Consider the following 53,797-nt stretch of genomic DNA (forward strand, 5'->3'; position numbering starts at 1 on the left):
CCGGCACCACCACCGGCGGTTCTTCCGGCTCCGGTTCCTCCGGCATGCTGGGTTCGTTTGGCACCACCGGCGCTTCGCGCGGTGGTGTCTCGGGCATGGCGTGCTGAGTATCCACCCCCTCCGGCGCCACCGCCGATGGCTCGGCCGGCCATTCGTGGGATGGGGTTGGCACCGTTGCGGCCTCTGATGACACAGGCCTCGGCGCCACGGGCAGAGAAGGAGCAGCGGCGGGTTCAAGCCCTGCTACCGCCGCAGGAGGTTGCACGTTGATGTCCACCACCGGCGCCCCTGGCGGCGCGGCATCGGGCAGCGGACCATCCGGGGGCTGCGCCATGGTGAAAGAAAGGTCCGGTGTCTCAGCGGCGGCCGGTATCCGCAGGGTCAGCAAAGGCGATGGCGCGGTGGAGGATGAAGGTTCCGTCAGCGAAAGTGGCGCCGGTTGGATATGGGCATTCTCGGGCAGCGGGGCTTCCGCCGCGAGACGCGCGGCGTGGAGTGGCGGCAAGCCGATGCCTTCGGCAGCCGGCATGGCGCCATGCGCTTCCGCCTGCCCCGGCACCGCTCCATCCGTGGCAATGGTGCCGCCCACCAGCGATGCGGGCGCGCCGTCACCACCCTGCACCAGCATGCGTTGCACCGCGCGCAGCGCGCGCAGGGATTCCGCGTCAACCACACTGGAGTCCGGAATGGAAGGCCTGGAGTCCGTCCGCTGGGCCATGGGGAGGATACCTTTTCAGCGCTCGTGAAAGGACGCTGCCATTGCCGAATAGATCGGCTTCAGCAGGTATTGCAGCACCGTTTTGGTACCCGTGGTGATGTCCGCCTGGACCGTCATGCCCGCCACCAGCCGCGCATGCCGCGCGTCATGGCCAAGATGCTGCTGCTCCAGCGCGATGCGCGCGCGGTAATGCGGCTGCCGCTGCTCATCGAGGAAGGTGCCGGCGGAAATCCGCTCCACCCGCCCGGCAATGACGCCGAAACGCGCGTAGTCGAAAGCCTCGACCTTCACATGCACTGGCTGCCCCAGCGCGATGAAGCCGATATCGCGTGGTGTCAGCCGCACATCCGCCACCAGGGCGGCATCCAGCGGCATGATCTCGCCCACCAGCATGCCCGGTTGCAGCACCGTGCCCGGGCGATGCACCGCCATGCCGCGCAGGATGCCGGCGATAGGCGCGCGCAGCAGCGTGCGCTCCGCCCGTTCCGCCAGCCGCCGTGTGGCCTCGGCGGTTTCCGCGATCTCCAGCGCCACATGGGCGGCTTCCCGCCGCGCCTCATCGGCGGCGGTGGATTGCAGCTCGGTGACACGGGCTTCCGCCTCGGCCAGGGCGCGCTGGGCGGCGGCATGCTGGCCGCGCAGCCGGTCACGCTCGGCGGTGGCGCCCATCAGCAGCCGCCGTGCTTCCAGCACCGCCAGCCGCGTGGTCAGGCCGCTGCGTGCCAGGTCCTCGCGCGTTTCCAGTTCGCGCGCATGCAGCGCCACCTGCTGCTCCAGCGCCACCGCCTGTCCGCGCAGGGTGGCGAGGTCGCTGCGCCGCTGCGCCACCTGCTCCCGCAGCACGGCGCGGCGATCGGCCAGGGCGCGCAGCCTGGCTTCCAGCGCCGCGCGCTGCGGCAGCAGGAAGGTGCCGGCGGGCAGCGGTGGCATGCCACGGGCATCGCCCTCGGCGGCGGCGGCCAGGCGCTGCGCCTGCATCTGCAAAGACTCCAGCCGCAGCCGCGCCTGTTCCAGTTCCGCCCGCACCGCCACGTCGTTCATGCGCAGCAGCGGCTGGCCGGCCTCCACCGTCTCGCCCTCCAGCACCAGCACCTGGGCGACAATGCCGCCTTCCAGGTGCTGCACCGGCGCCGGCGAGGCCATGGGCACGAGGTCGCCGCGCCCCACCGCCACCTCCGGCACACGGGTGACGGCGGCCCAGCCCAGCGCCACGGCCACCAGCAGTGCGGCGCCCAGCACCACGGCACGTTCCAGCCCATGGACACGCACTTCCTCCAGCGCCAGCACATGGCTGTCAGGGCGCGGGCGGCGGCTGGCGCGGGGCAAGAGCGGCGGCAGCGATGAGGTGGCCGGAATGGCCTCGGGCGGCGAGGAAAGCGGCATCATCCGGCTCCGCGCGGGTTGAAGACCGGCCTGCGCGTCACGCGCGGCGTGTTCAGCGGGATCGGCGCGGGTTGCTCCACCTCCTCCACCTGCCCGTCCCGCACGCGCAGCACGCGGTCGGCCAGCCGCATATGGCTGGGGCGGTGGGTGGCCATCAGGATGGTGCAGCGGCCCCGGCGGGCGGCGATGACATCGGTGAAGGCCTTGGCGCAGGCATCGTCGAGGCCCGCCACCGGCTCATCCAGCAGCAGGATCGGCGCATCGCGCAGCAGCGCGCCGGCCAGGGCGATGCGCAGCAGGATGGAGCGCGGCAGATGGCCGCTGTGGTTATCGCCGACACGGGTGTCGAAACCCTCCGGCAGCGTCTCGATCGCCTCCAGCACCCCGGCCTCGGCGGCGGCCTGGCGCAACGCGGCATCGGAAGCGGTGGGATGCGCCAGCCGCAGGTTCTGCGCCACCGTGCCATAGAGCAGCTCCGGCTTCTGCGGCACCCAGCCGATGCTGCGGCGGAGCACGGCGGGGTCGAAGGCGCGCACGTCATGCCCGTCGATCCGCACCACGCCGCCCTGTGGCCGGTAGAGCCCGGCCACCAGCAGCAGCAGGCTGGACTTGCCCGCGCCCTCGGCGCCGATCACCGCCACCACCTCGCCCGGGCGGATGGTGAAGGAGGCGCCGGCCAGCACCGGCTCGGCCTGTTGCAGATAGCGCAACGTGACACGGTGGAAGACGATGGCACCCCGCTCCGGCGGCGCCATGCGCGCTTCCAGCAGGCTGGGGCGTTCGCTTTCCAGCGTCATCAGCCCATCCACCTGGCGGATCGAGGCCTGGGTCTGCTCCCAGCGGGAGAGCATGGTGAAGCCGGTCTGCAAGGGCCCCAGCACGCGCCAGATCAGCATCATGCCGGCGATCAGCGCCCCCGCGCTCATGGCGCCGGAAAAGACCGCCAGCACCCCTGTCACCGCCGCCGCGAGGCCGGAGAGCGTCACCAGCGCCTGGCTGGCCACCAGCACGGCGCCGGAGACGGTGCCGGCATGGGCGGAAGCCATGGCGGCCGTGGCGGCGGCGGCGGCGTAGCGCTCGATCCAGCGTTCCTCCGCGCCCGCGAGCTTGAGGGTGCGGGCCGCTTCCAGCGCCTCCACCGCCAGGGCCTCCCGCGCCTGGGTGGCGCGCGCGGCGCCGGCGATGGCGCGGCGCAAGGCGGGGCGGGAGATGAGGAAGAGCAGCGCGAAGCCCAGCACTGTGCCGAGCGGCACCAGCGCGATCCAGCCGCCCAGGGCCAGCATCAGCAGCATCACCAGCAACGTGAAGGGCAGGTCCAGCACCGCGACGGCGAAGCTGCCTGTCAGGAACTCGCGGATGGTGGCGAAGTCGCGCAGCCGCGAGACCTGGGAGGCCGTGCCGGCGCGCTCCACCAGCGCCGTCGGCAGCGACATCAGTTGCGTGAAGACGGCATTGGAGACCAGCCGGTCCAGCCGCTCCCCGATGCGCAGCAGGGCACGCTGGCGGATGCCACGGAAGGCGAGCTCCATCAGCACCGCCGCCGCCACGCCCAGCGCCAGCATCGGCAACGTGCCGGGGCTGTGGCCGGCGATGACGGTGTCGAAGACCGCCATGGTGAAAGCCGGCACCGCCAGCCCCAGCAGCGCCATCAGCCCGCTGATGCCCAGCAGCGCCGGCAGGTCGCCGTGGAAGCGCCGTGCCAGGCCGGCGAACCAGTTCTGGCGCGGCGGCACTTCCGGCAGCGGCACCGGCCGCAGCAGGGCGCCACGCAGGCTTTCCGCCGAGCAGGGCACCGCCTGGCCCGAGGCACCGTCGAGGCGCAGCACCTGGCCCTGCTCATTGGCATAAACCACGGCGGCGGGCTGGCCGGGCGGCAGCAGGATGGCCGGCAGCAGGCGCGGGTCCAGCCCGCCGCGCCGCAGCCGCTCCAGCCGTGTCGGATAGCCCAGCAGCGCCAGGGTGTTGCGCAGGTCGGTGAGGTCGATCTCCGGCTTGGCATGCGGCAGCGCCGCCAGCAGGTCGTCGGCGCCACCGGTCCATTCCAGCACCCAGAGCATCGCCGTCAGGCAGCGCGCCAGATCGGAAGGCGCCAGCAGCGCCTCCGGCAGCGCCAGCGGCCGGCGCGGGCGCTCATCCCCCAGCAGGCTCATCGCGGGGGTTCCGCCGCCGCCTGAAGGCGGCCGTCGCGGATCTCCAGCACACGGTCCGCGACGCCGAGGACCGAGCGGCGGTGCGTGACGATCGCCACCGTCACATTGCCGCGTAGCGCCGCCAGCAGCCGCGCCAGGCGCAGGTCGCCATCCGTGTCGATCTGCGTGGTGACATCGTCCAGCAGCAGGATGCGCGGCTTCTCGACCAGCGCCCGCACCACGCCGATGCGCTGCACCGCGCCGCGCGGCAGCGGCATGGCGGCGATCCCCACCTGCGTGTGCCAGCCGCCTGGCAGCAGCGAGGCCACATGGTCCAGCCCCAGCTCCGCCGCCAGCCGCAGCGCCGTGCCTTCCAGATGCGACTGGTGCAGCGTCAGGTTCTGCAGCAGCGTGCCGCGCACCAGCGCCACATCCGGCGGCACCAGCGCGACCAGGCGGCGCACCGGGCCGATATCGGCCCGCGCGAGGTCCTGGCCATCGATCAGCACGCTGCCCTCGTCCGGCCGCAGGTCGCCCGCCATCAGCCGCAGCAGACTGGAACGGCCGGAACCATTGGCGCCGGTGATGCCCAGGACCTCGCCAGCGCGCAGGTCCAGTGTCAGCCGGTCGAACAGCCAGCCGCGATGGCCGGGCGTGCGGAAGCGCAGCTCTCGCAGTTGCACCGCGCCCTGGCCGAGTTCCAGCGCCGGGCGGCCGGGCCGGCGCTCCTGCGGCAGGGCGGCGATCTCGGCCACGCGGCGGCGGCTTTCCGCCAGGGATTGCAGGCGGGACCAGAGCGCGATGCCGCCCAGCAGCGGCTGCATGGTGCGGCCCACCAGCATGGTGCAGGCGCCCAGGCCGCCGACGCTGAGCTGCCCCGCCAGCACCATCTGGCAGCCGAAGGCGGCGACGCCGACCGTGGCCGCCTGGGCCAGCAACAGCCCGCCTTCCTGGCCCGCCCAGGTCGCCTTCCCCAGCGCGCGGCGAAGCTGGGCGGAGCCGTTCTGCAACCGCTCATAGCGGCGCTCCAGCAAGGGCTCGGCGCCCAGGATCTTCATGGCGTTGATGCCATGCAGGGTGTCGAAGAGGAAGTTGAAGCGGCGTTCCTCGGCCAGGGCCAGCGCCTGGGCGGCGCCGCGCACCCGCCGTCCGGTCAGGGCCGCCAGCAGCGCGATGCCCGCCAGCAGCGCCACCGGCACCAGCACCAGCGGCCCGGCGAGATACCACATGCCCAGCAGGTAGAGCAGCGCGAAAGGCAGGTCGAGCATCGCCTGCAAGGCGGGGCCGGACCAGGCATCGCGCAGCGTGCCGATGGCGGAAAGCCGCTCCACGTAATAGCCGTTGCCGTGTGCTTCCAGCCCGGCCAGCGGCGCATTGAGCAGGCGCTGCATGGCCTGCCGGTGCGTCCGCGCCTCCGATGTGGCGGCGACGCGTGCCAGGATACGACTGCGGACATGCCGCAGCACCGCTTCCAGCAGGATGGCGGAAGCCACCGCCAGCGCCAGCATCGTCAGCGTGTCCACCGCCAAGTTCGGCAGCACGCGGTCATAGACCTGCAGCAGCATCACCGGCAGCGCCAGCGCCAGCAGCGCCACCAGCAGCGTCGCCAGCGCCACCGGCAGCAGAAAGGCGGCGCCGAAGCGGCGGATGACGCTGCCGATGGGGCGCGTCAGCCACAGGTCGGGCCCGGTATCCGGCGCGGTGCGCGACGGGAGCGTGACATCGGACATGCCTCGGACACCTGATCGTTGAACCAGGGCTTCTTCAAAGCATCCGCATCATTAACGGCGCATGAAGAGGATCACAGGTTCCAAGGCCTGGAAGCATGCAACTTCCGCCGCCCGCGCCGCGTCAGACTTGTTTTGCAGGTTATTGGGAGCGCAGGCGATGGCACAGGAAGACGGCACCGTCCATTACGACGGCCCATCCGGCGGCTGGGGCTCGTTGCGCGGCATTTCCAGTGTCTTCGGCAAGGAATGGGCTACCCCGCTGGCGATCGAGACGCTGATGCGCCAGAACAAGCCGGGCGGCTTCATGTGCGTCTCCTGTTCCTGGGCCAAGCCGGCCAGCCCGCACCAGTTCGAGTTCTGCGAGAATGGCGCCAAGGCCACGCTCTGGGACCTGACCAGCCGCCGCTGTACGCCAGACTTCTTCGCCCAGCACACGCTGGCCGAGTTACGCGGCTGGAAGGACTACGACCTGGAGCAGCAGGGGCGGCTGACCCACCCCCTGCGCTATGATGCCGCCACGGACCGTTACCTGCCCTGCGGCTGGGACGAGGCCTTCCATGCCATCGGCCGGGAACTGCGCGCGCTGGACCCGAAATCGGCGGTTTTCTATTCCTCCGGCCGCGCCAGCCTGGAGACCTCCTATCTCTACGCGCTCTTCGCTCGCCTCTACGGGCACAACAACCTGCCCGATAGTTCCAACATGTGCCATGAGACCACCTCGGTGGCCCTGAAGCAGGTGATTGGCGCCAGCGTCGGCACCGTCGTCTTCGACGACCTCTCCAGTTGCGACTGCATGTTCTTCTTCGGCCAGAATACCGGCTCCAACAGCCCGCGCTTCCTGCATCCGCTACAGGAGGCCGCCAAGCGGGGCGTGAAGATCATCACCTTCAACCCGGTGCGGGAGAAGGGGCTGGAAACCTTCACCAACCCGCAGAACCCGCTGGAGATGCTGACCGGCAAGGAAACGCGGATCAGCAGCCAGTATCACCAGGTCCGGCCCGGCGGCGACATCGCGGTGCTGATGGGCCTCTGCAAGCATGTCTTCGCCGCCGATGACGCGGCGCAAAAGAAGGGCCGCCGCGTGCTGGACGCGGATTTCCTTCAGAGCCACACCCGTGGCCTCGCCGCCTTCGAGGCGCAGGTGCGCGCCATGCCCTGGTCCGAGATCGTGGCGCAGTCGGGCCTGACGCGGGAAGCCATCGAGGGCGCGGCACAGGTCTATGTGGAATCCGACCGCACCATCGGCATCTATGGCATGGGCCTGACCCAGCACGCCCATGGCTTCGAGAATATCGCCATGCTGGTGAACCTGCTGCTGCTCAAGGGCAATATCGGCCGCGACGGCACCGGCATCTCCCCCGTGCGGGGCCATTCCAACGTGCAGGGGCAGCGCACCGTCGGCATTTCGGAGAAGCCGGAGCTGGTGCCGCTCGACAAGTTGGCCAAGCAGTTCGGCTTCAAGCCGCCGCGCGACAAGGGCCTGAACACGGTGGAAACCTGCGAGGGCATCCTCTCGGGCAAGGTGCGCGCCTTTATCGGCCTCGGCGGCAATTTCGTCCGCGCCATTCCGGAGCGCGACCGGATGGAGCAGGCCTGGACGCGGATGCGCCTGACGGTGCAGGTGGCTACCAAGCTCAACCGCAGCCATCTGGTGCATGGCGAGGTGGCCTATCTGCTGCCCTGCCTCAGCCGTGCCGAGGAGGATATCCAGGCCAGCGGTCCGCAAGCCGTCAGCATGGAGGATACCTTCAGCTGCATCCATGGCTCGGTCGCGCGGCGCAAGCCGGCCAGCGAGCATCTGCGCTCAGAGGTTGCCATCGTCGCCGGCATGGCCAAGGCGACGCTGCCGCTGAACAACAAGGTGCCTTGGGACGACTGGGTGCGCGACTACGCGCTGATCCGCGACCAGATCGCGGAAACCTATCCGGATGAGTTCCGTGACTTCAACAAGCGCCTCTTCACGCCCGGCGGCTTCTACCGCGGCAATTCGGCGCGGGAGCGGATCTGGAAGACCAAGTCCGGCAAGGCCGAGTTCACTGCGCCCAAGACCATGTCGGCCACCGGCTTCGAGGATGCGCCCGGCCGCTTCCGCCTCATCACCATGCGCAGCAACGACCAGTTCAACACCACCATCTACGGCTACAGCGACCGGCTGCGCGGCATCGAGGGCACGCGGGACGTGCTGCTGATGAACCCGGGCGACATCCAGCGCGCGGGCCTGCGGGAAGGGCAGGTCGTCTCGCTGCTCAGCGATGCGGAGGATGGCGTGGACCGCCGCGTCCACGGGCTGGTGGTCACGCCCTTCTCGCTGCCGGATGGCTGCATCGGCGGCTATTACCCGGAAATGAACCCGCTCATTCCCCTGTCGCACCACGACGAGCAATCGAAGACGCCGGCGGCGAAATCGGTGCCGGTGCGGATCAGGGCGGAGGATGGCATCCTCCGCGCGCCCCTGCGGGAGCCGCCGGGTCACAGCACCCGCCCGGCCTGAGGGGCGGGTGCCGGGCCCGCCCGGCCTCAGCTATGCAGGCCGGGCGCTTCCTGGCCGGTGCTGGCGACATATTCGGTATAGCCGCCGCCATACTGGTGGATGCCCTCCGGCGTCAGTTCCAGCACCCGGTTGGACAGGGCCGCGAGGAAATGCCGGTCATGCGAGACGAAGAGCATGGTGCCCTCGTATTGCGACAGCGCCGTGATCAGCATTTCCTTGGTGGCCATGTCCAGGTGGTTGGTCGGCTCGTCCAGCACCAGGAAATTCGGCGGGTCGTAGAGCATCTTGGCCATCACCAGCCGCGCCTTCTCGCCGCCCGAGAGCACGCGGCACTTCTTCTCCACCTCGTCGCCGGAGAAGCCGAAGCAGCCGGCCAGCGCGCGCAGCGAGCCCTGCGGGGCGCGTGGGAAGGCATCTTCCAATGCCTCGAACACCGTGTGGTCGCCATCCAGCATTTCCATGGCGTGCTGCGCGAAATAGCCCATCTTCACGCTGCCGCCGACGGAGACGGTGCCCTCGTCCGGCTCGGCCGTGCCCGCCACCAGCTTCAGCAGCGTGGACTTGCCGGCGCCATTGGTGCCCAGCACGCAGCAGCGCTCGCGGCGGCGCACCAGGAAGTCCAGCCCCTCGTAGATGACCTTGCTGCCGTAGCGCTTGTGGACATTCTTCAGGTTCACCACGTCCTCGCCGGAGCGCGGCGCCGGCTGGAACTCGAAGGCCACCACCTGGCGCCGCTTCGGCGGCTCCACACGGTCGATCTTCTCCAGCTTCTTCACGCGGCTCTGCACCTGCGAGGCATGCGAGGCGCGCGCCTTGAAGCGCTCGATGAACTTGATCTCCTTGGCCAGCATCGCCTGCTGGCGCTCGAACTGCGCCTGCTGCTGCTTCTCGGCCATGGCGCGCTGCGCCTCGTAGAATTCGTAGTCGCCGGAATAGGAGGTCAGGCTGCCGCCGTCGATCTCGATGATCTTGTTGATGATGCGGTTCATGAACTCGCGGTCGTGCGAGGTCATCAGCAGCGCGCCGTCATAGCCCTTCAGGAACTGCTCCAGCCAGATCAGGCTCTCGAGGTCCAGGTGGTTGCTCGGCTCGTCCAGCAGCATCACGTCGGGGCGCATCAGCAGGATGCGGGCCAGCGCCACGCGCATCTTCCAGCCGCCGGACAGCGCGCCGACATCGCCATCCATCATCTCCTGGCTGAAGGAGAGACCGGCCAGCACCTCGCGCGCCCGGCCTTCCAGCGCATAGCCGCCCATTTCCTCGAAGCGGCCCTGCACCTCGCCGAAGCGCTCGATCAGCGCCTCCATCTCATCCGCCCGCTCCGGGTCCGCCAGCGCGGCTTCCAGGGAGGCCAGCTCGGCCGCCACCTCGCTGACGGCGCCGGCGCCCTCCATCACCTCGGCCACGGCGCTGCGGCCGGACATCTCGCCCACATCCTGGCTGAAGAAGCCGATGCTGACGCCGCGGTCCACCAGCACCTGGCCCTCGTCCGGCTGCTCCTGCCCCGTGATCATGCGGAAGAGCGTGGTCTTGCCCGCCCCGTTGGGGCCGACGAGGCCGACCTTCTCCCCCTTCTGGAGGGCGGCGGAAGCCTCGATGAAGAGAAGCTGCTGGCCGTTCTGCTTGCTGATGGAGTCGAGCCGGATCATGGAGACTGGGGCGCCTGGACAGTGATGGCGCGCGGGCGCCGTGGAAGAAGGGGCGTCCGAGACCACGTCCGCCGCCCGCCGTCAACCGGAAGCGCTGCCGCGCATCCCTTTCGGGCTTTGACACCCGGGATATTTTGGGCCGCCTTTGGCCATATCCCTGCGCGGCCCCTGGCCTGGCTGGGGATCGGCATCCGCACCAGGGCTTGTCCGGCTGGCGGCGCGGCGCCCGCGGGGCCGGCATTGCGGGCGGAGATTTTCCCCGTCGCCATTGAGCAGGACTACATCGTGGCCGGTCTTTAGCTGCCCGCGCCGGACTTCTGCTTCAGCACCCTGGCGATGACCTTGGTGGTCCAGGCGCCGCCGCCGGGCGCGCTGGCGCCGGTTTCCCGCAAGGCATAGGCGATCTGGGCCAGCGAGGCGCCCTGCCGCCGCATCGCGCGGATCGCCGCCACCGTCGCGGCATGGCCGGCGCCGGGCGTGGCAGCGGCTTGCCTTGGCGTGGTCATTCGTCCTCGTCCTGCCGCCGCCCCGTTTTCCGAGGCGTGAGGAAGCGCTCCAGCCGTGCCATCTCAGCCTCCAGCGCTCGCTGGAAAGCCTGGCTGCGGGGCGCGCGGGTGGCATAGCCCGGCACCACCCGCAGCCTGCCCTCCACCAGCGTGGCATTGGCCCAGCCGATCACCGCATCGCCCCAGAGCAGCGGCAAGGCATAATAGCCGAACTGCCGCTGCTGCGGCGGGGTATAGGCCTCGAAGCGGTAGCCCCAGCCCCAGAGATGCTCGAAGCGCCGGCGGTCCCAGACCAGCGGGTCGAAGGGTGCCAGCAGGCGCACGTCGCGCGGCACCGGGCGGTCGCGCCAGTCATTCTCCGCCGCCGGCCAGAGGTACTGCTCGCCGTCCACGCTGGCCCGCTCCAGCTCCCCCGCCTTCAGGGCGGCGGTGACAACCGGGGCCAGCGGGCCCAGGCCGGGGTTGCGCCTTGCCACCAGGGCCAGGGCGCCGCGCAGGCTGGGTGCCGGCACCGGGGCCAGGACACGTGCCACCAGCAGCACCGCCTGCCGTGCCCGGTCCGCCGCCTCGGCCGGTGGCGGCGGCGCGGGGGCCGGGGCATAGATACGGATGCCGTCGCGCCGGTGCGCCACGCGCAGCAGGCCAAAATGGTGCAGGCTTTCCAGCGCCAGCGTGGTGGCCTTGGAAAAGCCGCCCCAGCCATTCACCGCGCGCTCGCGGCCGAAGCGCTCCTCCAGGTCGCGCGGATGGGTAGGGCCGTGTTGCCGCACAAAGTCCAGCACCTCGGCGGCGAGGCCGGCGGGGGCATGGGTGCCGGCGGGGCCTTGCAGGTCGGGGCGCGGGTGCAGCAGGTGGCGCGTCTCGCCCGGCATGAAACCATAGGCGTAGAGGAAATCCTCCTCCAGCCCCATGCGGGTAAAGGCGCGGTCGAGATCCCCGGCGCGGTAGCCCTGGACGCGCTGCCGCAGGATCAGGTCCTGGGCCCGTGCCGGGGCACGGATCGGGTCCGCCTGCACAAAGCCGAGCCGTTGCAGGGCACCGCTCAGCGTGGTGGGAGGAAACAGCGTTGCCAGGCGTGCCCTGGCCCGGAGCTGCTCCAATGTGGTGCCGGTGGTCATGGTCGGCCGGCAAGGTGGCAGCCCTGAGCATGGCGGGCAATGGGGCGCGGATCAGCGGCGCCCTGCCCGCCGCGCCGTTACCGCCTCAGGCGAGGTGCTCCCGGAAGAAGGCCACCGTGCGCTCCCAGGCCAGCCTGGCGGCGGCCTCGTTGTAGCGGGGCGTCGAATTGTTGTGAAAGCCGTGCTGGGTGCCAGGATAGACATGCGCCTCATGGCGCACGCCGCTGGCCTTCAGCGCCTGCTCATAAGCCGGCCACATGCTGGTGATGCGCTCGTCATGCTCGGCATAATGCACCAGCAGGGCGGCCTTGATCCGGGGCACCAGGGCCGGGTCGGCGGCGGCGCCGTAGAAGGGGGCGCCGGCCTGCATCTCCTCCCCCAGCAATCCGGCCAGGGCATTGGTGGTGGAGCCGCCCCAGCAGAAGCCGGTGACGCCCAGCTTGCCGGAAGACAGCGCATGCGCCTTCAGGTAGCGGGCGCTGTTGAGCATATCCGTGCGCAGCTTGCCCTGATCCAGCTTCGCCTGCAGCGCCCGCCCGTCATCGTCATTGCCGGGATAGCCGCCGGCGGGGAAGAGCCCGTCCGGCGCCAGGGCCAGAAAGCCCGCCACCGCCGCGCGCCGCGCCACATCCTCGATATAGGGGTTCAGCCCCCGGTTCTCGTGGATCACCAGCACAACGGGGAAAGGCCCCGTGCCGCTGGGCTGCACCAGATAGCCCCGCATGGTGCCGGAGGTGCCGCCGGGCGAGGGATAGGTGACGTAGCTGGGCTTGATCCGCTCATCGGTGAAGGAGACGGTCTGCGCCTGCGCGTAGCGAGGCAGCAGCGCCTGGGCCATGGCCAGGCCGCCGGCCGTGACCACCGCCGAGCGTTGCAGGAAGGTGCGGCGGTCGATCCGCCCATGGCAGTATTCGTCGTAGAGATCGAAGACACGCTGGTCGATCTCCGCCTGCGTCAGCGCCCCGGGCATGGGGAGCGGCGCCCCGGTATCCGGCAGATCGGGCATCCCTGGTTCTCCTCCTGGCTGCGGCGGGTGATCCACGCATGCGGCCCAAGACCTCCGCCGGATTTGAGAAGACGCTAACGAAGGCCGCCGGGCTTCCGCAACCGCCGCGTCGTTGGCCGGGCTCAGGTCTTGGCGGCGAAGGCCTCCACCTTTTCGGTGGCACCGGCGACGATCAGCAGGTCGCCCTCCCGGATGCGCGTCTCCGGCAAGGCCGGCTCGAATTCGGCGCGCGGCCGCTTGACCCCCACCACCGTGACGCCGTGGCGGCTGCGCCAGGCGCATTCGGCCAGGGTGCGCCCCACGGCCTCGCGCGGCGCGCAGGTCTTGACGATGGCATAGCCGTCGTCGAACTCGATGAAGTCCATCATCTTGCCGGTGACCAGATGCGCGACACGCTCGCCCATCGCCGCCTCGGGGTAGATCACGTGGTGGGCGCCGGTGCGCTCCAGGATGCGGCCATGCTTGTCGCCCAGCGCCTTGGCCCAGATATCCGGCACGCCCAGCTCACTCAGCGCCAGCACCGTCAGCACGCTGGCCTCGATATCCGTGCCGATGCCGACAATGGCATGGCTGAATTCATGCACGCCGAGGGAGCGCAGCGTATCCCCATTGGTGGCATCGGCCTGCACCACATGGGTCAGCCGGTCCGACCATTGCTGCACCAGCGCGCCGCTCTCATCGATGCCGAGCACGTCATGCCCGAGCCGCAGCAGCGATTCCGCGACCGCGCCGCCGAAGCGGCCCAGCCCGATCACCGCGACGCCATCCGTGAAACCTGTGGTCTTAGCCAACGATGGGGCGCTCCTCTGGGTAGCGGTAGAGCCGGCGCGCGCCGCGCAGCGCCAGGGCGGTGACGACGGTCACGGTGCCGACACGGCCGACGAACATCAACAACATCAGCAAGGCCTGCCCGGCCGGCGGCAGCGTGCCGGTGATGCCGGTGGAGAGCCCCACCGTGGCGAAGGCCGAGATGACCTCGAAAAGCAGGGCATCGGTGGGCAGGTCCGTCATGGCCAGCAGCGCCAGGGTGGCGAGGGCCACGGTGGTGGCGGCCAGCGTCGCCACCGTCAGCGCCTGCCGCTGCAGATCGGCCGGGATGCGGCGCCGGAAGGCGGTGACATCGGGGTCGCCGCGCACCTCGGCCCAGACGATCAGCCCCAGCACCAGGAAGGTGGTGACGCGGATGCCCCCCGCCGTGCCGGCACTGCCACCGCCGATCAGCATCAGAAGGTAGCTCAGCACCAGGCTGCCCGGCGTCATCTGCCCGGTATCCACGGCATTGAAGCCGCCGGAGCGGGTCATCACCGAATGGAAGGCGGCGCCCAGCAGCCGGGGGCCCTCCTCCAGCCCGCCCAGCGTGCGCGGGTTGCTCCATTCGAAGGCCAGCACGCCAAGGGTGCCGAGCAGCAGCAGCCCCGCCGTGCCCAGCAGCGTCAGGCGGCTGTGCAGGGACAGGCGCGCCGGCGCCCGCAGCAGCTCCGCCACCACGGGAAAGCCGAGGCCGCCCACCGTCACCGCCAGCATCAGCGGCCCCAGCACCAGCGGGTCCGCCGCGAAGCGCATGAGGCCATCGGGGTAGAGCGAGAAGCCGGCATTGTTGAAGGCGCCGACGGCATGGAAGGTGCCGCTCCACAGCGCCTCCGCCCAGCCGAGGCCATGACCGAAGCGCAGCCGCAGCGCCAGCACCATGGCCGTGGCGGCCTCGACGCAGAGCGCCATCAGCAGGATCAGCCGCAGCACCCCCAGCACGTCGCCCAGCGCCAGCACCCGGATCTCGGCCTGGGCCAGCAGGCGGGTGCTGAGGCTGAGGCGGCGGGTGACCAGCATGCCCAGCAGCGTCGCGCCGCTCATGATGCCAAGGCCGCCGAGCTGCGACAGCGCCACGATCACGGCCTGGCCGAAGCCCGACCAATAGGTGCCGGTATCCCGCACCGCCAGGCCGGTGACGGTGACCGCCGAGGTTGCGGTGAAGGCGGCCGCCAGGAGCGAGGCGCCCTCGGGCCCTGGCCGCGCCGCCGGCAGCATCAGCAGCGCGGTGCCCAGCAGGATGGCCAGCAGGAAAGCGAGCGGCAGCAGCCGCGCGGGGTGTCGGAAGGTGCGGATCGCTGCGTTCCTGTTCTCGCTGTTCATGGTCGGGCAACCGGCATCCGCAGTACGAGGTCAGGCCCGCCGACGCCAGCCAGCCCGGACAGGCGGATACCTAACGCTAGCCAGTTCCTCAACGCTTCGGCCTCGATGCGGCACAAGGCGCCGTGGGCTTCTTGGCGGCGTATTTCGCAGCGCGGGGATGTGCTGCGCCGGCCGGCACTTCACATATGCATGTAGGCCCTATCCAGGGTTTCGCTTCTTTCTGGTTTCTCGCCATGATGGTGCTGCCCGTCGCGCCAGCGCGAGCCGAGCCGGCACAAGACCCGGCCGAGGAGGAGAGGCCAGCGATGCCCGTGACGCATCCGGAAGCCATGCCGGAGAGCCAGGCTCCGGGTTGGAGCGGCGCTGGCATGGGCGTGTTGCCCGCCCCTGCCGGAGGACAGTCCCGGCCATCCTCGCCAGGTCCGGGATACCTTCAAGCCTCATCATGGCGGGGCGCGCGATGACCACCCCCGGCATCCGGCCTCCGGAGCCCATGCTTCAGGCAGGCCCAGGGCTCACCTACCTGTCGGGAATCCAGGCGCTGGTGCGGCTGCCGATGCTGCAGCGGCTGCGGGACGCCGCGGCCGGGCTGGATACCGCCGGCTTCATCTCCGGCTATCGCGGCTCGCCGCTCGGTGGCCTCGACCAGGCGCTGTGGAAGGCGGGGAAGCAGCTCGCCGAGCACCACATCCATTTCCAGCCGGGGCTCAACGAGGACCTGGCGGCGACCGCCGTCTGGGGCAGCCAGCAGGTCAACCTCTTTCCCGGCGCGAAGCATGATGGCGTCTTCGGCCTGTGGTACGGCAAGGGCCCTGGCGCCGACCGCAGCGTGGATGTCTTCAAGCATGCCAATGCCGCCGGCACCTCCCGCCACGGCGGCGTGCTGGCCGTGGTGGGCGACGACCACGGCGCCAAGTCCTCCTCCCTGCCGCATCAGAGCGACCATGTCTTCGCCGCCTCCATGATCCCGGTGCTGAACCCGGCGGGGGTGCAGGAGCTGCTGGATCTCGGCCTGCATGGCTGGGCCATGTCCCGCTTCTCCGGCTGCTGGGTGGGCCTGCGTGCCCTGACCGACATCGTCGAGACCTCCACCGGCGTCCTGCTGGACCCGCACCGCGTCGAGACCCGGCTGCCGGGTGATTTCGAGATGCCGCCGGGCGGCCTGTCCATCCGCTGGCCCGACCCGCCGCTGGAGCAGGAATACCGGCTGCAGCACTGGAAGGTTTACGCGGCCATGGCCTATGCGCGGGCCAACCACCTCAACCGGGTGGTGATGGACAGCCCCCGCGCGCGCTTCGGCATCATCAGCAGCGGCAAATCCTACCTGGACCTGCTCCAGGCCCTGGATGCGCTCGGCATCGACGCGGCGCTGGCGGCGGAGATCGGGCTGCGGGTCTACAAGGTCGGCATGACCTGGCCGCTGGATGGCGAGGGCGTGCGCCACTTCGCCGAAGGGCTGGAGGAGATCCTGGTTGTCGAGGAAAAGCGCCAGGTCATCGAATACCAGCTCAAGGAACAGCTCTACAACTGGCGCGAGGACGTGCGCCCCAAGGTCACCGGAAAATACGACGAGAAGGGCGAATGGGACCTTCCTGGCGGCGTCTGGCAGCTTCCCGCCGCCGGTGAGCTGACGCCGGCGCTGATCGCGCGTGTCATCGCCCGCCGCATCGAGCGTTTCCATACCAGCGAGCGCATCCGGGAATGCCTGGATTTCCTCGCCGCCAAGGAAGCGGCGCTGGCGCGGCCGCATCCCACCGTGCCGCGCGTGCCGCATTACTGCTCCGGCTGCCCGCACAATACCTCCACCCGCGTGCCGGAGGGCAGCCGCGCCCTGGCCGGCATCGGCTGCCACTACATGGCGCTGTGGCTGAACCCGGACCAGACGCGCACCTTCAGCCAGATGGGCGGCGAGGGCGTGCCCTGGATCGGCCAGGCGCCCTTCACCGAGACGAAGCATGTCTTCGCCAACCTGGGCGACGGCACCTATTCCCATTCCGGGCTGCTGGCGATCCGCCAGGCGGTCGTGGCCAAGGCGCCCATCACCTACAAGATCCTGGTCAACGACGCCGTGGCCATGACCGGGGGCCAGCCGGTCGAGGGCACGCTGACGGTGCCGGAGATCGTGCATCAGGTGCGGGCGGAAGGCATCGGGCGCATTGTCGTCGTGACGGATGATCCCGCGCGGCATCCCGCCAGCAGCCTGCCGGCGGATGTGCCAGTGCGGCACCGGCGAGACCTCGATGCCGTGCAGCGGGAATTGCGCGAATATCCCGGCGTTTCCGTGCTCGTCTACGACCAGACCTGCGCGGCCGAGAAGCGCCGCCGCCGTAAGCGCGGGCTGATGCCGGACCCGGCGCGGCGCGTCGTCATCAACGACCGCGTCTGCGAAGGCTGCGGCGATTGTTCCGCCAAGTCCAACTGCATGTCGGTGGTGCCGGTCGAGACCGAGTTCGGCCGCAAGCGCGCCATCGACCAATCCACCTGCAACAAGGATTTCTCCTGCCTGGAAGGCTTCTGCCCCAGCTTCGTCACCGTGGAAGGCGGCAGGCCGCGCAAGGGGCAGACCTCCGCGCCAGTAGCGGGCGACGGCTTCGGAGAGTTGCCGGAGCCTGAGACCCGCCCGGATGGCCGCCCCTATGGCATCCTGGTGGCTGGCGTCGGCGGCACGGGTGTGGTGACCATCGGTGCCCTGCTGGGCACCGCCGCCACGCTGGAAGGCAAGGGCGCCTCGGTGCTGGACATGGCCGGGCTGGCGCAGAAGGGCGGCCCGGTCTGGTCGCATATCCGGGTCGCGGCGCGGCAGGAGCTGATCCATGCCTCACGCATCGCCTCGGGCGAGGCAGACCTGCTGCTGGGCTGCGACATCATCGTGGCCGCCGCGGATGAATCCCTCGCCAAGCTGCATGCGGGCGCGACGCGCGCCGTGGTCAACAGCGACTTCTCCGTCACCAGCGACTTCGTCCGCGGCTTTGCCGCCCAGGCCAGGACGGGCGATGTCGCCACGGTGCGCGACCCGCAATTCCCGCTCACCGCCATCGAGGAACAGATCGCGGAGGCGGCCGGGCCGGGCCGGGCGGAGTTCGTGCCGGGCACCCGGCTGGCGACGGCGCTGCTGGGGGATTCCATCGCCGCCAATCTCTTCATGGTTGGCTATGCCTACCAGAAGGGGCTGCTGCCCCTCTCCGCCGCCTCCATCCTCCAGGCGATCGAGATGAATGGCGCGGCGGTGGAGATGAACCAGGCCGCCTTCCTCTGGGGCCGGCGGGCGGCGCTCGACCTTCCCGCCGTGGAGCGGCTGGCCACGCCGCCGGAGGCCCTGCCGGAGCACCTCAGGCTCTCCGCCAGCCTGGACGAGGTGGTGGCCCGCCGCGTCGTGGAACTGACCGCCTATCAGGATGCCCGCTACGCGCGCCGCTATGCCGAGCTGGTGCGGCGGGTACGGGAGGCGGAAGCGGCCAGGGCGCCGGGCCATGAGGGCCTCGCCGAGGCCGTGGCGCGAGGCCATTACAAGCTGCTCGCCATCAAGGACGAATACGAGGTCGCGCGCCTCCATGCCGAGACCGGCTTCCTGGAGCGGCTGGGCCAGAGCTTCGAGGGCGACTATCGCCTTGTCTTCCATCTGGCGCCGCCGCTCTGGTCCCGGCCCGACCCCGCCACCGGCGAGCCGCGCAAGCGTGCCTTCGGCCCCTGGGTGCTGCATGGCTTCCGGCTGCTGGCGCGGCTGCGGCGCCTGCGGGGCACGGCCCTCGATCCCTTCCGCTTCACCGAGGACCACAGGCTGAACCAGCGCCTGCTCCTGGAATACGAGCGGCTGGTGGAGGAGCTGATCGCCGCGCTGCATCCGGGCAACCATGCCTTGGCCGTGGAGCTTGCCGCGCTGCCGGAGCAGATCCGCGGCTATGGCCCAATCCGCCGGCGGCATGCCGAGCACGCTCTGCGCCGGGCAGCCAGCCTGCTGGAGGAATTCCGCCGCCGGGAGGAACACCCGGACGATGGCGGGGAGCGGGTGCCGGAAGCGCCCGTGCTGATGAGGGGATGAGCGGCATGATGATGGGCCTGGATTTCGGTCTCGGCGAGACCGTGGAGGCATTGCGCGCCGAGGTCGCGCGCTTCGCCGCCGCCGAGATCGCGCCCCGCGCGGCCCAGATCGACGCCAGCAACAACTTCCCCGCCGATCTCTGGCGCAAGTTCGGCAGCCTCGGCCTGCTCGGCATCACCGTCGAGGAAGATTATGGCGGCGCCGGCATGGGCTATCTGGAGCATGTGGTGGCGATGGAGGAGATCAGCCGCGCCTCCGCCTCCGTCGGCCTTTCCTATGGCGCGCATTCGAATCTCTGCGTCAACCAGATCCGCCGCAACGGGACCGAGGAACAACGGCGCCGCTACCTGCCGGGCCTGATCTCCGGTGAATATGTCGGCGCCCTGGCCATGAGCGAGCCGGGCGCTGGATCGGATGTCGTCAGCATGCGCCTGCGGGCGGAGCGGCATGGCGACCGCTACCGGCTGAACGGCAACAAGATGTGGATCACCAATGGCCCCGACGCGGATGTGCTGGTGGTCTATGCCAAGACCGACCCGCAGGCCGGGCCGCGCGGCATCACCGCCTTCCTGGTCGAGAAGGGTTTCGCGGGCTTCTCCACCGCGCAGAAGCTCGACAAGCTCGGCATGCGCGGCTCCAATACCTGCGAGCTGGTTTTCCAGGACTGCGAGGTGCCGGCGGAGAATGTGCTCGGCGAGGTCGGGCGTGGCGTGAACGTGCTGATGAGCGGGTTGGATTATGAGCGCGCCGTGCTGGCGGGCGGGCCGCTCGGCATCCTGCAGGCCTGCCTGGACGTGGTGCTGCCCTATGTGCGGGAGCGTGAACAGTTCGGCCAGCCGATCGGCAGCTTCCAGCTCATGCAGGCAAAGATCGCCGATCTCTATACCGTGTCCAGTGCCGCGCGGGCCTATGTCTATGCCGTGGCCCGTGCCTGCGACCGCGGCCAGGCGGCGCGCAAGGATGCCGCGGGGGCGATCCTCTTCGCCGCCGAGAAGGCGACCTGGGCGGCGCTGGAGGCCATCCAGGCCCTGGGCGGCAATGGCTATATCAACGACTACCCCACGGGGCGGCTGCTGCGCGATGCCAAGCTTTATGAGATCGGCGCCGGCACTTCCGAGATCCGGCGCATGCTGATTGGCCGCGAATTGTTCTGCGAGGGCGCCTGACAGGCACCGCCTCATGCTACCAAAGCATGGCTTCTGCTTCACTCTTCCCTTTCGGGAAGGGCACACTCATGCATCAGGCACCACCAATACAGGCGGAGCAATGACCGAAACGCCTTGAGGAAACCGGAAGCCAGACGCTGGAGAATACCCAAGCCCGCTCTGCAAAGCACGCGCCCCACCTTGCAAGAGGCAAATTCCGCCGGACGCCCGGCCCATGTTTCTTCGCCACCCGCGAGGCCCGGGTGCCGATTCGCTCCCGGCCGCGCCGGAGCGGCAGGGTGGCCCCGCAATCTCCCTTCACAACCCCTCGTGCCCGAGACTAGGCTTTCCAAAAGAAGCTTCGAACCGGGAAGAGGGACGTATCGTTTGGCCTACGCGCTGCAGCAGCTCATCAACGGCGTCTCGCTCGGAATGATCTACGGGCTCATCGCCATCGGCTACACCATGGTCTATGGCATCATCGGCATGATCAATTTCGCCCATGGCGATATCTTCATGGTCGGTGCCTTTCTGTCCCTCATCGGCCTCTTGCTGATCACCTCCGGCGGCATGCTGGACGGGCCGGCGGCCATTGTGCTGGTCCTGGCCCTTTCCATGGCCTTCACCGCCCTTTACGGCTGGACGGTGGAGCGCATCGCCTATCGCCCGCTGCGCGGCTCCTTCCGCCTGGCGCCGCTGATCTCGGCCATCGGCATGTCCATCGTGCTGCAGAACTACGTGCAGGTGGCGCAGGGCGCCCGGGTGAAGCCCATCGAGCCGGTGGTGCAGGGCGGCTTCACGCTGATGCAGGACGGCACCTTCGCCGTGCAGCTCTCCACCATGCAGATCCTGATCATCGTGACGACGCTGGTGATCCTGGGCGTCTTCACCTGGTTGGTGACCAAGACGCCGCTGGGCCGCGCCATGCGCGCCTGCGAGCAGGACCGGCGCATGGCCAGCCTGCTGGGCATCGATACCGACCGCACCATCAGCATCACCTTCGTCATCGGCGCGGCCCTGGCCGCCGTCGCCGGCACCATGTACCTGCTGCGCTACGGCGTGATTGACTTCTACATCGGCTTCCTGGTGGGGGTGAAAGCCTTCACCGCCGCTGTGCTGGGCGGCATCGGCAGCCTGCCGGGCGCCGTGCTGGGCGGGCTGCTGATCGGGCTGATCGAGACCTTCTGGTCCGCCTATTTCAGCGTGCAGTACAAGGATGTCGCCGCCTTCTCCATCCTGATCCTGACGCTGATCTTCATGCCGACGGGCCTGCTGGGCCGCGCCGAGGTGGAGAAGGTATGAGCCTGGCCCAGACCCGGCGCCCCCCTCTGGGCGCCGCGCTGAAGGATGCGGGGCTGGCGGCGGTGATCGCGGCCGGGCTCTTCCTGCCCATGGTGGGGCTGCGGACGGATGTGGGCCCCACCGGCGCGCTCTTCCTGCGCACCCGCTGGACCGATGTGCTGCTGCTGATGGCCATTGTCTTCACCGGGCGCTTCCTGATCCGGCTCTGGCAGGAATGGCGGGCGGGGCGGCATGGGCCTTCGGTGCAGAAGCGCCTCGCCGGGCCGATGCTGCGCCTCGGCCGCTATGCCGCGCCCGCGCTGCTGCTCTTGGCCCTGCTGCTGCCGGTTATTCCCGGCATCGGGCGCTATGAGCTGGACCTCGGCATCCTGGTGCTGACCTATGTGATGCTGGGCTGGGGGCTGAACATCGTAGTCGGCCTCGCGGGGCTGCTGGACCTCGGCTATGTCGCCTTCTACGCGGTGGGCGCCTATTCCTACGCGCTGCTGGCGCAGTATTTCGGCCTCTCCTTCTGGGTCTGCCTGCCGCTGGCGGGCATTCTCGCGGCCTTCTGGGGCGTCCTGCTGGGCTTTCCCGTGCTGCGGCTGCGGGGCGACTACCTCGCCATTGTCACGCTCGGCTTCGGCGAGATCATCCGGCTGGTCCTGCTGAACTGGGTGGAGCTGACTGGCGGGCCCAACGGCATCTCCGGCATTCCCCGCCCTTCCTTCTTCGGACTGGCCTTCACCGCCGGGGGCGGCCCCGGCTCCTTTGCCGATTTCTTCGGGCTGGAGCCGAGCCCTACGCATCGCGTGGTCTTCCTCTATTACCTCATCCTGGCCCTCGCCCTGCTGACCAACTGGGTCACGCTGCGGCTCCGCCGCCAGCCGCTCGGCCGCGCCTGGGAAGCGATGCGGGAGGATGAGATCGCCTGCCGCTCCCTTGGCATCAACATCACCACCACCAAGCTGACCGCCTTCGCGCTGGGCGCCATGTTCGGCGGCTTCGCCGGCGCCTTCTTCGCCACCCGGCAGGCCTTCATCAGCCCGGAATCCTTCACCTTCATCGAAAGCGCCATCATCCTGGCCATCGTGGTGCTGGGTGGGCTCGGCAGCCAGCTCGGCGTCGCCATCGCGGCGCTGGTGCTGATCGGCGGCTTCGAGGTGTTCCGCGATCTGCAGGAATGGCGCATGCTGGTCTTCGGCGGCGCCATGGTGCTGATCATGATCTGGAAGCCGCGCGGGCTGGTCGGCAGCCGCACGCCTTCCGTGGCGCTGGGCGAGAAGCGAACCATCAGCGCCGCCATGGTGGCCGAGGGGCGCGGCTGATGACGCCCATCCTGACGGTCGAGAACCTGACCATGCGCTTCGGCGGCCTGATGGCGGTGAGGGAGGTTTCCTTTGTTGCCGCGCAGGGCGCCATCACCGCCGTCATCGGCCCCAATGGCGCCGGCAAGACGACGATGTTCAACTGCATCACCGGCTTCTACCGGCCCACCGGCGGCAGCCTGACCTTGCACCATGGCGGGCAGGACGTAGCGCTGCACCGCCTGGCCGGGCACCGCATCGCACGCGCCGGTGTGGCCCGCACCTTCCAGAACGTCCGCCTCTTCGGTGGCATGACGGTGCTGGAGAATCTGCTGGTGGCGCAACATCGCCGACTGATGGCCGCAACCGGCTTCGGCATCGGCGCCGTGCTGGGCCTTTCCGGCTACAAGGCGGCGGAACAGGCGGCCATCGGCCGCGCCACCGCCTGGCTGGCAGCCTGCGGGCTGATCGACCGTGCCGACGACCCGGCGGGCAGCCTGCCCTATGGCGCGCAGCGGCGGCTGGAGATTGCGCGCGCCATGTGCACCGAACCCACGCTGCTCTGCCTGGATGAGCCTGCGGCCGGCCTCAACCCACGTGAATCCGTGGCGCTGGGCGAATTGCTGCGCGCCATCCGCGATGGCCGCGCGGCGGAAGGCGCGGCCCCCTGCTCCATCCTGCTGATCGAGCATGACATGGGCGTGGTGATGGGCATTTCCGACCAGATCGTGGTGCTGGACCATGGCAGCAAGATCGCCGATGGCGTGCCCGCCGCCATCCGCGCCGACAGCAAGGTGATCGCCGCCTATCTGGGCGAGGGCGACGAGGACGAGGGTGAGGACAGCGCGGCATGAGCATGCCATTGCCGGAAACCGGCCCCTTGCTCGAGATTCGGGATGTCTCCACCTTCTATGGCGCGATCGAGGCGCTGAAGGGCGTTTCCATCAGCGTGGCGCCGGGCGAGATCGTCACGCTGATCGGCGCCAATGGCGCGGGGAAATCCACGCTGCTGATGACCATCTGCGGCGACCCGCGCGCGCGCTCCGGCCGCGTCATCTTCGATGGCCAGGACATCACGGAACGGCCGACGCATCACATCATGCGCGGCGGCATCGCGCAGTCGCCGGAAGGGCGCCGCGTCTTTCCGCGCATGAGCGTGCATGAAAATCTGCTGATGGGCGCGCAAAGCCTGGGCATCGACCCCGGCCCGGGACTGGAACAGGCATTTGCTCTTTTTCCCCGGCTGAAGGAGCGGGAGGCGCAGCGCGCCGGCACGCTCTCGGGCGGCGAGCAGCAGATGCTGGCCATTGCCCGCGCCCTGATGTCACGCCCGCGCCTGCTGCTGCTGGACGAGCCTTCGCTTGGCCTGGCGCCGCTGGTCTCGCGGCAGATCTTCCAGGCCATCCGCAAGCTGAATGCGGAGACGGGGCTGACGGTGCTGCTGGTGGAGCAGAATGCCAACCAGGCGCTGCGGCTGGCTCACCGGGGCTATGTGCTGGTCACCGGACGGATCACCATGTCCGGCACCGGGCGCGAGCTGCTGGCGCGGCCGGAAGTGCGCGACGCCTATCTGGGCGGCCACTGAGATCGGGCTGGCGGAGCGGCGAGAAGCTTCCTAGGCTGCAATGAACAACACCGGCCGCGACGGGTTCCGGCGGCTGAAGAGCGGAGGGTCTGATGATGCAACGCAGGCAGCTTCTTGGCACCGTGGCCGGCCTGACGGCCGCCGGTGTGGCGGGTGTGGGGGCGAGCCGTGGCGCGCAGGCGCAGTCCGGCACGCTGCGCATCGCCTCCGTCGGGCCCATGACCGGGCAATACGCGGCCTTCGGCGCGCAGCTTCGTGTCGGCGCCGAGCAGGCGGTGGCCGACCTCAACGCGGCGGGCGGCGTGCTGGGCCAGCAACTGGCGCTGGAAATCGGCGACGATGCCTGCGACCCGCGCCAGGCGGTCTCGGTCGCCAACCAGATGGCCAGCCGGCAGGTGAAGCTGATCGCCGGGCATTTCTGCTCCGGCTCCTCCATCCCCGCCAGCAAGGTCTATGCGGAGGAAGGCGTGCTGCAGATCAGCCCGGCCTCCACAAACCCGCAATATACCGATGCCGGCGGCTGGAACACCTTCCGCACCTGCGGGCGCGACGACCAGCAGGGCAAGGTGGCCGGCGCCTATATCGCCAAGACCTATCCGGGCAAGAAGGTCGCCATCCTTCACGACAACTCGGCCTATGGCAAAGGCCTGGCGGACGAGACCAAGAAGGCGCTGAACGCCGCCGGCACGACCGAGGCCGTCTATGCCGCCTACACGCCGGGCGAGCGCGATTATTCCGCCCTGGTCTCCCGCCTGAAGTCCTCGGGCGTCGAGGTCATCTATGTCGGCGGCTATCATACCGAGGCTGGGCTGATCCTGCGGCAGGCCAAGGAACAGGGCATGCCGGTGACGCTGATCGGCGGCGATGCACTGGTGACCAACGAGTTCTGGCAGATCGCCGGCGCCGCCGGCGAGGGCACGCTGATGACCTTCGCCTCCGACCCGCGCAAGCGCCCCACCGCGGCCGAGGTGGTGGCGCGCTTCCGGGCCAAGAATGTCGATCCGGAAGGCTATGTTCTCTACACCTATGCCGCCGTGCAGATCTGGGCGGAAGCGGCGAAAAAGGCCAATAGCGCCGATCCCAAGAAGGTCTCGGAAACGCTGAAGTCCGGCGGCCCCTGGAACAGCGTGCTGGGCCCGATCAGCTTCGACAAGAAGGGCGACGTGACCGTGCCGGATTACGTCTTCTATGTCTGGAAGAACGGCTCCTACGGCGAGGTCTGATCCGCGCCGCATCGGGTTCCGCGACCCAGGGAAAGCCGGGGACACTGCTCCCCGGCTTTCGTGTTTCGGAAGCTGGCGGGGCGCGGATCGAATCGCCGGGTTCCCGCTTGGGCCTGCCCTTCCTTTTCCCCAGCCCCGGCGCGCCGCAGCGGGTGGTGGATAGCGAGATCGGGCGTGAATTGTTCTCGCTGCTTCAAGAAATTCGGGCTGGTCGCCCTGGGCTGGTGGGACAATGGCACGCGCCACACCACCAGCAGCAAGCGGCTGCTGGCGCCGATCTTCGTGCCGCTGGCGCAGCAGATCGGCCTGGACCCGCTGCAGCTCGGGCTGATGATGGTGCTCAACCTCGGTATCGGCCTCTACACGCCGCCGGTGGGCACAACGCTCTTCATCTCCTCCTCCATCGCCGGCAGTTCCATGGGGGAGACGGTGCGGGCCCTGTGGCCCTTCTTCTTTGTCGCCATCGGCCTGCTGCTGGCCGTCAGCTATGTGCCCGCGCTCACCATCCGCTTCTGACGGGGCCGGAAGCGAGGAGGGAGCAACAGTGGTTGCTGTTGCTCCCCCGCAGGTGCGCCGGAACCCGGCTCAGCGCGCCGACATCATCGTGGAGGTGGGAACCGGCGGCAGGTAGACGAGCTGGCCTTCCCCGCCCGGGTCCATGGCGATGCCGGCCCGCCGCTGCACGAAGGTCGCGTCCTGGTAGACAATCCGCCCGTCCTGGCCGCCACCCTGGAGCTGAACAGCGCCGCCACCCAGGATATTGCTGTCATGGCCCGACCCGTAATCCACGGCGAAGCTCTCGCCGGTGCCGGTGATGGTCAGCGTCTGTGCCTGCGCCAGGCCTGCCGGAAGGATCAGGGCCAGGGCGCCAAGGAAGCTCCAGGTCTTGTTCATGGTCGTTTCTCCTCTGGGGGCCTGATGGCGGCCCCTTGTTGTTTGGCGAGGAGGAACTTGCCCGCACCGCATGTGAGATGCCGTGTGCAGCAGCGTTGGAATGCGGCCACGACCCGTGGTTTCGAATGGTGGCCGCCGCGCCGGAGTTGCCGCGCCGAAGCCTGGTCTCCCGCCATCTTGTCTTGTGATTCCTGCGGAAACGCGGAATCTAGGCCGCATCGTGATTCCGGCTCCGCCGGCCACCCATACCGCCCGAGATCGCCATGCTCAGGATCCGGCTGCTCGGCGACATGACCGTGCTGCGTGATGGGGAGCCACAGGCTCTGCCTCCCTCTCGCAAGACAAGGGCATTGCTGGCCTATCTCGTCGCGACCGGGCGGCCGCAACGGCGGGACCGTATCTGCAGCCTCTTGTGGGATGTGCCTGACGACCCGCGGGGCGCCCTGCGCTGGAGCCTGAGCAAGCTCCGAACCGTGGTCGATGAACCCGGCGGCCCGCCCCATATCCTGGCCCATGGCGACACGGTCGCCTTCGCGTCGGAGGGCGTCGCCTGCGACCTGCACGCGCTGCGGGACGTGGCGGGCCATGGCGGCGGCGCCAGCCTGCGCGCCGCTTCCAGCGACCACCTGCGGGCCGTGGCCGGTGAGGATGGCGGCGAGTTCCTGGAAGGCCTCGACCTGCCGGCGCATCCGGACTTCCAGGCATGGTGCGTGGCCCTGCGCGAGGATGTGCGGCGGCAGCGGATGCTGCTGCTGAAGGCCCTGGTGGAGCGGCTTGCGCCCGCTGCCCCGGAAGAGGCGCTGATCTATGCGCGGCGGCTGGTGGCGCTCGATGGCTTCGATGCCCCGGCGCGGGTGGCGCTGATCCATCTGCTGGCGCGGCTGGGGCGCCGCGACGAAGCCGAGCAGCATTGCGGCAGCGGGCTGCGGCTGTTGCGGGAGGCCGGCCTTCCGACAGCCGCGCTCGAGCGGGCGGCGCAGGATCTGCGTGCCACCACGGCCAGGTTCCAGCATGCGGAAGAGGCCAATGGGCAGACGGCGCCAGGGATGGAGCGGCTGGCGCCGCCGCACCCCGCGCCGGCGGTGCGGCAGCAGATCCGCTTCTGCCGCACCACCGACGATGTCCGCATCGCCTATGCGGTAAGCGGGCAGGGCCGCCCGCTGCTGAAGCCCGGCACCTGGCTGACGCATCTGGAGCATGACTGGCGGAGCCCGGTCTGGCATCACTGGATGCGGGAATTGTCCGCCGGGCGGAGCCTGGTCCGCTACGACCAGCGCGGGAACGGCCTTTCCGACTGGGACGTGGAGGACCTGTCCTTCGAGGCCTGCCAGCGCGACCTGGCGGCCGTGGTGGAGGCCACGGGCGTCAGGCGCTTCCCCATGCTCGGCATTTCGCAAGGCTGTGCCTCCGCCATCGCCTATGCGGCCGAGAATCCGGAGCGTGTCACGCGCCTGGTCCTGTATGGCGGCTATGCCAGGGGCTGGGCGATGCGCGGCAATACGGCGGAGATCGCGATCCGCAAGGCACTGAGCACCCTCATGCTGCACGGCTGGGGGGCCAATACCCCCGCCTTCCGCCAGTCCTTCACCAGCCTCTTCATCCCCGACGCCAACCCGGACCAGGTCCACTGGTTCAATGAGCTGCAAAGGGTGACCACCTCGCCCCAGAACGCCATCCGCCTCACCGACATGTTCGGCTCGATCCAGGTGGAGGCGCTGCTGCCCCGCATCCGCGTGCCCACCCTGGTCATGCATTGCACCGACGATGCCGTGGTTCCCTTCGAGGAAGGGCGGCGCCTGGCCACGGGCATCTCCGGCGCCCGCTTCGTCGCGCTGCCAGGCCGCAACCATATCCTGCTGGAGGACGAGCCGGCCTGGCCGCAGTTCCTGGCCGAGCTCATCCCCTTCCTGGCGGAAGACGAAAGCTGACCCGGCGGGGAGCGGCATCCGGCGCCGCTCCCCGCGCCCGTCAGCCGCGCCGCGGCGGAGAAGCCGGCCAGCCGCGGATCAGCGTGTCGTAATCCACCGTCTCGCCGCGCTGCTTCTCATCCGCCAGCTTCCGTTGCGGCGCGATATTGCCATCCTTCCGCGCCTGCTCGTACCAATGCTCGGCGCTGCTCCGCGCATTGAGCTGTGGGCCGCATTCGCCCTGCACATTGGCGCGCTGCAGCCGCTCCAGCACGCCGTCCTGCGCTGCCGCCAGCGCATCCATCGCCTGCTGCGGCGTCTTGGCGCCCGAGGAGGCATCGCCGATATTCTGCCACCAGAGCTGCGCGAGGCGCGGATAGTCGGGGATATTCACCCCCGTGGGCGTCCACTGCACCCTTGCCGGGGAGCGGTAGAACTCGATCAGCCCGCCCAGCTTCGGCGCCCTCTCGGTGAAGGATTCATGCCAGATGTCGCCTTCGCGGATAAAGGTGAGGCCGACATGGCTTTTCTTCAGGCTGGTGGATTTCGCCACGCAGAACTGGGCATAAAGCCAGGCGGCGCGGCGCCGGTCGGCCGGCGTGGATTTCAGCAAGGTCCAGGAACCCGCATCCTGGTAGCCGAGCTTCATGCCCTCCTTCCAGTAGGACCCGTGCGGCGATGGCGCCATGCGCCATTTCGGCAGCCCCTCGGCGGTGACCACCGGCAGGCCAGGCTTGACCATGTCGGCGGTGAAGGCGGTGTACCAGAAGATCTGTTGTGCGATATTGCCCTGCGCCGGCACCGGCCCGCTCTCGGAGAAGGTCATGCCGGCCGCTTCCGGCGGGGCGTATTTCTTCAGCCACTCGACATACTTCGTGACGGCATAGACCGCGGCCGGGCCATTGGTATCGCCGCCGCGATCGATGGAGGAGCCGGCCGGGCGGCAGCCCTGCATCCGGATGCCCCATTCATCCACCGGCTTGCCGTTGGGAATGCCACGGTCGCCATTGCCGGCCATGGACAGCCAGGCATCGGTGAAGCGCCAGCCGAGCGAGGGGTCCTTCTTGCCATAGTCCATATGGCCATAGACCTTGACGCCATCGATCTCCTTCACCGTATTGGTGAAGAATTCCGCGATATCCTCATAGGCCGACCAGTTGACCGGCACGCCGAGTTCATAGCCGAACTGGCGCTGGAAGGCCTCCTTGATCTGCGGCCGCGTGAACCAGTCGTAGCGGAACCAATAGAGATTGGCGAATTGCTGGTCCGGCAGCTGGTAGAGCTTGCCATCGGGCCCGGTGCCGAAGCTGCGGCCGATGAAATCCTCCAGGTCCAGCGTCGGCAGCGTATGCTCCCGGCCCTCGCCCGTCATCCAATCGGTCAGCGGCACAGCCTGCTGGTAGCGGAAATGGGTGCCGATCAGGTCGCTGTCATTCACCCAGGCGTCATAGACATTGCGGCCCGACTGCATCTGGGTCTGGATCTTCTCCACCACATCGCCTTCCTGCAGCAGGTCGTGCCGCAGGTTCATGCCCGTGATCTCGGAGAAGGCGCGCGCCAGGGTGCGGGCCTCGTATTCATGCGTGGTGATCGTCTCCGACACCACATTGATCTCCTGCCCGCGGAAAGGTTGCGCGGCACGGGCGAACCATTCCATCTCCTGCATCTGCTGCTCGCGCGACAGGGTGGAGGGCTGGAACTCCTGCTCCACCCAGCGGCGGGCAGCATCCATGCCCTGCGCCAGGGTGTGCCTGGGCGCCAGGATGGCGGGGGCAGCCAGGACGGCGGCGCTGCCCAGCAGCAGCTTCCTCCGGTTCGTGATCATGTCGTTCATGATATTTCCTCCCGTTTTTTAGCCATACCCGGCGCTGTGGCGCCGGACGTCAGGCCCAGCGGAACAGGGCTGCGCCGAGGAAAACCGAGACGATGCTGGCGCCCCAGAGCGGCGCATCACCCGCCAGGGCCAGCCAGCCGAGATGAATGAAGGCGGCGGCGAGCAGCGTCAGGAACAGCCGGTCGCCGCGCGTGGTCGGCAGGCCCAGGATGCCGGTTTTCTCGACCTCCGGCCGGACAATGGCCAGCACCGTCATCACGGCCAGCGTGGCGAAGAGAAGCACGAAGAAGAGCGCCGTCTGCCAGGTCCAGGCCATCCAGGAGAGGTCCATCACACCCGCCCCAGCGCGAAGCCGCGCGCGATGTGGTTGCGGACAAACCAGATGACGATGACGCCGGGGATGATGGTCAACACGCCCGCTGCCGCCAGCAGGCCCCAGTCCATGCCGGCGGCGGAGACCGTGCGCGTCATGGTGGCGACAATGGGCTTGGCGTTCACGGTGGTCAGCGTCCGCGCCAGCAGCAGCTCGACCCAGGAGAACATGAAGCAGAAGAAGGCCGCGACGCCGACGCCGCCGGCGACCATCGGCAGGAAGATGCGGATAAAGAAGGCAGGGAAGGACCAGCCGTCGATCGCCGCCATCTCGTCGATCTCGCGTGGCACGCCGGACATGAAGCCTTCCAGGATCCAGACGGCGAGCGGAATGTTGAAGACGCAATGCGCCAGCGCCACGGCCCAGGGCGTGTCGAAAAGCCCCACGGCGCTGTAGAGCTGGAAGAAGGGCAGCGCGAAGACCGCCGCCGGCGCCATGCGGTTGGAGAGCAGCCAGAAGAAGAGGTGCCTGTCACCCAGGAAGCGGTAGCGGCTGAAGGCATAGGCGGCCGGCAATGCGACGGCGAGCGAGATGGCCGTGTTCAGCAGAACGTATTTGAGGCTGTTGATATAGCCGCTGTACCAGGAAGCATCTGTGAAGATGCGGCGGTAGTTCTCCAGCGTCGGCTTCTGCGGCCAGAGCGTCATGCCGGAGGCGATCTCGGCATTGGTCTTCAGGCTCATGTTGACCAGCCAGTAGATCGGCACCAGCAGGAACAGGATATAGAGCGCCAGCAGAAGGCGTGGCGCCACTGCGCGCAGCAGGCCCTCGCGCCATGGCCTGCGGCTGTCCGGCAGCGCCGCCGGCGCCGTTCTGGCACCGCTGCCTCCGGCTGGCGCCGCGACACGGGTCTGCACGCCGCTCACCGCCCCGCCTCGCCCTGCCCGCGGGTGGTGGTGGCGAAGAAGACCCAGCAGACCGAAAGGATGATCAGGTTGTAGACGATGGACATGGCCGCCGCCTTGCCCAGGTCGAACTGCCCGAGCGCGATCTTGACCAGGTCGATGGACAGGAAGGTGGTGGCGTTGCCCGGCCCGCCGCCGGTCACGACGAAGGGCTCGGTATAGATCATGAAGCTGTCCATGAAGCGCAGCAGCACCGCGATGGTCAGCACCCGCTGCATCTTGGGCAGCTGGATGGCGCGGAAGACGGCCCAGGCCCCCGCGCCATCCACCCTGGCGGCCTGGTAATAGGCATCCGGGATGGCGCGGAGGCCGGCGTAGCAGAGCAGGACCACGAGGGATGTCCAGTGCCAGACATCCATCAGCACCACGGTAATCCAGGCATGCAGCGGCACCTGGGCATAGTTGAAGTCGATGCCGAGCCCGTTGACTGCCGCGCCTAGCATGCCGATGTCGCGCCGCGCGAAGACCTGCCAGATGGTGCCGACCACGTTCCAGGGGATCAGCAGCGGCAGGGCCAGCACGACCAGCGCGGCGGCGACACCCCAGCCCCGCCGTGGCAGCACCAGGGCGACGGCGATGCCGAGCGGGATCTCGATCAGCAGGCAGAGCGTGCTGAACAGCAGCGTGCGCCACAATGCATCGAAGAAGCGCCCCCCGAGGTCGGTGGAAGGGTCCAGCAGCTCCCTGAACCAACCGGTGCCGTTCCAGAAGAACTGGTTGTTCCCGAAGGTGTCCTGCACGGAATAGTTCACCACCGTCATCACCGGGATAAGCGCGGAGAAGGCGACCAGCAGGACCACCGGCAGCACCAGGAACCAGGCGCGGTTGTCGCGCGGCTTGGCCATGGCCTAGGCCTCCCCTGGCATCAGCCGGCCACCGGCATAGACATGCAGCTGGGCGGGCTGCAGAAGGAGGCGAGGCTCGGCCGGCACCGGCATCCCCTCCGGCAGCGTGGCGGCGAAGGGACGGCCCGCCAGCTCCAGGCGCGCGATGCGGCGGCGGCCAAGATCCTCCAGGCGGCGGATGGTGACCGGCAGCCCCTCATCCGCCAGCGTCGCGAATTCCGGGCGGATGCCAAGCTCGACCTGCCCCGAAAGCGCCGGATAGGCGTGCGGCAGGGTGACATGCAGCCCGCCGGGCAGCAGGGCCTGCCGCCCTTCGACGGCGCAGGGCAGCAGGTTCATCCCCGGGCTGCCGATGAAATGCCCCACGAAGGTATGCGCCGGCCGTTCGAACAAGGCCTCCGGCGTGCCCATCTGCACCACCTCGCCTTCCGACATCACCGCCACGCGGTCGGCAAAGGTCAGGGCCTCGGTCTGGTCATGCGTCACATAGATCATGGTGACCGGGACCTCCCGGTGCAGTTCCTTCAGCCGGGAGCGCAATTCCCATTTCAGGTTCGGGTCGATGACCGTCAGCGGCTCATCGAAGAGGATGGCGGCCACGTCGTTGCGCACCAGCCCGCGCCCCAGCGAGATCTTCTGCTTCTCATCGGCGCCGAGGTTGCGGGCGGGCCTGTCGAGATCCCGCGTCAGGCCCAGGAGCCGCGCGACATATTCCACCCGCCCACGCGCCGCGGCGGCCGGCACGCCGCGGTTGCGGAGGGGAAAAGCCAGGTTCTCCCGCACGGTCATGGTGTCATAGACCACGGGGAACTGGAAAACCTGCGCAACATTGCGCCGCTCCGTCGGCAGCGCCGTCACATCGGCGGCGCCGAACAGCACGCGCCCCTCGCTCGGCCGCAGCAGGCCGGAGACGATGTTCAGCAGCGTCGTCTTGCCGCAGCCGGAAGGGCCGAGCAGCGCATAAGCGCCCGCGTCCTCCCACACCATGTCCATGGGCTTCAGCGCATAGCCGCCCCCGCCGGGATAGGCATGCGCCAGGCGCTCGAAGCCGATGCGGGCCATCAGGCGGCCTCCGCAAGGCTGGCGGCGAGCCGGCCATCGGCGCCAAAGACAAGGCAGCGGCGGGCATCGAGCCAGACCGTCGCGGCATCGCCCGGCTTCGGCCTTCTCACCCCAGGGGAAAGCACCACCCATGGCAGGCCGCCGACATCGAGGTGGATGTAGCTTTCCGAGCCCGTGACCTCGGCAAGGCGCACGACCGAGGGCATGGAGACCGCGCTTGGCAAAGGCTCCAGCGAGAGCTGATGCGCGCGGATGCCGACCGTGCATGACCCTTCCGGCAGGTGGATGCCGGATGCGGGAAGCCTGGCGCCGCCCGCGAGGATGATGTGCCCGCCTTCCAGCCGGGCAGGCGCCTCGTTCAAGGGGGGGTCGGAGAAGACGCGCGCCGTCGCAAGGTCGGCGGGGTAACGGAAGACATCCCCCGCCCTGCCGAACTGCGTGACCCTCCCTTCCGACATGGTGGCGACCAGGCCGCCGAGCAGCAGGGCCTCGGCCGGCTCGGTGGTGGCATAAACGAAGACGCTGCCGCTCTCGGCGAAGAGCCTCGGCAATTCCTCGCGCAGTTCCTCGCGCAACTTGTAGTCGAGATTGGCCAGGGGCTCGTCCATCAACACCAGGGCCGCGCGCTTGACCAGCGCCCGGGCTATGGCGGTCCGCTGTTGCTGCCCTCCGGAAAGTTCCAACGGCCGGCGGGAGAGAAAGGGTGTCAACCGAAGCAGCCGCGCCGCCTCCCGCACCCTTGCCTCGATCTCGGCGCGCGTGAAATGCCCGCGCAATGGCGAGGCGATATTCTCGAAGACGGTGAAGGAGGGATAGTTGATGAACTGCTGGTAGACCATGGCCACGCTGCGCCTGCGCACAGGCCAGCCAGTGACATCCTGGCCTCCGGCGAGGATGCGGCCCTTGGTCGGCCGGTCCAGCCCCGCCAGCAGCCGCAGCAATGTTGTCTTGCCCGCGCCCGTCGGCCCCAGCAGCACATTGGGCGATGCCGCGACGAACTTCATGCTCACCGGGTGCAGGAGCGGCTCCCCGCCCATGGCCAGGCTGATGCCTTCGAGCGCAACGGTCACCTGGGAAGCCTCCAGGCCGGCACAGGCAAGCACTCTTCCGGGGCGGTCCCCGAGCTACCGACGGCGCCGGTGACAAGCAGGTCCCGGACCTCCTTGTGATCCCTTCCCCACACGCTGGCATTCCCTGGACGCCCGGATACTGTGGCGAAGACACAACGGAGTCACAACAAGAATCGGCGGCATCGCGGCCAGGCAGCTACGGCCGCTCAGGGGCCGGCCACGAAGGATAGCTGCCGCGTGAGAAAGGTGTAGTCGGATTCAAGCATCATGATCCCCACGAAGATGAGGACCATGAGCGGCGGAACCACGACCGCGCAGACCAGGGCGAGGTGCTCCCAGGCCATGTGCATGAAAACGGCCATGATCAGGACTGCCTTCAGCATCATGAAAAGCAGGATCAGCGACCATCTCCACATGCCCTGGAGATGGATGTAGTCCACAAAGTAGGAACAGGCGCTGAGAACGAAGAGCAGGAGCCAGGTGATGAGGTAGAGCCCGACCGAATGCCCTTGCTCTCCCGATGCATGTGTCTGTGCCATCGTCTGTCTCACCAAAGGTAGAAGAAGGCGAAGATGAACACCCAGACCAGATCCACGAAGTGCCAGTAGAGGCCCATGATCTCGACCGCTTCATAGTTCCCCCGGCGGCTGGTGAAGAAGCCCCTCGCACCGTTGTCATAGTCGCCGCGCAGCACTTTCCGCGCGACGATGAACAGGAAGATGACGCCGAAGCTGACATGGGTGCCGTGAAAGCCGGTGATCATGAAGAAGGTGGAGCCGAACTGCGGCGCCCCCCAGGGATTGCCCCAGGGCCGCACGCCTTCATGGATCAGCTTGGACCATTCGAAGGCCTGCATGCCGACGAAGACAAGCCCCAGGACCGCCGTGGCCAGCATCAGGTAGGCGCTACGCAGGCGGTCCCGCCGGTAGGCGAAATTGACCGCCATGGCCATGGTCCCGCTGCTGCTGATCAGCACAAAGGTCATGATGGCGATCAGGATGAGCGGCACCGGCGTGCCGCCGATCGTCAGCGCGAAGACCTCGCTGGGATTGGGCCATGGCACCACCGTGGACATCCGCACGGTCATGTAGGAGATCAGGAAGCAACTGAAGACAAAGGTGTCGCTGAGCAGGAAGATCCACATCATCGCCTTGCCCCAGGACACATCCCTGAAGGTGCGCCGGTCCGCCGACCAGTCTGCGACGAAACCGCGCCAGCCGCGCTGCGCGGATCCGGCGGGCCTGCTGTCTTCCAATGCGATCCGTTCCATCGGCCTGGAACCCTTTCCCTGGGCAGACCTCTTCGGGATGCACCACCCGAAGGGCGATGATGTCGGGAGCCTTCAGCCGTGCAGCAGCAGCGCCAGCACAGCCAGCCATACCAGCAGCAGGAAATGCCAGTAGAGAGCACAAAGATCGACAGCCAGCGTCATCCGCCTGGTGGCGCCGCCCTGGCTGAGCCTGGCAGCCGCCCTTCCCAGGGCGACGAGGCCGCCCAGCAGGTGCAGCCCGTGCAGGGCCGTCAGCAGGTAGAAGAAGGCATTCGCTGGGTTGGCCGCCATGTAGAAGCCGGCCGCGGCCAGTTGCTGGCAGGCCAGGACCTGCCCCGCCAGGAACAGCAGGGCGCTGCCGCCACCGGCGGCAAGGGCATTGCGCAGGCTTTCGGCCCGCCCGTGCCTGGCGGCAAGCTGCGCCCAGCCCAGGGCCAGGCTGCTCAGGACCAGCAGGCCGGTATTGGGCCAGAGCAGCCAGGGCAGGGGCAGGGAGCGCCAGTCGCTCGCCATATGCATCCGCATGGAATAGGCGCTGGCGAAGAGCGCGAAGAGTGCGCTGACAACGGCCAGGAAGACACCGAGGCCGACCTTCTCCGCCGGCAGCCTTCCTGGGCCATCCGCGTGGATGGTATCGGCCGTCCCTGTCTCCAGCCAGGGTTTCCCCGTCAGCCGCTGTTGCGACAGCCACCAGATGGCGATCATCGCCAGCGTGGTCACCAGAAGAAGCATGATGGTCATGGCGCGGCGCTCCGCGTGGCCTGGCTGGCGGGCGGCTCGTTCTGCGGCAGGAAGTCCTGCGCGGCGCCGGGCACGCTGTAGTCATAGGCCCAGCGGTAGACCACCGGCAGCTCCCGGCCCCAGTTGCCATGCCCCGGCGGGGTCTCGGGGGTCTGCCATTCCAGCGTGGTGGCGCGCCAGGGGTTTCCGCCGGCGGGCGCGCCATGGCGCAGGCTCCAGATCATGTTGAAGACGAACACCAGCTGGGCGAAGCCGACCACAAAGGCCGCCACGCTGATCATCTGGTTGAGTTCCCCGGTGGAGAGCGGAAGCCCGTCCATCTCACCCATCGTGTAGTACCGCCGGGGAACGCCCATCAGGCCAAGGTAGTGCATGGGAAAAAAGATGAGGTAGGAGCCGATGAAGGTCGCCCAGAAATGGAACTTCCCCATTGCCTCATTCGACATGCGGCCGGTGACCTTGGGATACCAGTGGTAGATCGCCCCGAAGATGACGAGGATCGGCGCCACGCCCATCACCATGTGAAAATGCGCGACGACGAACATCGTGTCGGAAAGCGGCACGTCCAGCACGGCATTGCCCAGGAACAGACCCGTCAGCCCGCCATTGACGAAGGTGACGATGAAGCCGAGGGCGAAGAGCATCGGCACCGTGAGATGGATATCGCCGCGCCAGAGCGTGAGCACCCAGTTATAGACCTTGATCGCCGTCGGCACGGCGATGATCAGCGTCGTGGTGGCAAAGAAGAAACCGAAATAAGGATGCATGCCGCTGACATACATGTGGTGGGCCCAGACGCCGAAGCTCAGGAATCCGATGATGACGATGGCCCAGACCATCATGCGGTAGCCGAAGATATTCCGCCGCGCATGCGTGCTGATGAGGTCGGAGACGATGCCGAAGGCCGGCAGGGCCACGATGTAGACTTCCGGATGGCCGAAGAACCAGAACATGTGCTGGAACAGGATCGGGCTGCCGCCGCTGTAGTTCAGCGGCTGGCCCATCTCCACAATGGCCGGCATGAAGAAGCTCGTGCCCAGCAGGCGGTCGAACAACAGCATCACCGCGCCGACGAACAGGGCGGGAAAGGCCAGCAGCGCCATGACGCTGGCGGTGAAGATGCCCCAGACCGTGAGCGGCAGGCGCATCATGGTCATGCCCCGCGCCCGCCCTTGCAGCACGGTCACGACATAGTTCAGCCCGCCCATGGTGAAGCCGATGATGAAGATGATCAGCGAAACCAGCATCAGGACGATGCCGGCATCGCGCCCCGGCGTGCCGGAGAGGATGGCCTGGGGCGGGTAGAGGGTCCATCCGGCGCCGGTCGGCCCACCCGGCACAAAGAAGCTGGAGAGCAGCACCAGCACCGCGAGCAGGTAGGTCCAGTAGCTGAGCATGTTCAGGTAGGGGAAGGCCATGTCCCGCGCCCCCACCATCAGCGGGATGAGGTAGTTGCCGAAGCCCCCCAGCAGCAGGGCGGTGAGCAGATAGACCACCATGATCATGCCGTGCATGGTGATGACCTGGTAGTACTGGTTCTGGTCGATGATGGAGAGGCTGTCCGGGAAGCCCAGCTGCAGCCGCATCAGCCAGGACAGCACCAGGGCCACGAAGCCCGCCGCCAGGGCCGTGGCCGAGTACTGCAGGGCAATGACCTTGGCATCCTGGGAGAAGACGTATTTCGTCCACCAACTCGTGGCGTGGTAGAGTTCGTCCTCCGGAGCCTCGGCATGGTCCAGGCCCTCAAGCGGTTTTGCCGTCGCTTCGCCCATCGGTTTCCTCCTCGCCCCGCTGCCTGGGGCTGGTGTGCTGCGGCGTCAGTGCGGTGGGTGGGCAATTCCTCCGGCCGGCCGGGCATTCCCCTCCGCCGCGCCTTGCTCGCGCGACGCGATGGTGGGGGTGGCGCGTGACGCGAAGGTCTGCTGCGCCCCAAGCCATGCCTGGTAGTCCCGCTCGTCATCGATGACGACCCAGCCGCGCATGATCGCGTGCCCGACGCCACAAAGCTCGGCGCAGAGGATCTGGAAGCGCCCGGGGCGGGTGGGGGTGAACCAGAGCTGCGTCACCATGCCGGGCACCAGGTCCATCTTGGTGCGGAATTCCGGCACATAGAAGCTGTGCAGCACATCGACCGAGCGCAGCAGGAGCTTGACCGGCTTGCCGAGCGGCAGGTGCAGGTCCGCTGCCTCGACCACGATGTCATCCTGCCCTTTCGGATCTTCCGTGCTGATGCCAAGCGGGTTGCCGACAGGCTGCACATTCCGGATGTCGGTGATGCCAAGCTGGCCATCCTGCCCCGCCAGGCGGAAGTTCCAGGACCATTGCTGGCCCACGGCCTCGACCTCCACCGTGCCCGCCGGCGAGGTGATGAACTGGTTCCAGACCATGAGGCCCGGCGCCAACATCGCGGCCACGCCCACGGCGGTGACAACCGCGAGGCCCAGCTCAAGCCGCGTGCTTTCCGGCTCGTATTCCGCCTTGTGTCCCTCCCGGTGGCGGAAGCGGAGAAGGCAGTAGGCCAGAAAGATCATGACAGCCACGAAGACGAGGCCGGTGATCCAGAAGGTCAGGTTGATGGCGCTGTCGATATAGTGCCAGTTCGAGGCGATCGGCGCCCACCACCAGGGGCTGAAGAGATGAAACAACACTGAGAAGAGGGCCACCGCCAGCAGGGCGTAGGGCACCGCCTGGCCATGCCGCACGGCCTTGCCCTCGGCTTCGTCGAAGGCCGTGCGGATCAGGTTCAGGATCATGATGGCGCTGAGGAAAGTGAGGGCCAGCCCAACCCAGAGGAAGGTGGCATCGACCGCGCGGCTGGCGATGAACAGGCCCGCCAGGCCGAGCAGCGCCACGCAGATCCCCGCCGTCCATCGTGCGTCGTTGCTCACCGCGCTCCTCCCGGTTTCCGCCGCAGGCGCCAGTTTGCTTCTTGTCCTGTTCCACGCAGGATCGGCGCCAAGGCCCGCGCCGGTCGCAGCATGGCCTGTCAGGTCTCTTCACATCCCGCCGGCTCCAGGCGCCATCCCATTGGCGACGATGCGCGCGAGAAACGCAGCTTCAGAGCAGCGTGCCGTGGCCTTCGCTCAGCACGGCCCGTCTGGTGCTCCGCCGCGAAGCGGAGTGAGCCTTCCGCGAGCTGCCCTCCGGCGCAGCCACACGTGGCGATCGCACCATCCACAAGGCACCGATACAAGCGAATCCGCAACGATCATGCTCTTTGCGCCGATCTGGCGTCAAGGCAAAGGGCTGCGTCCCCGGTCAAGCCGGAACGCCGCTTTGCCTTCCTTCTTCTGGCTCCTGCAAAAGTCAGTCGGATACCGCTGCGAAGTGGCGTAGACTCCGTTCCGCGCGATGGGGCACGGATCCTGCCGGACCAAGCCGCGCCGATATGGTCCAGAGACAGCCGAGATCCCCTCCGTACAACAGTTCGGGAGGAGCGAATATGTCCATCCGGAACCCGATGGAATGGAGCGTCGACCAGATCAACACCGCCGCCAGGTCGGCGGCCATGGAGGCCAGCCACCATGGCCAGGGCCGCGCCCGGGGCATGCCCCTGCCCGCGGTTCGCAGGATCGGCATCGCCGACCTCAGGGAAGCCCTGGCAAGGGGCGCCGGCGACCTGGGCGCGAAGCGCTCCGACGTCATCTTCCTTTGCCTCATCTATCCCATCGCTGGCCTTGTCCTGGCACGGGCGGCCTCAGGCTACGGGATGCTGCCGCTCATCTTCCCGCTCATCTCCGGCTTCGCGCTGATCGGGCCTGTCGCGGCGGTAGGGCTTTACGAAATCAGCCGCCGCCGCGAGGAGGGTCAGGACGTCTCCTGGAAGGACGTGTTCGGCGTGGTTCACGCGCCGGGCTTCGATGCCCTGGTGGGGCTGAGCTTCATTCTGCTGGCCATCTTCGCGGCCTGGATGCTCAGCGCTTATGCCATCTTCCTGGCCACGCTCGGGCCCAATCCACCGGTCTCGGTCTCCGCCTTCGCGCATGATGTCTTCAACACGCCAGCGGGCTGGACGATGATTGTGGTGGGCATCGGGGTGGGCTTCCTCTTCGCGGTTGCTGTGCTGACGATCAGCGTCGTGTCCTTTCCCCTACTTCTGGAAAGGAATGTGGGGCTCGCCGGGGCGGTGGGCACATCCGTCCGCGCCGTGCTGGCGAATCCCGGCCCCATGGCTGTCTGGGGGATGATCGTCACAGGCGCGCTGGTTCTGGGGGCGCTTCCCGGACTCATCGGCCTGATCATCGTCCTGCCCTTGCTGGGGCATGCCACCTGGCACCTGTACCGCAGGGTGGTGGAGCACTGACCCAGGCGGCCTCTGGCCGTCCCGCGCCGGCGGCGGGCTAGCCGGCGTGAAACAGCCATGTCCTGCAACAGGACATAGCTTTCCTTTCTGGCTCCGCGCTCATGGCAGGCGTGCAGCGGCCATCGCGGAACCGAAAGCAGGCGGCTGCCTAATCCGCCGAAACCGCCGTCTGCGGCACGGCAGCCACCGCGCGCCTGAGGGCCTGGTCAAGGTCGCGGATCAGGTCGTCAGGATGCTCAAGGCCAACCGACAGCCGGATGAGCCCCTCGGTGATGCCGCTCATGGCCCTTGCCTCGGCCGGAACGCCGGAATGCGTGGTCGATGCCGGGTGGCAGATGAGCGACTCCGTGCCGCCGAGCGAAACCGCGAGCTTGAAGATCTGCAGGTGGTTGAGGATGCGGAAGGCCAGCGCCCGGTCGTCCGAGACGACGAAGGAGAAGGTGGAGCCTGGGCCTGAGCACTGGCGGGCATAGATCGCGCGGTCGCGCTCGGACGCGAAATGCTCCGGATGCAGCACGCGGCAGGAGATATGCGGGTTCGCGGCCAGCCAGGCAGCCACCTTCCTGCCGCTCTCTGCCGCGCGCTCCATGCGCAGCGACAGGGTCTCCATGGAGCGTGCCAGCATCCAGGAGGAATGCGGGTCGAGTTGGAAGCCATAGGCCGAGCGGGTCTGGCGCACCGGCTTCAGCATGTCGCGGGAGCCGGTGATGCCGCCCGCCACCAAGTCCGAATGGCCACCGACATACTTGGTCAGCGAATAGACGCAGATATCCACCCCGAAATCGAGCGGCTGCTGGAATACCGGGCCGAGCATGGTGTTGTCGCAGACGATGATCGGGCGCTGGCCTGAATTGCGCGACCATTCCTCCACCGTGGCCCGCACGAGCGCGAGGTCGATCAGGGCATTCGTCGGATTGGCGGGGGTTTCGAGATAGACCATCCTGACCGGGCCGCGCTGCGCCGCCCTCCCCAGCGCCTCCGCCAGGGCTTCGGCGCCCGTGCCATCGGTGAAGGGAAAGGGGTTGATGCCCCATTGCGGAAAGACCTTGCCGATCAGGGTCTCGGTCCCGCCATAGAGCGGCGTGTAATGCACGATCCCATCGCCCGGCCGCAGGTAGCTCAATGCCACGGCGCTGATGGCGGCCATGCCGGAGGCGGTGACAAGCGCAGCCTCGGCATGGTCATAGAGGGCCAGGCGGTCCTCCACGATCTCCAGGTTGGGGTGATTGAAGCGGGAATACACCAGCCCGCCAGCCCCCATGCCGGCCGGCGCGGTCTTGCGCCCGGCGACGACATCGAAGAACTCCGCTCCCTGCTCGGCCGTTTCGAAGGCGAAGGTCGAGGTCAGGAAGACCGGTGGCTTGACCGCGCCCTCGGACAAGGCGGGGTCATAGCCGAAGGCCGTCATCTGCGTCTGCGGGTGCAGCGGCTGCCCGTCCAGATGCGTTCGCCGGAAATTCCTTGCCATGATAGCCTCCCATTCGCCTGGGCGACTATAAACAGCTTGACGGCGGAATCCCTTCGCAAGGCTGTGCGGAATGCCTCAGCTCGGGTCGTTCTTTCCGGCTCATCCAACGGCTTCGCCAGGATCGCGAGGCACTCGCCAACCCTGGCGCCGCCCTCATTCTGCCGTGACCGGCCGCGGCTCCAGGCCGCTATCCGCCACAAGGCCCCATTCCCGCAGCACCTGCTGCGTATGCGCACCATGTGCCGGCGCGGGATGGCGCAACTGGCAGGGCGTGCCTGAGAGCTTCACCGGGAAGCCCAGCATCCGCACCGACCCATGTCCGGGATGCTCCATCTCCAGCACCATCTCCTGATGAAGCACCTGCGGGTCCGACAGCGCCTGCCCGATATCCTGCACCAGCCCGCAGGGCACGCCCGCCTTGTTCAGCCGCCGTACCCAGTTCTCCTGCCCGTCCGACCGCAACCGGGCGGTGATCAGCGCATCCAGCTCCGCCCGGTTGCGCATGCGCAGGCTGTTGGTCCGGAAGCGAGGATCCTCCAGCACATGCTCCAGCGCCAGCTCCCGCAGAAAGCGCCGCAGGATGGCTTCCGTGCTCGGCGCCACCGCGATGGCACCGTCCGCGGTGCGGAAGAGGCCATAGGGCGCGGTGATCGGGTGGTCATTGCCGCAGCGCACCGGCGAAACGCCGGTCGCCAGATAATCGGAGGCCAGATAGGCGAACATGCTCATGATGCCGTTCATCATCGCCGCCTCCACCCGCTGGCCACGGCCGGTATGGTGGCGGGCATGCAGGGCATTGACGATGCCGAAGGCGGCATAGAGCCCCGCCACCAGGTCGGTGATCGGCAGGCCGCTGCGCAGCGGCGCGTCATCCGGCTTGCCATTGACGCTCATGAAGCCGCTCATGGCCTGGATCACGAAGTCGAAGGCTGGCCGGTCCGCATAAGGGCCGCTGGCGCCATAGCCATTGATGCTGGCCACCACCAGGCGGGGGTTGAGCGCCTGCAGCCGCGCATCGTCGAAGCCCATCTCGGCCAGCACGCCCGGGCGGAAATTCTCCACCAGCACATCGGCCTGCTCCAGCAGGCCGGCCAGCACCTCCCGCCCCTCCGGCGCGCGCAGATCCAGCACCACGGAGCGCTTGTTGCGGTTGAAGGCGGCGAAATACCAGCTCAGCCCTTCCACCGCCGCGCCGGCGTGGCGGATCGGGTCACCCTCCCCAGGGGCCTCGATCTTGACAACATCGGCGCCCATATCGCCCAGCAGCATGGTGCAGAAGGGGCCGGAGAGGATGCGCGTCAGGTCCACCACCCTGATGCCATCGAGAGGCGTCGGCATGGCGGCCTAGCCCGCCGCCGTCGGCACGGCATCGGCCGCGTGCAGCCGCAGCCTCGGCCCCGCGCGCATCACCTGCCCCGCCAGCGGCTTGCCCAGCAGCCGTTCCATGCGATGCGCGATGGCGATGGTCTTCTCCAGGTCGATGCCGGTCTCCCAGCCGCTTTCATGCAGCAGATAGACCAGGTCCTCCGTGCAGATATTGCCGGTGGCGCCGGCGGCGAAGGGGCAGCCGCCCAGGCCGCCGGCGGCGGAATCGAAGCGCCGCACCCCCTCCTCCAGCCCCACCAGCACATTGGCCAGCCCGACGCCGCGCGTGTTGTGCAGGTGCAGCGTGAACTCCATCTCCGGCAGCTCTGCCCAGAGGGCGCGCAGCGTGGCGCGGATATTGCGCGGCGTCGCCATGCCCGTGGTGTCGCCCAGCGTGATGTGCGTGATGCCGAGTTCGGCATAGGTCCGGGCGATGCGCAGCACATTCTCCAGCGGCACGTCGCCCTCGAAGGGGCAGCCGAAGGCCACGGCCATGGCGCCCAGCACCTCGATGCCGCCCTGGCGCAGCTTCTCCGCCACGGCCGGAAAGCCCTGCAGCGAATCATCGATGCTGCGGTTGAGGTTCTTGCGGTTATGCGTTTCCGAGGCCGAGATCAGCAGCAGGCCGCCATCCAGCGGCGTGTCGCAGGCGCGCTCGGCGCCCCGCAGGTTCGGCACCAGGGCCATCAGGTTGGTGTCCGGCCGCTTGCGGATGCCGGCGAGCACCTGCTCGGCATCCGCGAGCTGGGGAACCGCCTTGGGGGAGACAAAGGAGGTCACCTCGATATGCCGGATGCCGCTGTCGATCATGCTGTTGACCAGCGCGATCTTCTCCTCGGTCGGCACCATGGTGGGTTCGATCTGCAGCCCGTCACGGGTGCCGACCTCGACGACCTCAACGAAGCCGGCGGCGGTATCAGTGGTCATGGCGTCATTCTCCTGCGCGGCTTCAATCGAGCCGCAGACCGATCTCGGCGACGATGCCCTTCCAGGTCTCGGCCTCCTTCCGCAGCATGCTGGCAAAGGCCGCGGCGGAGGCGGGCGCCGGCTCGATGCCCTGGTCGTTGAGCGTCCTGATGAGGTCGGGCTGGCCGAGTTGGACGTTCACGGCCTGGTTGAGCCTCTCGACCACCGGCTGCGGCACGCCGGCCGGGCCCAGCACGCCCCACCAGTTCGTGATCTGCACATCATAGCCAAGCTCGACCAGGGTCGGGACCGCTGGCAAGGAGGGGTTGCGGCCGGCGCCGGTCACCGCCAGCGGCCGCGCCGCCCCCGACTGGATCGCGCTCATGGCCGAGGCGATGGAGGCGCCGATGGCACTGACATGGCCGCCGATCAGGTCCATCAAGGCGGGGTTCGAGCCGCGATAGGGCACGTGCTGCATGCGCACGCCGGCCCGGCGCGCCAGCAGCTCGCTGACCACATGCGAATTGCTGCCACTGCCCGAGCTGCCGAAGGTCAGCCGGTCCGGCGCCGCCCGCGCGGCCTTGGCCAGGTCCTCGAAGCCGCGGTAGGGCGAATTGGCCGAGGCCAGGAGCAGCAGCGGCGTGGTGGCGGCGAAGGCGATGGGCGTGAAGTCGCGCAGCGGGTCGAAGGCCACCTTGGTCAGCAGCGGCGCCAGGGTCATGTTGTCCTGTTGGCCGAGCACGATGTCATAGCCGCTGGCATCGGCCCGGGCGGCCTCCGCCAGGCCGATGGTGCCATTGGCCCCGGCCCGGTTCTCCACCACCATTGTCCAGCCATTGGCCTCGGCCAACCGCGTGCAAAGCGCGCGGGCCAGCAGGTCGGTGCCGCCGCCCGGGGGGAAGGGCGAGATCATGCGGATGGGCCGGGCCGGATAGGCGGCCTGCGCCGAGGCCATGCCGGAGAAGGCGGAACCCACGGCCAGGGATGCCAGCAGGGTGCGACGTTTCATGGATCCGGTTCCTCCCGATTATAGTCGGCCATCTTCGCGCGGGGCTGACGGACAGGCCCGTTTCCCCTTTCTGCAGGAAAGGATCGCCAGTGTCGGTGCAGCCGGGCAAGCGACGAGTGACGAGCCCCGCCATCTCGGATCGAGATGGCCGCTTCTCGCGCCGGCTGGACCCGGCCTCGGTCCAGTTCTTTGTCTCGGCGGTGGAGGAAGGCAGCATCGCCCGCGCGGCATCGCGCGAGAACATCGTGCCCTCCGCCATCAGCAAGCGGCTGTCCGACCTGGAGGCGCTGCTGGGCGTGGCGCTGCTGGAGCGCGGCACGCAGGGTGTGATACCGACGCCCGCCGGCGAGGCCTTCCTGCACCATGCGCGGCTGCTGCTCCGCGCGGTGGAGCGCATGCGGCTGGAGATGGCGGAATACAGCGAGGGCGTGCGTGGCCACATCCGCGTGCGGGCCAGCGCCTCTGCGCTTTCCGCCGGATTGCCGGCGGAGATCCAGAGCTTCTCCCGCGCGCACCGGCAGGTGAAGATCGAGCTGGAGGAATACGAGACGCCGGCCATCGTGCAGGACATCCGGGAAGGCCGCGCCGATGTGGGGATCGGGCCTGATATTCTGCAGCCGGAACCACTGAAGCTGATCCCGTGGCGGCACTACGACCTGTCGGCGGTGGTGCCGGACGGGCATGCCCTGGCGCGCCGCCGGAAGCTCTCCTACTCCGCCCTGCTGCAATACGAGCAGGTGGAGCAGGGCTACAGCAGCGCCTTGTCGCAATTGCTGGATTATGCCGCGCGGCAAAGCGGCCTTGCCAAGCGCACGCGCATCCGCGTGCGGGGATTCGAGGCCGTCTGCCGGATGATCGGCAGCGGCATGGGGATCGGCGTGGCGCCTTCCTTTATGCGGGAATCACTGGGCGAGGTTTACGGCCTGCGCTTCATCCCGCTCGACGAGCCCTGGGCGCATCCCAAGATCTGCATCATGCTGCGCGACCTGGACAGCCTGCCGAATGCCGCGCGCAGCTTCGTGGACCATCTCCGGCGCAGCGCCACCGCCGCCGGACGCGATGGGGATTGAGCCCGGTCCACAGGCCACCAGCCGGGCCTGCCGGGCAGGCCCGGCTGCCGGATGAACAGGAGCTGCCGAGGAAGCCCCGCGAACAGGTGACCCTGCCCGCAGGGCTTGCCACAAGGGCTGGCCTCATCCAGCCGGCTTCAGCCTTCGAGCTTCACGCCCGCCGCCCGTGCGACCTCGCCCCATTTGCGGATCTCGTTGGCGACGAAGGTATTGGCGCCCTCGATCGTCTGCGGCGCGGCGGTGCCACCGAGTTGCAGCATGCGGGCGGCGATCTGCGGATCGCGGAGCAGGGCGGTGACATCGTTGTTCAACCGCTCGACCACCTCGCGCGGCGTCGCCGCGGGGACGCAAAGGCCGCCCCAGCCGATGGCCTCATAGCCGGGCAGGAACTCGGCGATCGCCGGTACATCCGGCAGTTGCGGCGCCCGGCCGGCCGAGGTGACGGCGAGGGCCTTGATCCGCCCGCCCTGGATGTGGGGCAGCGCGCTGGCCACGCTGTCGAACATCATGGGGATGTTGCCCGCGATCAGGTCGGCCATGGCCGGGCCGGAGCCTTTGTAGGGCACATGCGTCAGCTTCACGCCGCCACGGCCGGCGAACATCTCGGCCGAAAGGTGCTGGGAGGTGCCCGGCCCGCCACTGCCGTAGTTGATGCCGCCGGGGTCGGCCTTTGCCGCCGCGAGCAGTTCCGGCACCGAGTTCGGCCCGAAGCTGGGATGCGCCACGATCAGCAGCGGAATGGTGAAGACGGTGGTGATGTAGGTGAAATCGCGCACCGCGTCATAGGGCAGGTTCGGGATCAGGCTGGGATTGATCCCGTTGGTGCCGCTGGTCGAGGCGACCAGGGTGTAACCATCGGCGGCGGCCCTGGCCCCGGCCTCCATTCCGACCACGCCAGCGCCGCCCGCGCGATTCTCCACCACGACGCGCTGCGGCCAGCGCTTCGAAAGCTCATCCGCGATGTAGCGCAGGATGGTGTCCGTCGCCTGCCCGGGCGGGAATGGGATCAGCATCCGCACGGGGCGGCTGGGCCAGTTCTCGGCGGCGAGTGGGGCTTTGGCCAGAACGGCCGCTCCGGCGAGGCCAAGGCCAGCGCCGAGGAACTGGCGGCGGGCCGGGTAACGGAACATGAGCAGTCTCCGGGAAGAAATCCGGCCGCGGTATGGTGCCTCCCCCACCGGGCGATCAAGTTAGCCCAACTGTCCTATTCCACGGCGCGGGCATGTGCCCGCCCGCGTCCCGCTGGCATCTGCTCCGTTTCCATGCCGCAGCAGGCGGACCTTCCCGCCTGAATGCATGGAGACCATCGTTTCCGCCTTACCGCGTGGCTTCACTCCAGCTTTGCAGCGGGAAGATGCGGTCATAGGCCAGGTTGAAGACAAAGGCATAGGCCACGTAGAAGGCCGCGATCGCGATATCCATCACGAAGGCCTGCAGCAGGGTGATGCCCAGGTACCAGGCAATGGGCGGCATCAGGATCAGCAGCAAGCCCGCCTCGAACAGCACGGCATGGGCGACGCGCAGGCCCATGCTCTTGCGCGTATGCCCGGCCCAGTGCTGCATCGCGTGGTCGAAGCCCAGATTATAGACGTAGTTCCAGGCCGTGGCCGCCATGGCGCTGCCGACGCCGATGACGCCCATCGTCTCGGCGGGCAGGCCAAAAACGAGCCCGCCCAGGGGAATGATGAGGGCGAGGCCGATGAGTTCGAACAGGATGGCATGGCGGATACGGTCGCGAGTGGTACGCATGATCTGAACTCTTGAAGAAAACGCTCGATAAGCCGCGCCTTCTATCTAAAATCCTTCGGTCAACAAGTTAGTACCCATCTGGTAACCAGATAGATGACCGTATCCCTGGAACAGCTGGAGGCTTTTGTCGCGGCAGCGGAGGCCGGATCTTTCTCGGCCGCCGCCCGCCGGCTGCGGAAGGCGCAATCCGCCGTCAGCACCCAGGTGGCCAATCTGGAGGCCGACCTGGGGCTGGAGCTGTTCAGCCGTGCCGGGCGCCATCCGGTGCTGACACCGGCGGGGGAGCGCCTGCTGCTGGAAGCGCGCGTGGTGCTGGACCGGCGGAAGCATTTCATCGGCGTCGCCACCAGCCTGGAGCAGCGGGTGGAGAACCGGCTGGTCGTGGCGATCGATGAACTCTACCCGGAGCATGCCCTGGGCGCGCTGTTCGCCGACTTCTCCCGGCACTTCCCTTTCGTGGAGCTGGAGCTGCTGTTTCCGCTCATGGAGGATGTCAGCCGCATGATCCGGGACGGCACGGCCGATCTCGGCGTGATGTGGCGCCAGAAGGTTCTGCCGGCGGAACTGGGCTTCCAGACCATTGGCTGGGTTCCGCTCAAGCTCGTCTGCGGGCGCAGCCATCCGCTCGCCAAGGAAAGGGTGGAGTGGGAGGAGTTGAAGCGCCACCGGCAGATCCTGATCGCCGCCCGCAGCGATGGGCCGGAGAAGCGGCGCCTGCGGGTGGCCGCCGAGGTCTGGTGGGTGGAGAGCCATTGGGTGATCCTGGAGATGGTGAAGCACGGGATCGGCTGGGCCTTCGTGTCCGACCATGTGATCGCGGCTTCGACGACCGCGCCGGATCTGGTCACCCCGGACCTGCAGTTCGACCAGGGCGACTGGCCGGTGGCGCTGGAGCTGGTGTGGCACAAGCAGCGCCCCTGCGGCCCCGCCGCGGCCTGGCTGCGTGAGCGCTTCGCGGCGACCCGGATCGGCGGGCTCGCGTCCGCTTCCCCTAAGGGGGCGCAGTAGCCTGCCGGACTGGCCTTGCGCGGCCACCGCCGCGGGTGGGCAGGCTCCCGTGCCTGGGCCATCGGCTTTCCGCATCGGCAGGGGCCGGCGCTCCCGCCAGCCCGCGTCCATTGCCTTCGCCCACGTCCTGCCCAGGCAAGCCGCCCGCCAGCGCATACGGTTCCCGGGTTTACCCCTGGGGCACGGGGGCTGGGGCTTCAGCTGCGGAAAGCCATGCCGTAAATGATGCCTCGTGAGGCCATGAAGGGCGTGGTTGTGACGGGACGATACAGGGCGGCGCGGCCACGCGCGCTTCTTTTGGCCGCACTGGCCTTCCTCGCAACATTGCCAGCCTGCGCCAGTCTGGTGCCCGACTTCCAGGAAGCGCCGCAGCCCACCGCTGAGCCTGATGTCGGAAGGGTCGTGCTGTTCACCGGCCTGAACTGGTCGGGCGAGAGCCACCGCGCCACCGGGACCGATGCGCTGGCGCAGGAGATCCGCCGCGCCGGAGTGCCAGGCAATATCTACCGTCCGGGCGAATGGGCCAGGGCCGCCGATGACCTGCTGGCACTTGAGCCACGCCCTGCCGCCATCGCGGTCTATGGCTACTCGGCCGGCGGCCCGGCTGCGGCCCGGTTCGCCCGGCGGCTGGGGGAAGCCGGCATCCAGGTTGAGACCATGGTGCTGCTCGAAGCCTGGGGCTCTGCCGAGGTGGCCTGCTCCGTCAGGCTCGCCATCCAGTACCGCCTGGAGCAAGGCGACGCACTTTCACCGGCCAGGCCGCAATGCACGCAGGTGCGCAACGAGCTGATCGATGCGGATCTGGCCGATGGTCTCGGGCACCTCAGCGTCGCCGTCGATCCTGACGTGATGCGCCTTGTGATGCAGCAGCTTGTGCGGGATGGCGAAGTTCGCAGGCGTGCCGCACGGCGCTGACGGAGGTGGATATGTTCCTCGCTGCCGTGATCCTGCGAGGGAAGTTCGGCCGCATCATGCCGCAGGCTCCCGCCAGCCTCCAGCACGACACGGCCGGGGGCGTAGCCGCGCCGTGCCTGCCTGCGCTCCGGCCCAGGGCGCCGGACACCGGAGCATCATCCGGTTGACTTTCTGCCTGCGACTGGGCGTGGCGGAAAGGCTATCCGCCACCGGGCAGCAGCTGTTGTCGCAGAGTTGCCGGCCAGCAGACGATCAGCGCGGAGGGCCGCGCCGCCGCGCAAGATGCCGCCGCAGAAGCGCCATGTTGCGAAGGTTGGCCCGGAAGAAGACATCTCCGATGGAGCCGGCCAGCGGCACCGAACTGATCAGCGAATCCAGGCCGACATTGCCGATCATGCGCAGGAGTGTTCCGCCGGATACGCCCAGCCGGCGCGCTTCCCAGATGATGTAGGCTGAGACGGCCGTGGACACCACGGGCCCCAGGCCTGGCAGCAAGCTCATGAGGGCATCGGCCCCGAACCGGATGCCCGTGCCTGGAACTCGCCACCTGCTGTCCAGAAGACGCGCCAGGATTTCAAGACGAGCCTCCGATCCGCTGCTGTAGCTCGCCATGCCCGGCGGCGGAGCGGCCGGAGTGGTGTAATGATGCATGATGCTCCCCTGCGGGAATCGAGAGAACGGCCGATGGCAGACTAACGCCTGCCATGCGCCATCGGCGGCAAGGTTCTCCAGCATCAGGTCAGGTGCCGCGCTTTGATGCACCAGGGATGCTTCGCCCCCATCAACGGCCCCGGCAGCAGCAACACGCATTCCACGGCAGGGCCTGAGAAGAATATCGCGCTTTCCGGATGCCACGGAGAGGTGCCTGGCCAGGCCCACTGGCTCCAGGCGCTGATTCTAAGCGGCCCCACAGAACCAATCGGCTCCTGGCTCATTGATGGAGAGGCTGATAGCCCCGGGCCGCTCCTACCATGCCGGCGCTGCTGGAGACGATGACATGCCCGATGCGCATCAAGAAGGCTTAAGCCGGCCTGAGCAGCAGGACGCTGAGGATCTCGCCGCGCCGAAAGCGGCAGTTCTTCATGAGGTTGTCCGCCGGCAGGGCGAGGAGGAGCTGAGCCGTCCCCCAGCCTCGCTGTTCTGGTCTGGGCTGGCAGGGGGCGTGACCATCATGGCCTCGGTGATTGCCGAAGCAGCCCTGCAGCATAAGCTCCCACCCGGCATGCCTGGGCGCGAGATGATCGCCGACCTGGGCTACAGCCTCGGTTTCCTGATGGTCATCCTCGGCCGCATGCAGCTTTTCACCGAACAGACGATCGTCACCGTGCTGCCCAACATGGCGAAGCCGAGCTGGCGGAAATTCGGCCTGACGGTCCGGCTGTGGCTGATCGTCTTCCTTGCCAACATGATTGGCACCTGCATCGCGGCAGGCATGAATGTCCATCTGCACTTGGTCAGTGAGGAACTGATGGCATCGATGCTGGAAGTTTCGGGATCACTGCTCCGGAAGACGCCGATGGAGATGCTGCTGCAAGGCATTCCTGCGGGCTTCCTGATCGCTTCAGTGGCCTGGATCCGGGCCGGTGCCTCCAACGGCGAGTTCTGGATCGTGCTGAGCCTGACCTATGCGATCGCGCTCGGAGACTTCACCCATGTTATTGCCGGCAGTGCGGAGGCGTTCCTCCTCTTGTTCTCTGGCCAGGTCGGGATTGGCCATGCAGTCGGAGGCATGATCCTGCCGTCACTGGCGGGCAACATCATCGGCGGCACCGGTCTCTTTGCCCTTCTGGCGCATGCGCAGGTCCGCCAGGAAATCTGAGGGGCCCGAGAGGTTGCGGGTGTGCATGCGGGCCCACTAGCGGCAAACCATCCGCCACCGGCAGAATGACGCATCTGCCACGCCTGTCAGAGGGCCAAGGCGAGACCGCGAAGCCGAAACTTCCCGACCAGGATGTGGAGACCGTTCCCACAGCCTGCATGTCGTCATTGCCCGGACGGCGGCTCTCCCTCCGCTGCCCAGCACAGATAGGGCGGATTCCCCACCAATGCCGCGGTCTCGTCCAGGTGGTGGCAAGGGGGAAGATACCGAGCCGACAGCTCGGCCGATTGCATTCGCAAGAAGTAGCGGCGCCGCCCTTTGTACGCCAACCCCTTCCCGCCCCCGAGCTGGGATATAGGCCGGCCAAGCCCCGGCTTCGAAGAGAGTGGGCTTCCGGGAGAGTAAACCCTGCCCCGTCCTGGGCACTCCCGCGCCCCATCGCCAGGCGCGGCGCAACCTGCGGTTCCAGGTGCCGGGCGAGCGAGCTTGTCGAGGAGAAGAATGGTGTCCCCGGCGGGATTCGAACCCACGGCCCCAGGATTAGGAATCCTGTGCTCTATCCGGCTGAGCTACGGAGACGCCATGCCCTAAGGTTTAGCCGTCCCGCGCCCGCCGGTCCACCGCCCTCGTTGCGCTCTCAGCCGCGCCGGCGGAAGCGCTCCACCGCCGCCACCAGGGCTAGGCGCACGCCTGGCTCCAGCGCCGAATGCCCCGCGTCCGGGATCACGGTCAGCCGCGCGCGGGGCCAGGCGGCAGCCAGGTCGAAGGCGGATTCCGCCGGGCAGACCATGTCGTAGCGGCCCTGGATGATCTCGGCCGGCAGATGCGCGATGCGGGCCATGCCGCCTAGCAGCCCCTCCGGCGGCAGGAACAGGTCATGGGCGAAGTAATGCGCCTCGATCCGCGCCAGCCCCAGGGCGGTGCGGTCCTGGGCGAAGCTCGCCACCGTGTCGGGGCTCGGCAGCAGGGTGCTGCACATGCCCTCGTACTGGCTCCAGGCCCGGGCGGCGGGCAGGTGCAGCATCGGGTCGGGGTGGCAGAGGCGGCGGAGATAGGCCCCCAGCAGGTCCCCGCGCTCCTCCTCCGGCACATGCTCGGCGAAATCCGCCCAGGCATCGGGGAAGACGCGGCGCAGGCCGTAGAGGAACCATTCCACCTCCTGCCGGCGGCCCAGGAAGACGCCGCGCAGCACGCAGCCCGTCACCCGCTCCGGATGCGCCTGCGCATAGGCCAGCGCCAGGGTCGAGCCCCAGGAGCCCCCGAAGAGCATCCATTGCTCGATGCCGAGGAAGCGCCGCAGCATCTCGATGTCACCCACCAGATGCGGGGTGGTATTGTCGCGCAGTTCCCCCAGCGGGCGGGAGCGGCCGGCGCCGCGCTGGTCGAAGATGATGATCCGCCAGTGGTGCGGGTCAAAGAAGCGGCGGTGCACCGCACCCGCCCCGGCCCCCGGCCCGCCATGCAGGAAGAGCACCGGCTGGCCGCGCGGATTGCCCACCTGCTCCCAATACATGACATGCCCGCCGGACAGCGGCAGCAGGCCGGTCTCGTAGGGGGCGATATCGGGAAAGAGGTCTCCGCGGGGCATGGCGAAGTTTGGCCCGGCCCGGCCCCGGGGCGCAACAGGATGCTCCGGCGGAAAAGGGGCGCGGATTCTTGCGGTGGAATGTGTGCCGCCCCTTCGCGCGGGGCCGCTTCGTCCTTAGGTTAGGCATTATGGCGAGTTCTTCCTCCTCCACCGGGTCAAAGGCCGGGCAGGCCGCCGGCCCCGTGCGCTGCGCCGTCTGCGGCGGCGAGAGCCAGCAGCCGCCCTTCCGCCCCGGCCCGCCGGAGCAGGCGCCGGA

The 53,797-nt window shown here is 68.4% G+C and carries 44 protein-coding genes, 1 tRNA gene and 1 pseudogene; 15 read left to right on the forward strand and 31 right to left on the reverse strand.

The annotated features are described in order from the left end of the window. The 4 genes and pseudogenes from IBL25_RS06805 to IBL25_RS06820 form a co-directional block, all read right to left on the reverse strand. A pseudogene (locus IBL25_RS06805) lies at window positions 1–673 on the reverse strand (hypothetical protein); the annotation flags it as partial. A 60-nt stretch (window positions 674–733) separates the two neighbouring features. Continuing rightward, window positions 734–2,104 (reverse strand): HlyD family type I secretion periplasmic adaptor subunit, encoded by a 1,371-nt coding sequence (locus IBL25_RS06810; protein ID WP_187777807.1) that lies wholly within the window; start codon window positions 2,102–2,104, stop codon window positions 734–736. Continuing rightward, window positions 2,101–4,251, reverse strand: a complete 2,151-nt coding sequence (locus IBL25_RS06815) for a peptidase domain-containing ABC transporter (RefSeq protein WP_187777808.1) — start codon at window positions 4,249–4,251, stop codon at window positions 2,101–2,103. Before IBL25_RS06815 ends, IBL25_RS06810 begins: the two co-directional genes overlap by 4 nt. Further along, window positions 4,248–5,960, reverse strand: a complete 1,713-nt coding sequence (locus IBL25_RS06820) for an ABC transporter transmembrane domain-containing protein (protein WP_187777809.1) — start codon at window positions 5,958–5,960, stop codon at window positions 4,248–4,250. Before IBL25_RS06820 ends, IBL25_RS06815 begins: the two co-directional genes overlap by 4 nt. Before the next feature lie 157 nt (window positions 5,961–6,117). Between IBL25_RS06820 and IBL25_RS06825 the strand changes: the two genes are divergently transcribed. Continuing rightward, window positions 6,118–8,451 carry an FdhF/YdeP family oxidoreductase gene (locus IBL25_RS06825; RefSeq protein WP_187777810.1) on the forward strand — a complete coding sequence of 778 codons (2,334 nt, stop codon included), beginning with the start codon at window positions 6,118–6,120 and terminating at the stop codon, window positions 8,449–8,451. Between the two features lie 26 nt (window positions 8,452–8,477). On the opposite strand, the gene IBL25_RS06830 is transcribed toward IBL25_RS06825, so the two are convergent. The 6 genes from IBL25_RS06830 to IBL25_RS06855 form a co-directional block, all read right to left on the reverse strand. Next, a complete protein-coding gene (locus IBL25_RS06830) occupies window positions 8,478–10,100 on the reverse strand; it encodes an ABC-F family ATP-binding cassette domain-containing protein (protein WP_187777811.1) in 1,623 nt (540 codons plus the stop codon). Window positions 10,101–10,396: 296 nt separating this feature from the next. Continuing rightward, window positions 10,397–10,606 (reverse strand): recombinase family protein, encoded by a 210-nt coding sequence (locus tag IBL25_RS06835; RefSeq protein WP_187777812.1) that lies wholly within the window; start codon window positions 10,604–10,606, stop codon window positions 10,397–10,399. Continuing rightward, window positions 10,603–11,724, reverse strand: a complete 1,122-nt coding sequence (locus tag IBL25_RS06840) for a DNA glycosylase AlkZ-like family protein (RefSeq protein ID WP_187777813.1) — start codon at window positions 11,722–11,724, stop codon at window positions 10,603–10,605. The genes IBL25_RS06835 and IBL25_RS06840 overlap by 4 nt, the downstream gene beginning before the upstream one ends. An 85-nt stretch (window positions 11,725–11,809) precedes the next feature. Next, window positions 11,810–12,730 (reverse strand): dienelactone hydrolase family protein, encoded by a 921-nt coding sequence (locus IBL25_RS06845; RefSeq protein WP_202986704.1) that lies wholly within the window; start codon window positions 12,728–12,730, stop codon window positions 11,810–11,812. A gap of 122 nt (window positions 12,731–12,852) precedes the next feature. Beyond that, entirely contained in the window at window positions 12,853–13,521 is a 669-nt protein-coding gene (locus tag IBL25_RS06850) for a potassium channel family protein (RefSeq protein WP_187777814.1), read from the reverse strand. Beyond that, entirely contained in the window at window positions 13,514–14,860 is a 1,347-nt protein-coding gene (locus IBL25_RS06855) for a TrkH family potassium uptake protein (protein WP_187777815.1), read from the reverse strand. The genes IBL25_RS06850 and IBL25_RS06855 overlap by 8 nt, the downstream gene beginning before the upstream one ends. Before the next feature lie 493 nt (window positions 14,861–15,353). Here IBL25_RS06855 and IBL25_RS06860 point away from each other — a divergent pair, with 493 nt between their 5' ends. The 8 genes from IBL25_RS06860 to IBL25_RS26845 all read left to right on the forward strand — a co-directional run bounded on the left by IBL25_RS06860 (window position 15,354) and on the right by IBL25_RS26845 (window position 25,956). Beyond that, complete coding sequence (locus tag IBL25_RS06860; RefSeq protein WP_202986705.1) at window positions 15,354–18,899, forward strand: indolepyruvate ferredoxin oxidoreductase family protein; 3,546 nt, start codon at window positions 15,354–15,356, stop codon at window positions 18,897–18,899. A gap of 5 nt (window positions 18,900–18,904) precedes the next feature. Then, window positions 18,905–20,065, forward strand: coding sequence for an isovaleryl-CoA dehydrogenase (locus tag IBL25_RS06865; RefSeq protein ID WP_187777817.1), 1,161 nt, complete (start codon window positions 18,905–18,907; stop codon window positions 20,063–20,065). A 366-nt stretch (window positions 20,066–20,431) separates the two neighbouring features. Continuing rightward, a complete protein-coding gene (locus IBL25_RS06870) occupies window positions 20,432–21,346 on the forward strand; it encodes an ABC transporter permease subunit (RefSeq protein ID WP_187777818.1) in 915 nt (304 codons plus the stop codon). Next, the gene (gene livM, locus IBL25_RS06875) at window positions 21,343–22,653 is read left to right on the forward strand and encodes a high-affinity branched-chain amino acid ABC transporter permease LivM (RefSeq protein ID WP_187777819.1); all 1,311 of its coding nucleotides are present in this window, start codon (window positions 21,343–21,345) and stop codon (window positions 22,651–22,653) included. Before IBL25_RS06870 ends, livM begins: the two co-directional genes overlap by 4 nt. Next, entirely contained in the window at window positions 22,653–23,486 is an 834-nt protein-coding gene (locus IBL25_RS06880; RefSeq protein WP_275295959.1) for an ABC transporter ATP-binding protein, read from the forward strand. The genes livM and IBL25_RS06880 overlap by 1 nt, the downstream gene beginning before the upstream one ends. Next, entirely contained in the window at window positions 23,483–24,217 is a 735-nt protein-coding gene (locus IBL25_RS06885) for an ABC transporter ATP-binding protein (RefSeq protein WP_238940258.1), read from the forward strand. Before IBL25_RS06880 ends, IBL25_RS06885 begins: the two co-directional genes overlap by 4 nt. Window positions 24,218–24,309: 92 nt before the next feature. Beyond that, window positions 24,310–25,440: a branched-chain amino acid ABC transporter substrate-binding protein gene (locus IBL25_RS06890; RefSeq protein ID WP_187777820.1), complete on the forward strand. Its 1,131-nt coding sequence runs from the start codon at window positions 24,310–24,312 to the stop codon at window positions 25,438–25,440. A 174-nt stretch (window positions 25,441–25,614) separates the two neighbouring features. After that, on the forward strand, window positions 25,615–25,956 hold the full coding sequence (locus IBL25_RS26845) for a TRAP transporter large permease subunit (RefSeq protein WP_202986706.1): 342 nt from the start codon (window positions 25,615–25,617) through the stop codon (window positions 25,954–25,956). A 69-nt stretch (window positions 25,957–26,025) separates the two neighbouring features. On the opposite strand, the gene IBL25_RS06900 is transcribed toward IBL25_RS26845, so the two are convergent. Further along, complete coding sequence (locus IBL25_RS06900) at window positions 26,026–26,334, reverse strand: hypothetical protein (RefSeq protein ID WP_187777822.1); 309 nt, start codon at window positions 26,332–26,334, stop codon at window positions 26,026–26,028. Between the two features lie 263 nt (window positions 26,335–26,597). On the opposite strand from IBL25_RS06900, the gene IBL25_RS06905 reads away from it, so the two are divergent. After that, the gene (locus IBL25_RS06905; protein ID WP_187777823.1) at window positions 26,598–28,262 is read left to right on the forward strand and encodes an alpha/beta hydrolase; all 1,665 of its coding nucleotides are present in this window, start codon (window positions 26,598–26,600) and stop codon (window positions 28,260–28,262) included. Window positions 28,263–28,302: 40 nt separating this feature from the next. On the opposite strand, the gene IBL25_RS06910 is transcribed toward IBL25_RS06905, so the two are convergent. From IBL25_RS06910 to IBL25_RS06960, 11 genes are all read right to left on the reverse strand, one after another. Then, the gene (locus tag IBL25_RS06910) at window positions 28,303–30,075 is read right to left on the reverse strand and encodes an ABC transporter substrate-binding protein (protein WP_238940259.1); all 1,773 of its coding nucleotides are present in this window, start codon (window positions 30,073–30,075) and stop codon (window positions 28,303–28,305) included. 49 nt (window positions 30,076–30,124) lie between these two features. Continuing rightward, the gene (locus IBL25_RS06915) at window positions 30,125–30,406 is read right to left on the reverse strand and encodes a DUF2160 domain-containing protein (protein ID WP_187777824.1); all 282 of its coding nucleotides are present in this window, start codon (window positions 30,404–30,406) and stop codon (window positions 30,125–30,127) included. Beyond that, complete coding sequence (locus IBL25_RS06920) at window positions 30,406–31,314, reverse strand: carbohydrate ABC transporter permease (protein WP_456315859.1); 909 nt, start codon at window positions 31,312–31,314, stop codon at window positions 30,406–30,408. The genes IBL25_RS06915 and IBL25_RS06920 overlap by 1 nt, the downstream gene beginning before the upstream one ends. Next, entirely contained in the window at window positions 31,311–32,198 is an 888-nt protein-coding gene (locus tag IBL25_RS06925) for a carbohydrate ABC transporter permease (RefSeq protein ID WP_187777825.1), read from the reverse strand. Before IBL25_RS06925 ends, IBL25_RS06920 begins: the two co-directional genes overlap by 4 nt. A gap of 3 nt (window positions 32,199–32,201) precedes the next feature. Next, window positions 32,202–33,260, reverse strand: coding sequence for an ABC transporter ATP-binding protein (locus tag IBL25_RS06930; RefSeq protein WP_187777826.1), 1,059 nt, complete (start codon window positions 33,258–33,260; stop codon window positions 32,202–32,204). Further along, on the reverse strand, window positions 33,260–34,330 hold the full coding sequence (locus tag IBL25_RS06935) for an ABC transporter ATP-binding protein (protein WP_187777827.1): 1,071 nt from the start codon (window positions 34,328–34,330) through the stop codon (window positions 33,260–33,262). Before IBL25_RS06935 ends, IBL25_RS06930 begins: the two co-directional genes overlap by 1 nt. Before the next feature lie 206 nt (window positions 34,331–34,536). Next, window positions 34,537–34,869 carry a cytochrome C oxidase subunit IV family protein gene (locus tag IBL25_RS06940; protein WP_187777828.1) on the reverse strand — a complete coding sequence of 111 codons (333 nt, stop codon included), beginning with the start codon at window positions 34,867–34,869 and terminating at the stop codon, window positions 34,537–34,539. An 8-nt stretch (window positions 34,870–34,877) separates the two neighbouring features. Further along, window positions 34,878–35,600: a heme-copper oxidase subunit III family protein gene (locus IBL25_RS06945; protein WP_187777829.1), complete on the reverse strand. Its 723-nt coding sequence runs from the start codon at window positions 35,598–35,600 to the stop codon at window positions 34,878–34,880. Window positions 35,601–35,672: 72 nt separating this feature from the next. After that, window positions 35,673–36,341 (reverse strand): cytochrome c oxidase subunit 3, encoded by a 669-nt coding sequence (locus tag IBL25_RS06950; protein WP_187777830.1) that lies wholly within the window; start codon window positions 36,339–36,341, stop codon window positions 35,673–35,675. Beyond that, window positions 36,338–38,113, reverse strand: coding sequence for a cytochrome c oxidase subunit I (gene ctaD / locus IBL25_RS06955; RefSeq protein ID WP_187777831.1), 1,776 nt, complete (start codon window positions 38,111–38,113; stop codon window positions 36,338–36,340). The genes IBL25_RS06950 and ctaD overlap by 4 nt, the downstream gene beginning before the upstream one ends. 45 nt (window positions 38,114–38,158) lie before the next feature. Beyond that, complete coding sequence (locus IBL25_RS06960; RefSeq protein ID WP_367615570.1) at window positions 38,159–39,229, reverse strand: cytochrome-c oxidase; 1,071 nt, start codon at window positions 39,227–39,229, stop codon at window positions 38,159–38,161. Between the two features lie 554 nt (window positions 39,230–39,783). Between IBL25_RS06960 and IBL25_RS06965 the strand changes: the two genes are divergently transcribed. After that, window positions 39,784–40,644 (forward strand): DUF2189 domain-containing protein, encoded by an 861-nt coding sequence (locus tag IBL25_RS06965; RefSeq protein WP_187777832.1) that lies wholly within the window; start codon window positions 39,784–39,786, stop codon window positions 40,642–40,644. Between the two features lie 148 nt (window positions 40,645–40,792). On the opposite strand, the gene IBL25_RS06970 is transcribed toward IBL25_RS06965, so the two are convergent. The 4 genes from IBL25_RS06970 to IBL25_RS06985 form a co-directional block, all read right to left on the reverse strand. Next, window positions 40,793–42,112: a cystathionine gamma-synthase family protein gene (locus IBL25_RS06970; protein ID WP_187777833.1), complete on the reverse strand. Its 1,320-nt coding sequence runs from the start codon at window positions 42,110–42,112 to the stop codon at window positions 40,793–40,795. A 153-nt stretch (window positions 42,113–42,265) separates the two neighbouring features. Further along, window positions 42,266–43,450 (reverse strand): CaiB/BaiF CoA transferase family protein, encoded by a 1,185-nt coding sequence (locus tag IBL25_RS06975; RefSeq protein WP_187777834.1) that lies wholly within the window; start codon window positions 43,448–43,450, stop codon window positions 42,266–42,268. Window positions 43,451–43,456: 6 nt separating this feature from the next. Continuing rightward, window positions 43,457–44,404: a hydroxymethylglutaryl-CoA lyase gene (locus tag IBL25_RS06980; protein ID WP_187777835.1), complete on the reverse strand. Its 948-nt coding sequence runs from the start codon at window positions 44,402–44,404 to the stop codon at window positions 43,457–43,459. A 22-nt stretch (window positions 44,405–44,426) separates the two neighbouring features. Continuing rightward, entirely contained in the window at window positions 44,427–45,392 is a 966-nt protein-coding gene (locus tag IBL25_RS06985; RefSeq protein ID WP_187777836.1) for a Bug family tripartite tricarboxylate transporter substrate binding protein, read from the reverse strand. An 89-nt stretch (window positions 45,393–45,481) separates the two neighbouring features. Here IBL25_RS06985 and IBL25_RS06990 point away from each other — a divergent pair, with 89 nt between their 5' ends. Then, window positions 45,482–46,462, forward strand: a complete 981-nt coding sequence (locus IBL25_RS06990; protein WP_194433632.1) for a LysR family transcriptional regulator — start codon at window positions 45,482–45,484, stop codon at window positions 46,460–46,462. Between the two features lie 137 nt (window positions 46,463–46,599). On the opposite strand, the gene IBL25_RS06995 is transcribed toward IBL25_RS06990, so the two are convergent. Beyond that, the gene (locus tag IBL25_RS06995; protein ID WP_187777838.1) at window positions 46,600–47,592 is read right to left on the reverse strand and encodes a Bug family tripartite tricarboxylate transporter substrate binding protein; all 993 of its coding nucleotides are present in this window, start codon (window positions 47,590–47,592) and stop codon (window positions 46,600–46,602) included. 187 nt (window positions 47,593–47,779) lie between these two features. After that, window positions 47,780–48,211 carry a PACE efflux transporter gene (locus IBL25_RS07000; RefSeq protein WP_187777839.1) on the reverse strand — a complete coding sequence of 144 codons (432 nt, stop codon included), beginning with the start codon at window positions 48,209–48,211 and terminating at the stop codon, window positions 47,780–47,782. A 93-nt stretch (window positions 48,212–48,304) separates the two neighbouring features. Here IBL25_RS07000 and IBL25_RS07005 point away from each other — a divergent pair, with 93 nt between their 5' ends. Continuing rightward, window positions 48,305–49,219 (forward strand): LysR family transcriptional regulator, encoded by a 915-nt coding sequence (locus tag IBL25_RS07005; protein WP_187777840.1) that lies wholly within the window; start codon window positions 48,305–48,307, stop codon window positions 49,217–49,219. Window positions 49,220–49,441: 222 nt separating this feature from the next. After that, complete coding sequence (locus IBL25_RS07010; protein WP_187777841.1) at window positions 49,442–50,134, forward strand: hypothetical protein; 693 nt, start codon at window positions 49,442–49,444, stop codon at window positions 50,132–50,134. Between the two features lie 252 nt (window positions 50,135–50,386). Here the strand turns inward: IBL25_RS07010 and IBL25_RS07015 are convergent, their stop codons facing one another. After that, window positions 50,387–50,869, reverse strand: coding sequence for a DUF4112 domain-containing protein (locus IBL25_RS07015; protein ID WP_238940261.1), 483 nt, complete (start codon window positions 50,867–50,869; stop codon window positions 50,387–50,389). A gap of 262 nt (window positions 50,870–51,131) precedes the next feature. Between IBL25_RS07015 and IBL25_RS07020 the strand changes: the two genes are divergently transcribed. Then, entirely contained in the window at window positions 51,132–51,953 is an 822-nt protein-coding gene (locus IBL25_RS07020; protein ID WP_187777842.1) for a formate/nitrite transporter family protein, read from the forward strand. Between the two features lie 502 nt (window positions 51,954–52,455). On the opposite strand, the gene IBL25_RS07025 is transcribed toward IBL25_RS07020, so the two are convergent. Beyond that, a tRNA-Arg gene (locus IBL25_RS07025) sits at window positions 52,456–52,532 on the reverse strand. Window positions 52,533–52,590: 58 nt separating this feature from the next. Continuing rightward, a complete protein-coding gene (pip, locus tag IBL25_RS07030; protein WP_187777843.1) occupies window positions 52,591–53,541 on the reverse strand; it encodes a prolyl aminopeptidase in 951 nt (316 codons plus the stop codon). Between the last annotated feature and the right edge of the window lie 256 nt (window positions 53,542–53,797).

The sequence above is a fragment of the Pseudoroseomonas ludipueritiae genome, assembly GCF_014490445.1.
GTDB classification, from domain to species: Bacteria; Pseudomonadota; Alphaproteobacteria; order Acetobacterales; family Acetobacteraceae; genus Pseudoroseomonas; species Pseudoroseomonas ludipueritiae.

Excerpts from the sequence above, each read along its gene's own strand:
- livM (WP_187777819.1), top strand. The coding sequence starts at position 21,343 with ATGAGCCTGGCCCAGACCCGGCGCCCCCCTCTGGGCGCCGCGCTGAAG.
- IBL25_RS06885 (WP_238940258.1), top strand. The coding sequence starts at position 23,483 with ATGAGCATGCCATTGCCGGAAACCGGCCCCTTGCTCGAGATTCGGGAT.
- IBL25_RS06880 (WP_275295959.1), top strand. The coding sequence starts at position 22,653 with ATGACGCCCATCCTGACGGTCGAGAACCTGACCATGCGCTTCGGCGGC.
- IBL25_RS06865 (WP_187777817.1), top strand. The coding sequence starts at position 18,905 with ATGATGATGGGCCTGGATTTCGGTCTCGGCGAGACCGTGGAGGCATTG.
- IBL25_RS06970 (WP_187777833.1), bottom strand. The coding sequence starts at position 42,112 with ATGGCAAGGAATTTCCGGCGAACGCATCTGGACGGGCAGCCGCTGCAC.
- IBL25_RS06925 (WP_187777825.1), bottom strand. The coding sequence starts at position 32,198 with ATGGCCAAGCCGCGCGACAACCGCGCCTGGTTCCTGGTGCTGCCGGTG.
- IBL25_RS06995 (WP_187777838.1), bottom strand. The coding sequence starts at position 47,592 with ATGTTCCGTTACCCGGCCCGCCGCCAGTTCCTCGGCGCTGGCCTTGGC.
- IBL25_RS06855 (WP_187777815.1), bottom strand. The coding sequence starts at position 14,860 with ATGAACAGCGAGAACAGGAACGCAGCGATCCGCACCTTCCGACACCCC.
- IBL25_RS06965 (WP_187777832.1), top strand. The coding sequence starts at position 39,784 with ATGTCCATCCGGAACCCGATGGAATGGAGCGTCGACCAGATCAACACC.
- IBL25_RS06835 (WP_187777812.1), bottom strand. The coding sequence starts at position 10,606 with ATGACCACGCCAAGGCAAGCCGCTGCCACGCCCGGCGCCGGCCATGCC.
- IBL25_RS07015 (WP_238940261.1), bottom strand. The coding sequence starts at position 50,869 with ATGCTGGAGAACCTTGCCGCCGATGGCGCATGGCAGGCGTTAGTCTGC.
- IBL25_RS06930 (WP_187777826.1), bottom strand. The coding sequence starts at position 33,260 with ATGGCCCGCATCGGCTTCGAGCGCCTGGCGCATGCCTATCCCGGCGGG.
- pip (WP_187777843.1), bottom strand. The coding sequence starts at position 53,541 with ATGCCCCGCGGAGACCTCTTTCCCGATATCGCCCCCTACGAGACCGGC.
- IBL25_RS06830 (WP_187777811.1), bottom strand. The coding sequence starts at position 10,100 with ATGATCCGGCTCGACTCCATCAGCAAGCAGAACGGCCAGCAGCTTCTC.
- IBL25_RS07010 (WP_187777841.1), top strand. The coding sequence starts at position 49,442 with ATGATGCCTCGTGAGGCCATGAAGGGCGTGGTTGTGACGGGACGATAC.
- IBL25_RS06975 (WP_187777834.1), bottom strand. The coding sequence starts at position 43,450 with ATGCCGACGCCTCTCGATGGCATCAGGGTGGTGGACCTGACGCGCATC.
- IBL25_RS06840 (WP_187777813.1), bottom strand. The coding sequence starts at position 11,724 with ATGACCACCGGCACCACATTGGAGCAGCTCCGGGCCAGGGCACGCCTG.
- IBL25_RS06940 (WP_187777828.1), bottom strand. The coding sequence starts at position 34,869 with ATGGCACAGACACATGCATCGGGAGAGCAAGGGCATTCGGTCGGGCTC.
- IBL25_RS06900 (WP_187777822.1), bottom strand. The coding sequence starts at position 26,334 with ATGAACAAGACCTGGAGCTTCCTTGGCGCCCTGGCCCTGATCCTTCCG.
- IBL25_RS06825 (WP_187777810.1), top strand. The coding sequence starts at position 6,118 with ATGGCACAGGAAGACGGCACCGTCCATTACGACGGCCCATCCGGCGGC.
- IBL25_RS06845 (WP_202986704.1), bottom strand. The coding sequence starts at position 12,730 with ATGCCCGATCTGCCGGATACCGGGGCGCCGCTCCCCATGCCCGGGGCG.
- IBL25_RS07020 (WP_187777842.1), top strand. The coding sequence starts at position 51,132 with ATGCCCGATGCGCATCAAGAAGGCTTAAGCCGGCCTGAGCAGCAGGAC.
- IBL25_RS07005 (WP_187777840.1), top strand. The coding sequence starts at position 48,305 with ATGACCGTATCCCTGGAACAGCTGGAGGCTTTTGTCGCGGCAGCGGAG.
- IBL25_RS06815 (WP_187777808.1), bottom strand. The coding sequence starts at position 4,251 with ATGAGCCTGCTGGGGGATGAGCGCCCGCGCCGGCCGCTGGCGCTGCCG.
- IBL25_RS06810 (WP_187777807.1), bottom strand. The coding sequence starts at position 2,104 with ATGATGCCGCTTTCCTCGCCGCCCGAGGCCATTCCGGCCACCTCATCG.
- IBL25_RS06860 (WP_202986705.1), top strand. The coding sequence starts at position 15,354 with ATGCTTCAGGCAGGCCCAGGGCTCACCTACCTGTCGGGAATCCAGGCG.
- IBL25_RS06980 (WP_187777835.1), bottom strand. The coding sequence starts at position 44,404 with ATGACCACTGATACCGCCGCCGGCTTCGTTGAGGTCGTCGAGGTCGGC.
- IBL25_RS07000 (WP_187777839.1), bottom strand. The coding sequence starts at position 48,211 with ATGCGTACCACTCGCGACCGTATCCGCCATGCCATCCTGTTCGAACTC.
- IBL25_RS06945 (WP_187777829.1), bottom strand. The coding sequence starts at position 35,600 with ATGGAACGGATCGCATTGGAAGACAGCAGGCCCGCCGGATCCGCGCAG.
- IBL25_RS06890 (WP_187777820.1), top strand. The coding sequence starts at position 24,310 with ATGATGCAACGCAGGCAGCTTCTTGGCACCGTGGCCGGCCTGACGGCC.
- ctaD (WP_187777831.1), bottom strand. The coding sequence starts at position 38,113 with ATGGGCGAAGCGACGGCAAAACCGCTTGAGGGCCTGGACCATGCCGAG.
- IBL25_RS06915 (WP_187777824.1), bottom strand. The coding sequence starts at position 30,406 with ATGGACCTCTCCTGGATGGCCTGGACCTGGCAGACGGCGCTCTTCTTC.
- IBL25_RS06820 (WP_187777809.1), bottom strand. The coding sequence starts at position 5,960 with ATGTCCGATGTCACGCTCCCGTCGCGCACCGCGCCGGATACCGGGCCC.
- IBL25_RS06985 (WP_187777836.1), bottom strand. The coding sequence starts at position 45,392 with ATGAAACGTCGCACCCTGCTGGCATCCCTGGCCGTGGGTTCCGCCTTC.
- IBL25_RS06950 (WP_187777830.1), bottom strand. The coding sequence starts at position 36,341 with ATGACCATCATGCTTCTTCTGGTGACCACGCTGGCGATGATCGCCATC.
- IBL25_RS06910 (WP_238940259.1), bottom strand. The coding sequence starts at position 30,075 with ATGAACGACATGATCACGAACCGGAGGAAGCTGCTGCTGGGCAGCGCC.
- IBL25_RS06905 (WP_187777823.1), top strand. The coding sequence starts at position 26,598 with ATGCTCAGGATCCGGCTGCTCGGCGACATGACCGTGCTGCGTGATGGG.